Origin of the sequence: Solilutibacter tolerans (assembly GCF_900155935.1) — a bacterium.
Lineage (GTDB): Bacteria > Pseudomonadota > Gammaproteobacteria > Xanthomonadales > Xanthomonadaceae > Solilutibacter > Solilutibacter tolerans.
This window is the reverse complement of the sequence record NZ_FTLW01000005.1, coordinates 1-55,152: the sequence shown is the minus strand read 5'-3', so window position 1 is coordinate 55,152 and position 55,152 is coordinate 1. Positions and strand designations below refer to the sequence as shown.

Sequence of the window (55,152 nt, the reverse complement as noted above, 5' to 3'; positions counted from 1 at the left end):
ACAGCGTGCCGGGCGGCAGCAAATTCGACCTTAGCCTGGGCGGTGACGACGAATTGAAGGAAGTCGAGCTTTCGCGGCGACAAGCCACGTTCTCTTACAAGGATGGCGATGCCTTCGTGTTCATGGACGACGAGGACTACACCCAATATCAACTCGATGCCGCGAACATCGGCGACGATGCGGGCTACATCACTGATGGCCTGACCGGTTGCTACGTGCAGATCATCGACGACCAGCCGGTCGCGCTGCAGCTTCCGACCTCGGTCGTTCTTGAAGTCATCGAAACTCCGCCTGAACTCAAGGGCGGCACCGCGACCAAACGCCCGAAACCGGCACGCCTCAACACCGGGATCGAGATCCAGGTCCCCGAGTACATCACCAATGGCGAGAAAGTGTGGGTCAACACCACGACCGGTGAGTTCGGTGGCCGCGCCGATTAAGTCCATGGGCGCAGGCTTATTGACGCTGATGTTGCTGGCGGCATGTTCCTCGCCGCCTGCCAACACGCCCGTACCTGAAACACTTGCAAAAGAACGGGGGGTCGATGTTGCGTCGGCACCTGTTCCGCAGGGTGCTACTACACCATCACAAGTAGAGAGCAACGACACGCACGTCGACGCCAACCAACTACCCGAGGATGTCCGCGAGTTCATCCTCAAGCAACGCATGTGCCGACATTTCAGCCGCCCCGAAACCGAAGGTGGCAATCCGGCGATGGCGAAGATGATGTGCCTGGGCGGCGACGAAACTGCGTGGAAGGCCTTGGTGCGCAAATATCAGGACGACGACACCATCGCCAGCGTCCTACTGGCCGAGCGCCCACCCACCGAGAAGCCTGCGAAGTGACTGACGCATTGAGCGGCTGGAGTGTTCGCCTGGAACCCCTCACCCGTGCCCACATCTCGCCACTGCAGGATGCGGTGGAAGATGGCGATATCGGCGGGATGCGTTACGTCAGCGTCCCAGACCGTGACGGCATGCCCGCATGGATCGAAAAAGCGTTGGCCATGCGCGATGCGGGCATCGAGCTACCTTTCGCCATCGTCGCAGACGGTCGTGTCGTCGGCAGCACGCGTTTCTACGATATCGATCTATCGGTGCCGACCGTCGCCATCGGTTACACCTTTCACGCTGCCTCCGTGTGGCGTACCCACGTCAACACCGCCAACAAGCGACTGATGTTGGGCCATGCCTTCGATACGCTGGGCGCGGCATCCGTGTTCTTCCACACCAGCCACGAGAATCTGCGCTCACAAGCGGCCATCGAACGCCTGGGTGCCCAAAAAGACGGCATCCTGCGTAGCCACAAGCGGCAAAAAGATGGTTCGCTACGCGATACGGTGACCTACTCAATCATCGCCAGCGAATGGCCTGATATCCGTGAGCGGCTGGATAGGCGACTGTCCAACATCCCACGCTGATCAGTCGAAGATCTTGCCCGGATTCATGATGTCGTCCGGGTCGAGCACGCGCTTGATGCCCTGCATCACCGCCACTTCTTCCGCGGTGCGCGTCCCGATCAAATAAGGCTTCTTCACCAGTCCGATGCCGTGCTCGGCGGAGATGCTGCCGCCATGGCGTGCCAAAAGACCGGCCAGCAACTTCGTCACCCTCTCGCAATCACGCAGGAAATCCGCTTGCGGCAAGTCGTCAGGCTTCAGCACGTTGATGTGCAGGTTGCCATCGCCGATATGGCCGAACCAGACGACTTCGAATTGCGGATATTCCTCGGCAATCAGGCGCTCGGCTTCGTGCAGGAACGCGGGTAACGCGGAGATCCGCAGCGCCACATCGTTCTTGTAGGGCGTGTACCGGGCCAGCGACTCGGTGATGCCTTCCCGCAAGCGCCACAGTTGTGCGGCCTGCGCATCACTACCTGCGATCACACCATCCAAGGCCCAGCCGCTTTCCAGCCCTTGTTCGAATAGTGACAAGGCCGCCACTTCATCCGCTTCACTTTCATGCGCATATTCAACAACGGCATAGAAGGGATGATCCTCGTCGAATGGCTGTTGTCCGCCATGCGCCAGCACGTGCTTCAATGCGACATCGGTGAAAAATTCGAACGCCTCGAGGCGCAAGCCATCGCGCAAGGCGGAAAACGCTGATAGCACCGCATCGAAATCCGGCAGAGCCAGCAGCATGACCTGCGTGGGCGGCGGTGGCGCGGTCAGTTTCAGCATCGCCTCCACCACGATGCCCAGCGTCCCTTCCGCGCCGATGATCAGTTGGCGCAAGTCGTAGCCACTGGAGTTTTTCACCAAGCCCTTGTTGAGATGCAGCACCTCACCCGCCCCGGTCACGACCGTCAGCCCGGCGATCCACTCGCGTGTGTTGCCGTAGCGCAGGACGCGAATGCCGCCCGCATTGGTCGCGATGTTGCCGCCGATGCTGCAGGAGCCGCGCGCGGCGAAATCGACCGGGTACTGCAAGCCCTGCGCACACGCCGCTTCCTGTACCAACTGCAGCGGGATGCCGGCCTGCACCGTGAGCATGCGATCCACCGGATCAAACGCCAGCACCTTATTCATGCGCTCAAGGCTGATGACCACTTCGCCGTTCGCCGCCACCGCGCCGCCAGACAGGCCGGTTCGCCCGCCCGAAGGCACCAGTGCAATCTGATGCTCACGCGCCCAATGCACGATCCCGACTACTTCATCCACTGAAGCAGGCAAGGCGATCGCACACGGCGCTGGCGTCCAGCGGCGCGTCCAGTCGCGCCCGTAATGCTCAAGCTCCGATGCGTCGGTCAACAGACGCAGATCGGGCAAGGCATCGCGCAAGGCATCTAGGGCGGCATCCATACGTCCAATTTACTCCAAACGCATGCGTATGTAGCACAATGGGCGCAGCCCTCATCGCGAGCCGACCGTGTCTCCCACGTCTTTCCCGAAGTCCGACATCCGCGTGCTGCTGCTGGAGGGCATCAGCCCGACCGCGGCGCAGATTTTCGTCGACGCCGGTTACAGCGACATCCGCCGCTTCGAGAAAGCCCTGCCGCCCGAGCAACTGGCCGCAGAACTGCGTGAAGCACATATCGTCGGCATTCGCTCGCGCACCAAGCTCGATGCCGCGATGGTCAATGAGGGGCGCAAGTTGATCGCGATCGGTGCGTTCTGCATCGGCACCAACCAGATCGATCTGGGCGCCGCCAAGCTGGCCGGCATTCCGGTGTTCAATGCGCCCTATTCCAACACCCGCAGCGTGGCCGAACTGGTGATCGCCGAGGCGATCATGCTGATGCGCGGCATCCCGCAAAAATCCGCCGAGTGCCATCGCGGCGGGTGGAGCAAATCGGCCAGCGGCAGCCACGAGATCCGCGGCAAGACGCTCGGCATCGTCGGTTACGGCCACATCGGCACGCAGATCGGGGTGATGGCCGAAGCACTCGGCATGCACGTGATCTACCACGACATCGAGACCAAGCTTGCGCTTGGCAATGCGCGCAACGCGGGTGATCTGGACGCGCTCCTCGCGATGAGCGACATCGTCACCTTGCACGTGCCGGAAACACCCGCGACACAACGCATGATCGGTGCAACACAGATCGCCAAGATGAAGCCCGGCGCTCACCTCTTGAACGCTTCGCGCGGGACGGTCGTGGATATCGATGCGCTGGCCGATGCGCTGCGTACTGGCCATATCGCGGGGGCCGCGGTCGATGTTTTCCCATTGGAGCCCGAAGGCAATGCCGATCCGTTCGTGTCGCCACTGTGCGGCATGGACAACGTCATCCTGACCCCGCACATCGGCGGCAGCACGCTGGAGGCGCAGGACAACATCGGCGCGGAAGTCGCGGCCAAGCTGGTGCGCTACAGCGACAACGGCAGCACACTCTCGGCGGTCAATTTTCCCGAGGTCACCCTGCCCGGCCATGTCGGCAGCCATCGCTTCCTGCACATCCATCGCAACGTGCCCGGCGTGCTCTCGCGCATCAACGAGGTGTTCTCCGCGCGCGGCATCAACATCGACGGCCAGTATCTGCGCACTGATCCGGAAGTTGGCTATGTCGTCATCGATGCGGCATCGGATCGGGAAGAGGCCAATCGCCTGCGTGAAGCGCTGGCTGGCATCGAAGGGACGTTGCGCACGCGCGTGCTTTACTGACACGCGCTCAGCGCTCAGGACAACGTGCGCTCCAACCAGTGACGCGCCATGCGTCGCAACGATTCGTCCGCATCGGCATCGGCCGCGAGTGCGGCGATATCGCGCCAGGCCAAATCCAGCGATTCGTCGCTGACCGCGAACTCTTCACTGTCTCCGGCATACACGACAAAACGCACGTCGTAATGCCAATGGCCGGGCACGCCCTTGTGCTCCGGGATCCAATGCCGATCCAGGTCATAAATCTGCGGCTCGACGCTTAAGCCGGTCAGCCCGGATTCTTCTTCCGCCTCTTTCAGCGCGACCCGCGAAAGGTCTTCGTCGCCATCGGCATGACCGCCCAACTGCAACCAACGTCCCAGTTTTCGATGGTGCGTCAAGAGCGTGCGTCGCCCATCCCCACTCACCAACCAACTGGAGGCAGTGAAATGCCCAGCCAACCGTTCACGACGGTACGCAATCCCACCTTCTACTGCCAATTCAGCAAAAACGGCTAGGTTCTTCGCTTCTTCGCCGTCTTGTGCCTGAGCCCACTCTTCCAGGCGCGCATTGAAATCCCATGGTCTATTCATACAAGGATGCTGCATCGCATCACGTTCTCTTGCAAGCCGTGGCTAAATAGATGCCTTGTGCTGGCGGGCAAATGCCGGTTATGGTCGCGGCTGCTCGTCGTTTCGGGCAACCCAATCAATAGCTGTTGCCCTAGGGGAGAACGCAATGCTGTTCCAACGCGTCAAGCCACTCGACAAGATTCTTGAAACCGCCGAAAAGAAATCGCTGAAGCGCCAGCTGGGTGCCTTCCAGCTGACCATGCTCGGCATCGGCGCCATCATCGGCACCGGCATTTTCGTACTCACCGCTGAAGCTGGCCAGAAGGCTGGTCCGGGCATGATGTTCGCCTTCGTGATCGCCGCCATCGTCTGTGCACTCGCTGCGCTCGCGTATTCGGAACTGGCTTCGATGGTGCCTGTGTCCGGTTCGGCGTACACCTACACCTACGGCGTGATGGGCGAAGCACTCGCCTGGACAGTCGGCTGGGCGCTGGTGCTGGAATACGCCGTCGCTGCCGGCGCCGTCTCGGTCGGTTGGTCCGGCTACATGAACGGCTTGCTGGAAGGCACAGCTTTCGAGCTACCTCGAGCGCTCAAGACCGGCCCCATGGATGGCGGCGCGTTCAACGTACTGGCTTTCGGCATCGCGCTGGTGGTTACCGGCCTTTTGGTCATCGGCACCTCCAAGTCGGCCAAGGTCAACGCGATCCTGGTGTTGATCAAGGTCGCTGCACTGACCGCCTTTGTCGCCGTCACCGTGCCGTCGGTTGACCGCACCAACTTCGAACCCTTCTTCCCGACCGGTTGGGGCAGCCCGCTGGGCGGCGTCGGCGTGTTGGGCGCGGCGGCATCGATCTTCTTCGCCTACGTGGGCTTCGATGCGGTCTCGACGGCGGCGGAAGAAACCAAGAACCCGAACCGCAACATCCCGATCGGTTTGATCGGCTCGCTCTTGGTCTGCACCATTTTCTACATGCTGGTCAGCTACGGCGCAGTAGGCGCAATCGGCGCACAGCCGATGCTGGATGCCGCCGGCCTCGCCATCCACCCCGGCACGCCGGAAATGGCCGCCGCCTGCGCCGCCAACAATCCAGACGCACTGGTCTGCAGCAAGGAGCCGCTGGCCCACGTGTTGAAGGAAATGAACCACGGCACTCTGGGTTACATGGTGGGCCTGGCCGCCGCGCTGGCACTGCCTTCGGTCATCCTGATGATGATCTATGGCCAGACGCGCATCTTCTTCACCATGTCGCGTGACGGTCTGCTGCCGGAAGTACTGTCCAAGGTGCATCCGAAGTACCACACCCCGCACGTGGTGACGATCATTACCGGCATCTTCGTCGCCCTGTTCGCGGCGATGTTCCCGGTCGGCATCCTGGCCGACATCTCCAACTCGGGCACGCTGTTCGCCTTCATGGCGGTAGCGGCTGGTGTATTGATCCTGCGCAAGCGCGAGCCAAACCGCCCGCGTCCTTTCCGCACGCCGATGGTATGGCTGGTCTGCCCGCTGGCGATCGCCGGTTGCTTGCTGCTGTTCCTCAACCTGTCGATGGGCACGCTGGCGATGTTCTTCGGCTGGGCCATCTTCGGCCTGATCGTGTACGCGCTCTACGGCTACCGCAACAGCGACCTGGCCCGCGGCATCAAGGGTCCGGAAGGCGGCCCGAAGATCGACCCGGAACCGCCTTTCCACGAAGGCCCGCAAGCCTGATTGGATGTGGTGATGAAAAACGGCGCGGACTTCCGCGCCGTTTTTCTTTTGCCCCGCGAAAAGGCGAGACGTTGCCGATCCGTCATCCGGGATTCGCTACACTCATGCCCATGAATGCACCCTTGCCCTACGACCCGATCCGCCTGCGCCATCTCGCCGGCGAGCTCATCACCAATATCCGCGAGCTGGGACATGCTGGCTGGACGCCCGCGACCAGCAGCAACTTCTCGATGCGCCTGGACGACCAACATGCCGCCGTGACCGTGTCGGGCCGCAACAAGACCAAGTTGTGCGAAGCTGACATCATGGTCGTGGATTTCGACGGCAACCCTGTCGCGACCGAGTTGAAACCGTCCGCGGAAACGTTGCTGCACACCCAGCTGTATCGCCGCTTTCCTGAGATTGGCTGCGTGCTGCATACGCACTCGCTGGTGCAAACCGTGGCGTCACGGCTGTTCGCGCCGCAAGGCCATGTGCGTTTCGAAGACTACGAACTGCAGAAAGCCTTCGTCGGCAACACCACCCACGATGACTCGATGGATGTGCCGGTCTTCGCCAATACGCAAGACATGCATGAGTTGGCTGCCAAGGTCGAGGCAGCGCTCGACAAGCAATCCATGTGGGGCTACTTGATCGAAGGCCACGGCCTGTACGCCTGGGGTCGCGACATGGCCGAAGCCCGCCGCCATCTGGAAGCCTTCGAGTTCCTGCTGGCTTGCGAGCTGAAAATGCTGGAGTTGAAGCGATGAGTCGTTTGCGTATCTTCCAGGACACTGCACCGGATTCGCCTCTTTCTACGCACGATGAGGCGGCAGACATCGGTAAGGCCTTGTCGACGATCGGGGTCGGCTTCGAGCAGTGGGCAGCCTCGCAACCCGTCGCTCCTGGCGATGCACCGGACAAGATCATGGACGCCTATCGCGTCGACATCGATCGCCTGGTCGAGGCGAACGGCTTCCGCACGGTGGATGTCGTCAGCATCGCGCCGGACAATCCGCAAAAAGACGTCATGCGAACCAAGTTCCTGGATGAGCACTTCCACAAGGAAGACGAGGTACGATTCTTCGTCGCGGGCTCGGGCCTGTTCACCCTACACGTCGATGACAAGGTCTATGAGGTGTTGTGCGAGGCCGGCGACCTGATCTCGGTCCCGGACAGCATGACCCACTGGTTCGACATGGGCCCGGATCCGAGCTTCATCGCCATCCGCTTCTTCACCGAACCGGACGGCTGGGTCGGTCACTTCACCGGCACGGACATCGCGCAACGCTTCCCGCGCTATGAACTCGGTCAGGCGCGTCCCGCCCCATGAAGCCCGTCATCCTCACTGATATTGAAGGCACGACCTCCAGCATCTCCTTCGTCAAGGACGTGCTGTTCCCGTATGCGCGCGCGGCCCTGCCTGGCTTCGTCCGCGAGAACGCAGACAAGCCTGAGGTCCGTCGCTGGCTGGATGCCGTCGCCACCGAACACGGCACAATGTGCGATGACGATATGGTTGTCGAAGTGCTGCAAGGCTGGATCGACGAAGACCGCAAGCATACGGCGCTCAAGGCCCTGCAAGGCATGGTGTGGGAAGCCGGCTACACCGATGGCGATTTCACCGCACCGTTGTATCCCGATGTCGCACCGGCGCTGCGACGCTGGCATGCCGAAGGCTATCCGCTGGCCGTGTTCTCTTCCGGCTCGGTGCCTGCGCAAAAGCTGCTGTTCGGCCACACCGATGACGGCGACCTGATCCCGCTCTTCGATGCCTTCTTCGACACGGAAGTCGGCCACAAGCGCGAGGCGGGCAGCTACCGGGAGATCACCGCCAGACTGGGACGCAGTGCCAGCGACATCGTGTTCCTGTCGGATGTGGTGGAAGAACTCGATGCCGCACGCGAAGCCGGCATGCGCACCGTGCTGTTGGACCGCCGCGAGGACTACCCCGGGCCGCGCCTGGGCGATGCGGCAAACGGACATGAGCGCGTGGAGTCGTTTGCCGATATCCGGCCCTGAGCCCCACCCTCACGGCATCGCATCATCCAAACGATAGCTGACGGTGCCCGAATGCACGGCACCTGCTTGCAACGACGCACGCACTTCGACTTGATGCGCCCCGACTGCCAGGTCGGTCGGCAACGCCCCGCGCCACAAATGTGGTGATGGCGCGGCTTCGGGCGAACGGTCATAATCTCGCAGGGCGTCGGCCTGATCGTCGCGGAAATTTTCGGCAACTAACACGGGATCTGGCTGCATCACCTTGCGCATCGGTTGCCATTCGCCGCCATCGACACGATATTCGATCACGCTGTCGTCGTCGGCCATATAGACATTCGCGTATACGCCCCATGCCGGATAAGCCCCGCGGCGCAGCACCTTGGGCGCATGCAAATGCATGGTTTGTGCCGGATCGACGGCCGGGTGATAGCTCAGCGCATAGTGGCCATCGTCTTGAACCAACAAGCGTGCCCAACCCTTGGGCGTGCCGTCGGCCATGGTCGAAACGGGTACGCCTTGCGCGTCCTTGACGCCCGACCAGAATGCGCCGCAAGTCGCGCCCACGTTGTATTCGTGCAGCGGATTCGCGCCATGCCAGCCGGTTTCCGCGCCGTGGAAAACGTGTTGCTGCGTATGGCTGTGCGCAGAAAGCAAGAGCACGTGCGGAAAATCCTTGAGCAGCGAGAACAGTCGCTCGCGATCAGCATCCCGGAATGTGTCTCGCCCAGCCCCTTCGAACAACGGGATATGCATCGACAGCACCAACAAGCGGTCCTTGCGGGCGTGAGCGAGATAGGCCTCCAGGAAAGCGAACTGCGCGTCACGCAAGCCTCCGATGTACTTGGGCGATGCATCTGGCTGCCAGATCACGTCATCGAGCACGATGAAATTGGCCTCCGGCTCTTCCCAAACGAAGGTGTCAGGACCGAAAGCATCATGGAAGCCATCCAACGAGCGCGCGTCATCGGGTGATTCGAGATTGATGTCGTGGTTGCCGGGTGCGTGCAGCCATGGCACGTGCATACGGGCAGTCTCCCGCTTGATGGCGGGATAGAGCGACAAGTCATCATCCACGACATCGCCCAGCGTCAGGCCAAGGTCGGCCACTTGCCCTGCCCATGTCATGCGAACGCCATGCATCTTGGCCGCGGCATCATCAATGACCCTATCAACTATGCCGCGTGCGTAATGCCCGACATCCACGCTCGATTTTGGCTGCGGATCGCCAAACACCAACACCCGCAGGCCCTTATCCCGCAATGGCGGATGCTTTTCTGCCTGCAGGGCAAAATCGCAGGTAGCCGACGAGGCATGCCCCACCCAGTGACTGGGCATACCATCGCTGCGCCGTGGCAAGGAATAGCCTGCAGGTTTGATGACGAAAACCATGCCTTCCAGGGCGGCCGGCAAACGATAACGCCCCCTCGCATCGCTGTGTACGATGTCGCGACCATTGGAGACACGGATGCCCGGCATGCCAGCTTCATCGGAGCCACGCCGGCCATTGCCATCCCGGTCCAGATAGACAACGCCTTGCTGACACGCTTGCGCCTGACCTGTCAGAGGTGCGACGGCGGTCAGGCCCGACAACATCAATGCAATCACGGTGGATATCTTGGTCATGCGCGGATTATCGCCCCGCGCGAAGCCGCCATGCGAATGTCGGGCTATCCGCGTCGATCAGCCAATACCGAGAGCACGTCCTGAATCGACATCCCCCGCGAACGGAGCAGCACTAGCAAGTGAAACAGCAGATCAGCCGACTCATCAAGCACTGACTTGTCGTCTTGCGCGACGGCCGCCAAAGCAACCTCGACGCCCTCCTCGCCCACTTTTTGCGCGATGCCGCGCACGCCCGACTGGAACAAGCGGGTCGTGTAGCTGCCATCGGGGCGATCTCGCTCTCGTGCCGTGATCACGCCATCCAGCTCGGCCAACACGTTCGCCGGTGCTGCGGGAAAGCAGCTGGCGCGTCCCAGGTGGCAGGTGGGTCCGTTCGGGTTCGCCTGCACCAGCAACGTGTCTGCATCGCAATCCACTTCGATATTGACGAGCTGAAGGGTGTTTCCGGATGTCTCGCCCTTCGTCCACAAACGGTTGCGTGTACGGCTGTAGAACGTGACGCGCCCATCGTGCAAGGTGATGGCGAGCGACTCACGCGACATCCAGCCCATCATCAAGACCTGAAGCGTGGTCGCATCCTGCACGATGGCGGGGATCAGCCCGCCCTGCTTTCTCCAGTCGAGTCTGTCGATGTCGATCATGCAGGCCTCACGGGAATTTGTGATGTAAGCAACGTCTGTTTGAGTTGCGGGATTTTTACGACACCCGAATGGAACACCGAAGCCGCCAGCGCGCCATCGACGTCAGCTTGCTCGAAGACTGTCACGAAATCATCGATACACCCCGCGCCGCCGGATGCAATCAAAGGCACATGGCATGCCTCGCGTACTGCCGAAAGCTGCTCGATGTCATAACCAGAACGCACGCCATCACTAGCCATGCAATTGAGCACGATTTCTCCCGCGCCTGCGACTTGAGCATGCATTACCCAATCCAAAGTTCGCCATTTCAATTTTTTCAGTGTGCTCGTGTCGCCCGTGTGGCTGCGCACGCGCCACTCGCCATCGGCATCGCGTTCGGAATCGATCCCCACCACCACGCACTGCACGCCGAACGCATCGGCCAATTCGGTGATCAACGCCGGGCGGTCTAGTGCCGGCGTGTTGATCGACACCTTGTCGGCTCCGGCATCCAAAATGACGCGTGCGTCCTCGATGCTTCGTATGCCGCCCGCCACGCAAAAGGGGATATCGATCACCCGCGCCACTCTTTCGACCCAGCCAAGATCCACACTGCGCCCTTGCGGACTTGCAGTGATGTCATAAAAGACCAGTTCATCGGCGCCCTCGTCGCGATAGCGCGTGGCAAGCGAAACGATGTCTCCCATGTCGACGTGATCGCGAAAGCGCACGCCTTTGACGACATGGCCATCACGTACATCCAAACAGGGGATGATGCGGCGGCTCAGCATTGCAATGCCTCGCTTAGCTCCAACTGGCCTTCCAGCAATGCCTTGCCCAACACGACGCCCTTGCAACCTGCATCGCGCGCCGCCTTGATGTCGTCGATGCCGCGAATGCCGCCGCTGGCTTGCAAAGCGACACTCGGCAGCAGTCCCGTGAGCCGTCGATATAGGTCGATGTTGGGCCCTTGCAGCATCCCGTCGCGAGCAATGTCTGTGCACAGCAAATGACGGAGACCGGCGCGCGCATAGCGGCCTGCAAAGTCTTCCAACGTCTCCGTCGCCGACTCTGTCCAACCATGCACGGGCAAGCGCCAGGCACCGGATGTATCCTGCCGCGTGTCGAGTGCGACAGTGATGTGTTCGCTGCCGAACTCGGCGATCCAATCGAAAACTTCATCGGGCTCGCGCACCGACAAAGAGCCCACCACCACACGCGACACGCCAACATCGAGCAGGCGCTGCACATCATCGCGGTTGCGGACGCCACCGCCGGTCTGGACCCGCAATCCGGTACCACTGGTCAACTTGCGCAGCAAGGGGTACAAGCGATAACCCCCTTCGCGCGCGGCATCCAGATCAACCAGATGCAACCACTTCGCCCCCGCCAGCGCATAGCGCTCGGCCAGCCCAGCAGGATCGTCGCCGTAGCGTGTTTCCAGCGCGTAATCGCCCTGCCGAAGCCGTACAACACGCCCCCCACGCACATCGATCGCAGGGTATTGAATGAAATCGTTCATGGTGCCCACCGCAGGAAATTACCCAGCACGCGTTCGCCTACCTTTGACGATTTTTCGGGGTGAAATTGCGCGCCGCAGCGATGATCTTGCTGGACAATCGCAGCGAAATCGCTGCCATGCGTGGTGCGGGCTATGCAGGTACTGTTCACGGGTACCGCATAAGAGTGAACGAAGTAAGCTTGTGCACCAGCCTCGACACCCGACAACAAGGGTGAGTCGGCCATGGTGTTCAGCACGTTCCAGCCCATGTGCGGCACACGAATGCCCTGACCCGGTTGCAACTTGCGCACCCGACCAGACATGAGCCCCAGGCACTCGACATCGCCTTCCTCTGAATGTTCGAACAGCAACTGCATGCCAAGGCAAATCCCCATCGTGGGCGCTGTCGCATCGCGCAACGCATCCACCAGCCCACGCTCGCGTAGCAAGCGCATCGCACCCGCGGCCTCACCCACCCCAGGCAGGATGATGCGATCAGGGTCACCCAACGCATCCGCATCACGGACACGCCGCGGCGAGTGGCCCAAGCGATCAAGCGCATGGATCACCGAACCAAAGTTGGCCCCGCCCGCGTCAATCAAGGCGATATCCATCACAGCACGCCCTTGGTGCTGGGCAGATCGCAACCATCACGGCTGATCGCAATGCGCAATGCGCGCGCAACGCCTTTGAAACAAGCCTCGACCTTGTGGTGATCGTTGTCACCTTCAATTTTCAAATTAAGGGTGATGCCGCCGCTTTCGCACAATGATCGGAAGAAATGTGTCACCAACTCCGTCGGCAGATCGCCCACCCGTTCACGCGAGAACCCGCCACGGAACGTGAAACAAGGGCGTCCAGACAAATCCAGTGCAACACTCGCAAGGGCTTCATCCATCGGCAACAGAAAACCGTAGCGGGCAACCCCTCGCTTGTCGCCCAAGGCCTGAGCAAGTGCTTGTCCCAGTGCAAGCGCACAATCTTCAACCACGTGGTGTTCGTCCACGTGGAGGTCACCCTTGCACGCCAGTGTCAGGCCGAAGCCGCCGTGTTTGCCGAGTTGCGCCAGCATGTGATCGAAGAATCCGAGTCCGGTCGATACGGCGGGCTCCGACGGCCCATCCAGATCAACGCTGACGACGATGCGGGTTTCAGCCGTGTTGCGTTCTACGCGAGCGGTTCGCGGCGCATCCACCAACTCATGGGCGATGGAAAGCCAGTCCGTGCCTTCACCGAACTCTGCCGTGGCCAACTTGAATCCACGAATGCCCAGGTTGTCGGCGAAGGCTATGTCGGTGTCCCGATCACCCACCATCGCCGAACGCGTCCAATCGATGCGGCGGTCACGCACATACGGCATCACCAATCCGGTGCCCGGCTTGCGCGTGGGCGCGGGATCGGCCGCCGTACTGACATCCACCAGTACGTCTCGAAAGTGTATTCCTTGGCTTTCGAACACATCCAGCATCGCATGCTGTGGAACGTCGAAATCTTCTTGCGGGAAGGCATCGGTGCCTAGTCCGTCCTGATTGGTGACGATGACGAACTGCCAACCTGCGTCACGTAGCTTAAGCAATGCGGGGATCACGTCTTCGACCAAGCGTAATTTGTCGAGTCGATCCACCTGATGGTCCTGCGGCTCCTTGATCAAGGTGCCATCGCGGTCGACGAACAAGATGGGTTGCAAGGCGCTCATGCTGAAACCCTAGCGTTGCCTTCGATGACAGCGACTACGGCTGCGTTTTCGGTGGGGGTACCGATGCTGATGCGCAAAGCATCATCCAACCCCTCATAAGCCCGCATGTCACGGACCACGATGCCTGCCTGCAACAACCGCGCAAGGATCGCCGCCGCATCATCGAAACGCACCAACAGGAAATTTCCCGATGACGGATATGCGCAGCGAACGCCATCCAACCCCGATAGCCTCTTGTGCAGGATTTTTCTCTCCTTGCGGACAACCGCAATACGATCGGCCAACTCGGACAAGGCCGTGGGCTGCAAAGCCTTGAGCACCATGCCAATGCAGGGCGCAGCCAGCGGGTACGGTGCCTGCACTCGCCTGAGTAGTGCAATGACGCTGGCCTGCGCCATCACGCAGCCGATGCGGGCACCTGCCAACGCGTGGGCCTTGGATAGCGTTCGCAGAACAACGATGTTGTCGTGCGCCCCAAGCAACCTACTAGCCGATGCGACATCCCCATATTCGCCGTAGGCCTCGTCGATCACCAGTAAAGAACGGCCAGCCAACCGGCGGGCCAGCTGCGATATCGCGCCCGGATCCAGCGTGGCACCTGTCGGGTTACCCGGGTTGCACAAGAACACCAAGCTGGCTTTCGCTTCCAAGGTATGCGTGGCCAATGCATCAAGATCGTGAATGAAACCGCGCGGCGTATCCAGCAACGGAACTTCGATGACCTGCGCGCCATGTAGCTTGGCACTGACCGCATACATGCCGAAGGTAGGCGGCGCGATCAGCACGCAGCCATCGCCCGGCTCGCAAAACGTGCGCACAAGCAAATCGATGCCTTCGTCACTGCCGCGGCCGGCCAACAGTTGCGTCGGCTCGACTTGGTAATGGGCGGCCAAACGCTTCAACAACTCGGCAGGCTGAGGCTCCGGGTAACGCTGGCTGGTGCCATCCGGGTCGGCCAGACTGGGCAATGCCGACTCATTGGCATTGAGCCATACGCTGCCCTCTTGGCGTGTCGATCGGGCCGAGACATAGCCGCGGAAATCGCGCAGGTCAGCGCGCAACAAGCGTTCTGCGGTCGTCATGCCAATGCGCCCAGTCGCAATTGCACTGCCAGCGCGTGGGCCTGCAAACCTTCTGCAGATGCCAACTCAACGGCACACGGACCCACGTTGCGTAAACCATCCCGAGTTGCAGTTTGTATGGTCAATGCCTTGGTGAAACTCGACACGCTCAGCCCGCTCCAGGCACGCGCCGCGCCACCCGTGGGCAACACATGGTTGCTGCCGGAGCAGTAATCCCCCAGTGATTCCGGGGTCCAGTCCCCCATGAAAACCGTGCCTGCCGAGGTGATCTTGTTCAACCAGACGCGCGGTTGCCGCAAAGCCAGAATCAAATGCTCGGGTGCGTAGCGATTGCTGATCTCGATGGCTTGCTCGATGTCGCGCACCTCCACAAGCAGCGAGGCATCCAATGCTGCCCGGGCGATGCTTGCGCGCGGCAAGGTGGTCAGCTGGCGATCAATGCATGACGCAACGCGTTCAAGCAGATCGGTTGAATCCGACAACAAGAAGACTTGCGAGTCGGGCCCGTGCTCGGCTTGTGACAACAGGTCGGCGGCGATGAAATCGGGATCGCCACCTGCATCGGCGATCACCAACACCTCGGACGGACCGGCAGGCATGTCGATGGCCGGCCCGTTGCTCAGCTGCGCGATTTGCCGCTTGGCTTCATCGACATAGGCATTGCCGGGACCGAAGAGTTTTTCGCAGCGTGGCACAGTGCCGGTGCCCAGGCCCATCGCCGCGATCGCTTGCGCCCCCCCTAGTTTGAACACCCGTACATTGGGCGCGAGGCGTGCGGCGAAAAGTACGGCGGGATCCGCCGTACCGTCCGCGCGCGGCGGCGTGCACAGGATGATTTCCTTGCATCCGGCCAAGGTCGCCGGGATCACCAGCATCATCGCCGTGGATGGCAAGGGGGCGCTGCCTGCAGGCACGTACAAACCCACCGGGCTGATCGGGCGTAACACGCGCTCGCAGCGCATGCCCGGGGCGGTATCGATCTCGTACGGCTGCGGCGCACCAGCCAAGTGAAAAGCCTTGATACGCGACGCGGCTTCGACAACGGCCTCACGTAGCGTGGTGGGCAGTGCCCACTCTGCATCGGCGAACTCCTGTTCGCTCACTTCCATCGCATCCAGCGTCACGCCATCCAGCAATCGCGTCCAACCACGCAGCGCAATGTCACCCTGCGCCGCGACATCCTTCACGATGCCGCGCACCGATTCACACACGGCCCCTGATGCGGCTTGGGTCGGGCGTTGCAAGACTGCGTCACGCGCAGCCTCGTCCATCACATCCCAGCACATCCTCTTCATGCCAGCATCCTTTCGACCGGCAACACCATCAAGCCACGTGCACCCGCGCGCTTGAGCTCTTCCATGCGTTGCCAGGTCACCGCACCGTGGCAAAGCGCCTGCAGCGCCAGTGTTTCGCCATCTTCAAGCGGATATTGCGTCGGCACCTCCGCATCGGGCAGCAAGCGCACTACCGCATCGACTTCATGGCGGGAGGCCTGAAACAACAGCAGCTTGCTGTCACGGATCCGCAGCACGCCATCAAGACGACGCACTAGCGTATCGGCCAAATCACGCAACACCGGCGGCAATGAATTTGATCTGCCAGCCAGGACAGCTTCGCTGTACAAAATGTCTTCGACCGGCTTCAACTGATTGGCGGAAAGCGTGGCACCACTGGACACCAGATCACAACCGGCATCCGCTTGGCCTAGCCTCGGCGCAATCTCCACCGATCCCGACAGCTCAACCACCTCCGCATCAACGCCGGCATCTGCCAACCATCGCGCCAATAAGCCGGGATAGCTGGTCGCAATGCGCTTTCCCTGCAATTGGCCCGCACCTTGCCATGTCCATGCCTGCGGAATAGCCAGACTCAAGCGACATCCACCAAAGCCCAGACCACGCAACTCGCTCGGCTGCACCTGCCCACACGTCGAAGACGCCCTTTCGTTGTACTCGGACAGCACGTTGCGCCCGACGATGCCAAGGTCACACAGGCCGCTCTCCAGCAAGCCCGGGATGTCGTCATCGCGCACCAGCAGCAAATCGATCGGTGCGGATTCGCCGTGACAGAAGAGGTGATCTGGGCTTTCACGCCATGTCAGCCCGCAACTGCCCAGCAATGCGCGGGCGGGCTGCGACAAGCGGCCGTTTTTCTGGATGGCGATGCGCAGTCGGTCGCGCACGGCGACCTGAGAGTTTGACGATGCCATGGTGGGTTCGGTTGGGGCGTTTATCGAGAAGGGATCAATGGCGCAGCTGGATCGACATCAGTGTTGATGTCGATGCAACCTGGCCGCTGCCTTCCGATAGCCGCCGCTACCGAGCTCAATGGTGCGGGCGACGCGCCCGACGGTGGTCACGCTCACGCCCGTGCGGTCGTGGATGTCGCGATAGGTCCCGCCCTGCAACAGCATGGGCACGACCTTCCAGCGATCACTCATGGACTCCAGCTCAGAGGGCGTGCACAAGTCCTCGAGGAACGCCCGCACATCCGCCGCGGTCTTCAAGCTGCACAAAGCCGTGGCCAAGGCATCGAGATCTGCACTGGCCTGCGGTTTGGACGGCGATTGAGGGCGCTGCTTCATGGGACAAATCGCAGGTTTATTTGATCAATGCGGATGAATGTATTAGCGCGTTATTACATTGATTTGAAAGCTTAAGGAAAGCTCGGCCCCGCGTCAAGCAGGGCCAAGGCTGGTGAAAATTGATTCAGGCGCTGCGGCTGGCCGCCAGCACCGCACCTGACTCCACCATGCGCACGGCTGCGGCAACATCATCGTCCAACGCGCGATCCCGCCCCATGAACGCCACGTGCTTGCGCACCTCAGCATGTGCGGCAGAAACGATCCTTCCAGGGTGGAAGCTATTGGCATCGACCAACTCACGGCGCATCCCATCGACCTCATCCAGGAATTGCGCGCGATTAGGTGCATCGGTCAGCGGCGCACCATTGACCTTGGTCGCAAATGCTTCGGCATCGGCATCACGCGCCAATGCCTTGGCGGCATTCAGCATGTCACGGCGGAAATCCAATGCCTGTGCGGCGGTGGCGAGCTCCAAGCCCAGCACCTTTGCCAAGTCCGCTGTCATCGCCAGCACGTGGCGCGCTTCATTCGCGCCCATCGACACGTGATCTTCGGCATTGGCACTGGTCGGGATCGAATACACAGATGTCGGCATTGCCCTCGACGCCAAGTCGTTGACGATCGCCGCCGCGGTGTATTGCACGATCATGTAGCCCGATTCAGTGCCGTCCTCGTTGCCGATCAAGAACGCAGGCAGGCCATCGTTGGTGGCAGGATCGACCAGTTTGTTGAGGCGACGCTCGCTGATCGAAGCAAGCACCGGAATGGCGGCTTTGACATAACTCATCGCAAGCGCGAGTGGCATGCCATGGAAATGACCAGCCGAGATCACCTGCTGCTCGACATGCTCAGCTTTGGCATACGGAAACACCAGCGGGTTGTCGGTGACGGCGTTGAGCTCGATGTCGAGCACGCGCGCGGCCTGCGCCACGGCGTCGCGCACCGCGCCATGCACCTGTGGCACACAACGCAAGGAATAGCTGTCTTGCGGCTGGTGCTTCTTGCCGCCGCGGAAAGGCTTGAATCGTTGGTAGAACTTCTCGCGTCCGTGGCGCTGGGTATCCGAGACCCAGTCCCAACTGATGTCGAAGCTTAGGTTCTTCGAATCTTCGCCCGCCCAGCTATCGGACTGCCAAGATTTGAAACGCGGCACCAAGTGGTATGGGATGTCGGACAGGGTCGACCCCGCGAGTAGGCGACGCAGGTTCTCTGCCGTCAGGATCTGCCCCGGGTGCGGACGCAATGCATGTACTTCAGGTGCAAATGCGCCCATACGTCCTGCAAATGCATCGATGGTCATTGCAGCAGCGAGATCAGCTGTATCCAGCAATTCTTCCAGGCGATGCAACGCCAGCACACCGGTCGCCAACATTTGTGCGGTGCCGTTATTCAGCGCCAAGCCTTCCTTATGACTGAGAGTGACGGGCTCAAGGCCAGCGCGAGACAAGGCCTCCCCACCCGGCATACGCTCGTCTTGGTAGAAGGCTTCACCGCCGCCGATCAGCACGATCGCCAGGTGCGACAGTGGTGCCAGATCGCCCGACGCCCCCACCGAGCCCAGTTGCGGAACCACCGGCACAATGCCGGCGTTGAGCATCGCGGCGAGCGCCTGCAGGGTTTCGACACGAATGCCCGAGTGCCCTCGCAACAGCGTGTTGATACGGATGCCCAGCATGGCGCGCACGACGTCCGGTGCAAAGGGCTCGCCCACGCACACCGCATGGGTGACGATCAAATTGCGCTGCAACTCTTCATGCAGCGACTCGCCAGCGTCCTGCCCATCACGCGCACGACGCCCACCCAAGAGCTTGTCGGCGTTGCTGCCGAAACCGGTGGAAACGCCATAGATCGGCTCTTCGCGCGCGACTTGCTCGGACAGGAACGCGGCGGCGCGCTCGACACGCTTCAACGCTTCGGTATCCAGCTCGACCTGCGCGCCGTTGGCGATCTTCACCAGTGCTGCGCGATCCAGGGAATGGCCATCAAGCAAGATGGTGTTGCTCATTGCACAGACTCTCCAAGTCGACCGACCAGCCAATCGGCGGCGACATCCATGGCCAACGTTTCCTGCTCGCCATTACGCAGGTCTTTCAGTGTCACCGTATCGGTTGCTCGCTCGCCTTCACCGCGCAAGGCAACGAAACGGATTCCCGCGCGGTCCGCGTACTGGAACTGCTTGGCGATCTTGCGGGCTTCCATCTGTGTTTCGACACGCAAGCCTCGTGCACGCAACGTTTGCGACAACGCCAAGGCATCAGCAAACCCCGCTTCGTCCAGCAAGGCAACCAGAACATCGACGCTACTGGTCGCGACATCGACCAAACCCGCTTCACGCAGCTGCCAGAACAGGCGCGTCAGACCGATCGAGATGCCGACACCCGGCAGCTTGGACTTGGTGTAGTGACTGGCCAGATCGTCGTAACGCCCACCTGAACAGATGGAACCGATCTGCGGATGCGCATCGAGCGTCGTCTCGTAGACGATACCGGTGTAGTAATCCAGACCACGCGCGATCGAGAGGTTGATTGCATAGCGCGATTCGGGGATACCCATCGCCTTCAACTGTTCAAGCGTGGCGACCAGTGCATCGCGACCTTCGTTGAAGAGGGGCGTGCCATCGCCCAAGGCAGCCAGCTGCGTCAGCGCATTGGCATGACTGGTCGAGCGCACGCGCGAGAATGCGAGTAGTTTGTCGGCGACGACATCGCTAAGACCAAACGCTTCGTCCATCAAGGTTTCGCGCACTGCCGCCTCACCACGCTTATCGAGCTTGTCGAGTTCGCGCAACACCAGCATCTGCTGTTCGCCTTCGATACCTTGCCCCTCGAAGAACCCACGCAACAATTTGCGATGGTTGAACTGGATGGTGAAGTCGCCGATCGCCAATCGCTCGAACACGGCGTTGATGACCGCAGGGATCTCGGCGTCATAGCGCGGGGACAACGCATCCTTGCCAATCACGTCGATATCGCATTGGTAAAACTCTCGAAAGCGGCCACGCTGGGCACGCTCGCCTCGATACACGCGCTGCATCTGATAGCGGCGAAATGGAAAAGCGAGATCATGCTCATGCTCGGCGACATAGCGCGCCAGCGGCACGGTCAAGTCGAAGCGCAAGGCCATTTCGGGCAAGCCCTCGCCGTTTTCGCGGGATTTCTCCAGCGCGCCGGTGGATTGTGCGAAGTAGACCTGGCGCTCGGTCTCGCCGCCGGTCTTGGTCAGCAAGACATCGGATAGCTCGAAGACGGGTGTTTCAACCGGCAGGAAGCCAAAAGACTCATAGGTGCTGCGGATGGTGTCCAGCATGCGCTGGAAGGCGATCTGCTCGCGCGGCAGCAACTCCATGACGCCGGGCGGGGTGCGGGGCTTGATCAAGACGGCCTCATGCGGGGGAATCAGCCCATCATTCTAGCGGGCCGCCCAACCCACTTGCCGCGCGGCCAGACGATTCCGTACAATGCCGAGCTCGGAATCGGGGTGTAGCTCAGTCTGGTAGAGCGCTACGTTCGGGACGTAGAGGTCGTAGGTTCGAATCCTGTCTCCCCGACCAACCGCAGAAACAAGGAATCCTGGGTCGCTTTTGCACCCGGGATTTTTTGTGCCTCCCGTTTTGTCGGGTAACGGCCGTCGATACCCCCCCAGTGCGCCCAAATCCACGCCATATCGGGATTCGATGGCCTAGCACTGGAAATTTTGTGTGAATCATCACATATTCACCTACAGCCAGACATCATGTATTCGTCCAAGAACGGACACCCAAACGACCACAGGGGGCCATGGGTGCGTAGGCAAGAGACTGCCACGTCAAAAATGACATCAGGCGGGATGCGACACGCAAGGGTGTTGCAGCCTAACGAGAAAGACTTCAGTGCACCCGTAGCTATCAATGAAGATGATGGCCACAGACGATTCTATCTCAGCGTTCCAGCTAAGTTCTTGATTTCATTGCTGGTTGCAGTCGCCTGGACGATGTTGAGCGTCTATTTGTCGGTGCCTTGGCTGGATGAGCTATCGCAAGTCATCGGGCGCGGCTTTGCCGTCGCCCTGATCCTGTTCATCGCCTACGTACCGGGCTTCATGAACGCCTTCCTCATCTCCACCATACTGCTGGACAGGCGCCCCGCCCGTCAGCGCCCGGCCTCTTTCCCGCCCGTCAGCATCTTGGTCGCCTGTTACAACGAGGCAAACAACATCGCCGACACGTTGACCAGCCTTTCCCGGCAGGACTACCCCGGCGACTATGAAGTATTGCTATTGAACGATGGCTCCACTGACGACACCGTCGCCATCGCCAAAGACACCATCGCGAATCTCAGCAATCACAATCCACGAGCCCGATTCAAGATCGTTGACTATCCACAGAACGCTGGCAAGGCTGCGGTGCTGAACCGTGGCCTCGACCTCGCGTCGCACGACCTGGTGGTTACTGTCGATGGCGATAGCTGGCTGTACCTCACGGCGTTGCGGCGAATCGTCGAGCGCAAGCTGAGCGACCCCCCCAACACTCTGGCGGTCGCAGGCGCGGTGCTGGTGCGTAACTCCCGCACTAATTGGATTACCCGCGTGCAGGAGTGGGACTATTTTCATGGCATCGCCGCAGTCAAGCGCATGCAAAGCATGTATCACGGCACGCTTGTGGCCCAAGGCGCATTCTCTCTCTACGAGAAGCAAGCGCTGAAGGAGGTGGGCGGCTGGCCAGAATGCGTGGGCGAAGACATCGTGGTGTCATGGGCTTTGCTCGAGCGTGGCGCGCGCATTGGCTACGCCGAAGACGCGATGCTGTTCACCCATGTTCCCGAGAAGCTCAAACAATTCGCGTTGCAACGCAAGCGTTGGTCCCGCGGCTTGATGGAAGCTTTCAACCATCACTGGCGCCTGCTTTTCAAGCGTCGCATGACCACGTTGTTCATCTGGTGGAATCTGCTGTTCCTTCCGTTGGATCTGGTCTTCACCTTCGCCTTCATCCCCGGCATCGTGATGGCTCTGTTCGGCATTTACTACATCGTGGGGATCATGACGATCGCCGTGCTTCCGTTGGCCTTCTTCTGGAATGCGATCATCTACCGCGTACAGAAAAAGATGCTGACCAAGCAAGGGCTGCGCGTGCGAAGGAACCCGATCGGGCTGTTTTCATATGTCGTGATCTACAGTCTGGTGCTGCAGCCAGTCTGCGTCGGCGGATACATCGCCGAGCTCATCGGTCTACGCAAACACTGGGATACCAAATGAACCAACGCCCCACCCTTGTCCCCATCGTCCTTGCGCTTCTGCTTTTACCCCAGGCGGCATTGGCCCAACAGGCCGCCGGCTTCGACATATTCGTCTCCGACGATGCCGACGACTCTGAAGTCGTCAAGTTCGGTGCCAACTTCGATTTCAAGAACGAGTCGATGGAGAGCTATCAAGGCATCCGACTGGAGTCGGCCAGCTTTGCTCCCCTCGGGCAGCCCGCCAAAAAAGATGCCCGTGCCTACTATCGTTTCGCCGATGGTAATGAAGCGTGGAAGTGGAATGGCATGCTCGGCACCGATGGCCATACATGGCTGGGCAATGCGGCGATCCATAACGAAGCCCCCTTCCGGCAGGAATATTTCATCGAACGCGAGATCATCGAGACGCCCACAGGCCTCGACCAAGGATTGCATTACACCTTTGCCGGGGCGGCTTACGACCTGCCAATCAATGACCGCAACCTGATGACGGCCATGGTCGGCGTACAAGACTTCACCGGCGATAACTTGCGCCTGCATGCGCGGGCACGCTACATCCATGTACTCAAGCCTGATTGGGGCCTTAGCGCACAATTGCGCATGCGTTATTGGCACGACAGCCATCCCCGCGAATATGACTATTACGCGCCCGGCTGGTACGCAGAAGTCATACCGACCTTGCAACTCCGTCGTTATCGTGGCGGATGGCAGTATTTGGCCGTTGCAGGTTATGGGCGCAGCAAAGATGCGGTGTCAGATTGGCGGGCGGCGCGCTACCTTGAGCTGGGCATCACCAGTCCGGATCGCGGCAAGTGGTATTTCAAGGCCAACGCGGTTCATTCCAACACGCCGGTCGCAACCGGCTATACGTATCGTTATACGCAGTTCACGCTTTCGGCCTTGAGGCGCTTCTGATCACTCAAAATTCAATTGGCCGTGATCTGCGCTAGTCGCGCTTCGAGCACGTGCAAATGATCATCGCCCGTCCCTCCCGGTGAAACTCGCGCAGCAAGGCTTGTTGCCGGATCGCCTTCGGCCCACCGCTCGGGCTTAGCTGCTTCACAGTAAGCATCGCGAAATGGTAGGCCCTGTCGCGCCAAGTCGACCGCGAGGTCTGTCGCATACATTGAAGGCTCAATCGCGCTGCGCATGCGCTCTTGCTTCCATTCAAGCGCAGCGAGCAAGGCAGGCAACAAGCGCAATGCACCCAACCCACGCAGGAATCCGTGCACCAATCCGCCTTTGCCGAACTGCAGGTCGCGGTGATAGCCCGAAGGAAGTGACATCAATTGCTCGATCTCGACCTTCGCCGCGGCGACGCTGGCATAGGCGGCACGCATCAACTCGATGACATCTGGATTGCGCTTGTTGGGCATGATCGAGCTGCCCGTGGTGTATTGCGCCGGTAACGCAACAAATCCGAATTCAGCACTGGTGAAGAGGCTGAGGTCCCAGGCGATTCGACGCAGGTCCAGCATCGCACTGCCCAATGTTTCAAGGGCAGCCAACTCGAATTTCCCGCGCGAGAGTTGCGCATAGGGCGGTGAAACCTGCATCCGCGCGAATCCAAGTGCCGTCGTTGTGTGCTCACGGTCCAAAGGCAAGTTGACACCGTAACCGGCAGCAGTACCCAAGGGGTTAGCGTCCAGCCAATCGCGAGTAACGCGTGCGCGCTGTGCGTTGTCGATAAAAGCCTCGGCCCAGCCTGCCCACCACATGCCTGCACTGGATACGACGGCCCGTTGCAAATGCGTGTAGCCAGGCATCGGCACATCGCGTTCTACTCCCGCACGTGTCAGTGCGATGCGCGCGACGGCGGTGCATGACGATGTCACTTCGTCGAGCTGATCCTTCAACCATAGGCGCGTGGCAACCAGCACCTGATCGTTTCGACTGCGTCCGGTGTGAATCTTTTTGCCTGCATCCCCCAAGCGCTCGGTCAGGCGATCTTCGATAGCGGAATGCATGTCTTCCCAGCGTTCGTCCAGAACGAAGACACCACGCGCCAGGTCATCGGCTAATGCATCCAACTCACGAGCAATCCCGTCCAGCTCCTCTTGAGTGAGGATGCCAATGCGTTGCAGCCCTTCGGCATGTGCACGACTCGCGCGAATGTCATATGCAATGAATTCGCGATCCAGGATAACGTCATCGGCCGCGAGGAATGCCTGGATATCGGCATCGACGGCCACGCCTTGTTTCTGCCACAACAGCTTGCTCATGCCCTACCCTCCAACGGAATGCCTGCCAGTTCGTCGAAGCCAAAGGCAAGGTTGAGATTCTGCATCGCCTGTGTCGCCGCGCCCTTCAACAAGTTGTCCAATACGCTCACCACCACAAGCCTGCGGCCATCATCGGACAGCGTGAAACCGCCCACTTCGGCGTGATGTCGTCCGGCAATGCGCGAAGACCAAGGGGCATCATCCACCACCTCCACGAGCGGTTCGTCCGCGTAAAAGTGTCTGTAAACCTGCCTGACCTCATCCAGCATCATCGCCCTATCCAGATGCAGGTTGGCCGTGATCGACAAGCCACGGAAATGAGGTGCCACATGTGGCATGAACTCCACCGAGGCACAGTGGCGGCCGACTTCACGCTCGTGCAGATGGCCGGACAGCGCGTAGGGCATCAGATTGTCGCGAAGAAGTTCAGGATTGTTCTTGTCGCTGGGCGTGGTGCCTGCACCGGACCATCCTGAAACACCAAAGCACTGCACAGGCCCCGTCAAGGCCTCGTGCATGGGCGCGATGGCGAATTGCATGGCACTGGCATAGCAACCTGGATTGCTGATGTGACGATGCCCGGCATAACGGTTGCGGGTGAGCTCCGGCAGTCCGTAGTACCAACCATCGTCGAAACGATAATCAGCGGAGAGGTCCACGATCACCGGTGCATCGCCACGGGTGTCGATATTGCTGACACATGCCGCCGCCTTGCCGTTGGGCAACGCCAATACGTAGGCATCCACTACCTCATCGGCCAGGGCTTCATGCGAGATGTTGCGATAACGAAGACCATCATCGATGCCGGCGACGTGGTCGGCCACACGCTCACCATCACGCTCACGCGAGGACACGAATCCGAGCGTCATCTGCGGATGCGCGGCGATCAGTTTTATCAGTTCTTCGCCAACATAACCGCGTGCACCGACCAGGCCTATGCGCTTCATGCCGGGTCCTCGAGCGTGGCAGGGCGGGCCATGGCATCTTCGACGCAGATACGGATCGCGTCGAAATCTTCCAAGCCGAACCAGTACGCTTTCCAAGGTTGACGGCGGAAGCTGCCATCGGCCTCTGCGTCGTAAAAGGTATTGACCGGGTTGTAGCGGCGCGAGCGCCAGTAGAGGATCGGCGTTTCCGCGCGCATCAATTCCCACACCGCACGCCCAAGACCTTCGCCCTGTGCGTCATCAAGCACTGCAAATTTGTCGAGATAGGGCTGCGAGCCGTCATTTGTCACGATCACCGCAGCGCGGTAGTTCTCGCTGACGTAAGCGCGTAGCAACGTCGTTTTCTCGAAATAGTCCGGTAACAGCTTGCGACCAAACGCGGATTCGATCAGCCCCCGCAAGCGGGTCAGATCCAGTCCGTCCCACGACTCGACGCGCAGCACACGCTCGCCCCGGCGCACCAATGTGCCGGAGCCCTTATGCGTGAACAGCTCCTTCGCCAATTCACTTGGTCGAGTGATCGAAACGGATGAAGACAAGGGCACGCTATCGAGCAAGGCCTTGATCTGCTCCAGCTTGACCCGCATGCCACCATTGACCCACGACGCCTGCATCAGGCGTTCGTAATCGGTGGAAAGGTTGATCGAATCGATCACCTTGCCGCGTTCATCGAGCAAGCCCCCGGTCCCGGTGAGAAACACAATTTTGTCCGGCTGCAGCTCACGTACCAAGGCATTGGCGGCGTAATCAGCATTGATGTTGACGATCTGTCCGCCCGCGGTTTCGCCAAGGCTTGCAATCACTGGAATGGAGCCTGCCTGCAGGCTGGCACGGATCGGTGCCAACTCCACCCGCCCTACTTGGCCAACAAGGCCGAAGGTCGCTTCATTCATCAATTCCGCTTCGAACACGCCGGACACAATCGATGTTGCGCGTGCATCGCGTGCTTGCAAGGCCTCTACCAACGCAAGATTCTGCGCTTGCATCACCCTGCGTACGATGGCGAGCGTGTCACTGCGTGTCACTCGCAAACCGTCGACGGTTTGTTTCTCGATGCCCGCAGCCGCAATCGCTTCGTCCAATTGCGGCCCAGCACCATGAATGACGATAGGCGTAAGGCCAACATCCTGCAGAAACGCCAGTGAGGAAGTCAGCGCTTCCAAGTCGTCGCGCAACACCGCGCCACCAACTTTCACTACCGCGAAACGAGCAGCTTCCAGTTGCGAATAGCGCTTGAGGTATTGATTTATTTCTTTCGCTCCGCCCATGCTGGAGAGCAGGCGAACGATGGTTTGCCGCGTTTGCGGATCGTGGACTTGCAGGTTCATGGTGTGGATGTCGAAACGATGCGTTGAATGGAATCGGCGTAACGCTGCAGTTGCTCCAGCGCCACCCATTCGTCTGCGGTATGGGCTTGGGCGATGTCGCCGGGGCCGTAGACGATCGCGTTCATGCCGGCCTGTGAGAACAGCGATGCCTCGGTCCAGAAATCCACTGCGTTGCCGATGGGCAATTGCAGGGATTCAGCCAGAGCTTGGGCATCGCGTCGACGGTTCTCGGCATCACGCGCATCACCTGCAGGCAAGGACGGACCGCGGAAAGTTTCTTCGTAATCGGTGCCTTGCTCTGCAAAACCACGGAATTGCTCATGCAGTTCATTCATCGCCAATGAAGGCAGAGGACGAAAACCGAAGCGCACTTCCGCTTGGGGCGCGATTACATTCGCTTTGATCCCGCCTTCGACGCGCCCGATGTTGAAGCGCAGGCCTTTCAAGCCACCGAATTCCTGCGCGGCATGCGCTTCGACATGCTCCAGCGAGCGTACGCCCCAGCGCATCGCCTGATGCAAGGCACTGGCCTGCATCGCCTGTGGACCGGACGCATGACCGGCTGCACCGTGAAATTGCATGCGCACCGCGCTGATGCCGCGATGGGCCAGCACAGCCTCACAGCGCGTCGGCTCGGCCACCACGACATCTTTGAAGCCATGATCGCGTTGCAAGAACGCGGCAATACAACGCGGGTCGTTCGCTTCCTCGTCACTACTGAACAGCAGCGCCAGATCACCGGGGGTGGATTGCGCCACGGCCAGCAAGCCAGCCGCTGCGCCCTTGATGTCGCAGGCGCCAAGCCCAATGGCGCGGTCACCTTCGACGCGGAGCAGGTGCGGGTCCGCTGTCCATGCCGGCGAATCCGGCACGGTGTCCATGTGCACGTTGAACAGGACGCGCGGCTGTCCGCGCACGGCGAACAGCGACACTGCGCCGTCGCCGTGGTCCGTGACTTCCACCTGGAAATCCGACAGTTGCTCGTGCAGGTAACCGAACAGGCCGCCTTCCGCGGGGATCTGGCGCGGCGGGTTGCGCGTGTCGAACGACACCAAGGCCGCCAGATGCTTGAGGACGGCGTCCTGCATCAGCGTTCCGAGTTCACTTCGGCCCAGAGCGTGCTGCTCATGCCGAACAACTTGATGAAGCCTTCGGCCTCTTCCACGCCCCAGTCCGCCGACTGCGCATAGGTCGCGCCCTTGGCGTTGAGGATGTGCGGCGAGCGCACCGCCACGGCATCGACACGAGCGCCACTGGTTTCCAGCACCACCTCACCATTGACCTTGTGCTGACTGGACTTGAGGAAAGCCTCGATGTCGCTCTTGAGCGGGTCCTGGTAGAAGCCTTCATAGACCAGCTCAACCCACTTGCGTGCGATCTCAGGTTTGAAGCGGTTCTGCTGCTTGGTCAGCACGGCCTCTTCCAATGCGCGATGAGCCGTGAGCAGCGCGATCAAACCCGGCGCTTCGTACACGATGCGCCCCTTGAGGCCGATGGTGGTGTCGCCGGTGTACATCCCGCGACCGACACCGTACGCCGCAAACAGGCCATTGAGCTTGGCCAGCAACTTGTCGCCTGGCAGTGCCTCGCCATTGACGGCGACGGCTTCGCCTTCGATGAACTTGATCGTCACTTGCAGCGGCGCATCTGGCCATTCGCTACGCGGCTTGCACCAGCCACGAGCCTCGATGCCCGGTGCTTGCCAATGATCGATCTCGCCGCCGGACAGGGTCACGCCCAGCAGGTTTTCGTTGATGGTGTATTGCTGCTGCTTGGCGCGCACGCCGAAACCGCGCGCTTCCAGATATTGCTGTTCGTACGCGCGTGTCTGCGTGTGTTTCTTCTGGATTTCACGGATCGGCGCGACGATGCGGTAATCGCCACTCGCCTTCACCGCTAGGTCGAAGCGCACCTGGTCGTTGCCCATGCCGGTGCAACCATGCGCGATCGCGTTGGTACCCAGCGCATGCGCGCGTGCCAAGGCCGCATCGACGATGAGGTAACGATCCGACACCAGCAACGGATACTGGCCTTGATAGCCCTCGCCTGCCCACACGAACGGCTTGACGAAGCCTTCCCAGATCGCCGGGCCGCCATCGACGGTCACGTGCGAAGCCACGCCCAATTCGGCAGCGCGCGCCTCGATGAAGGCGCGCTCTTCTGCGTCCACGCCGCCGGTATCGGCAAACACGGTGTGCACGTTCCAGCCGCGTTCTTTCAGGTAAGGCACGCAAAAACTGGTATCCAATCCGCCGGAAAAGGCCAGGACGATGTCGCGGCTTTCACTCAAATTGCTCATTTTCTGTTCCTGGTTGTTCGATGTCGCGTCAGTCGTTCTGTCGGGCAAGTACGGCCATCACCGCCTTCTGCACGTGCAGGCGGTTCTCGGCCTCGTCGATGGCGATGCAGTTAGGCGAATCCATCACGCCGTCGGTCGCCTTCACATTGCGGCGTAGCGGCAAGCAATGCGAGAACACGCCGTTATTGGTCAGCCCCATCTTTTCTTCATCGACGATGAAGTGCTTGTACTGGTCGCGGATGGGCTTTTCCTTCTCCCAATTTCCAAAGTACGGCAACGCGCCCCAACTCTTGGCATAGACGACATCCGCATCGCGATAGGCGCTGGTGATGTCGTGACTGACGGCGAGTGAGCCGCCATTCTCGACGACGTTCTGCTTCGCCCAATCCATGTAGCGCTCGTCGAGGATGTAATCCTCGGTCGGGCATAGCAACGTCACGTCCATGCCCATGCGCGTCGCGATGGTGAGCGCGGAATTGGCGACGGCAGTATTCAGCGCCTTGGGGTGATAGGTCCAGGTGAGGACATACTTCTTGCCGCGCAGGTCTTCCGTGCCGAAGTGCTCCTGCAAGGCCAGCGCGTGCGCCAGCTCCTGGCAAGGATGGGTGATCGTTTCCATGTTGATCACCGGTACCGTCGAATGCTTGGCGAAGCCGTTCAGCACGCGATCCTGGCGATCAATCGACCAATCGATGAACTTCGGGAAGGCGCGCACGCCGATCAAGTCGACGTAGCGAGACAACACACGGGCCACTTCGGCGATGTGCTCCTCGGCCTCGCCATCCATCACCGTGCCGAGGTCGAATTCGATCGGCCAGGCATCCTTGCCCGGCTGCAGCACCACCGCGTGGCCACCCAACTGGAAGGTGCCCAGCTCGAAGCTGGTACGCGTGCGCAAGGACGAGTTGAAGAACACCAGGGCGACGCCCTTGCCCTTGAGCGCATCGCCGAACTTGTGCTCCTTGTAATACGCGGCATCGCGCAGCACCGAATCGAGCTCGGCACGGGTCCAGTCCTGGGTATTGAGGAAGTGCTTCATGGCAGTAATCAGCTGGAAAGTGGAAGGGCGAAAACGAAAAAACCCGGCACGGGGCCGGGTTTCAGGATGCTGCAGCAACGCAGACCGGACCGGCGATCAGTATTCGCACAGTCGGCGCGCACGCGATGTCATGCCCGCGGCCATCCAGGCGGCGGACTGATAAGCGAAGGCGGCGGAAGCGGTCAGGACTTGCATGAGGCGCGCATGGTCGCACGGGCGGGGCCCGTCCACAAGCATTGCATCAGCGGCGGCCGCGATTGCTGACCATGGGGGTAATGCCAATACGGATACGCACACGGCGGCCCGGGTCTTGTGCAAGGCGGGAGCGGTACTTGCTACCGCGATAGGTGTAGTCCACGTCATAACCGATAGTCTGGCGCAGTTCCTTCGGGACACGCACCTGTCGGCATTTACCCTGTTCGGTACAGCGACGCTCGACCACGCCCGTCGTGATCACCTGCTCCACCGGCTGCACGCGCAGGACTTCGGCATAGTCGTAACGCACCTGCTCCACGGGGACGAAGGTTTCTTCGCCCTGCTGCTGCACCAGCGGCGATGCGAGTGACATTGCCAAAGCCATCGAAAGCGGAAGGTTGACGGGCACGGGACTTCCGCGAAACAAGGGCCTGCAGTTTAGTCAGCGCCCCCAACGCCAAGCTGAACCGCGACTGCATGGGTCAGGCCCGTTAGAATTCACATCCCCACGAGGATTCGCATGAGCCTGCATCTCTACAACACCCTGACCCGCCGCCTGGAGCCTTTCCAGCCGCAAGACCCGGCCAGCCCGACGATGTATGTCTGCGGCCCCACGGTCTACAACTACGTGCATATCGGCAATGCGCGCGGGCCGGTGGTATTTGGTGTGCTGGCGGCCCTGTTGCGTCGGCGTTACGGCGGTTTGCGCTATGCACGCAACATCACCGACATCGACGACAAAATCAACGCGGCAGCCAAGGAAGCCGGCACGCCGATCTCCGCCATCACCGACCGCTTCGCCGCGGCTTATCGCGAAGACATGGCGATGCTGGGTGTGGATGGTGAGTTCGCCCCGGACATGGAACCCGCAGCGACCGATCACATCGCCGACATCATCGCGATGTGCGAGCGGCTGATTGCCGATGGCCATGCCTATGCGGCCGAGAACCACGTGCTGTTTTCGGTGGCGAGCTACACGGATTACGGCAAGCTCTCGCGCCGCGACCCCGAGGACATGCTGGCCGGCGCGCGCATCGACTTGGCCCCGTACAAGCGCGATCCGGGCGATTTCGTGCTGTGGAAGCCCTCGACCGACGACCTCCCAGGCTGGGATTCGCCCTGGGGCCGCGGCCGCCCCGGCTGGCATATCGAGTGCTCGGCGATGGCGGCGGCGCATCTGGGCGAGACCATCGACATCCATGCGGGCGGCATCGACCTGCAATTCCCGCACCATGAGAACGAGATCGCGCAGAGCGAGTGCGCACACGGCGGCAAGACCTTCGCGCGCGTCTGGATGCACAACGGCATGCTGAATTTCGGCGGTGCCAAGATGAGCAAGTCGCTCGGCAACATCGAGAAGGTGCACGACCTGGTGCGTGCGCATCCGCCCGAAGCGCTGCGCTATGCCCTGTTGTCCGCGCATTACCGCCAGCCGCTGGAGTGGAGCGACGGACTGATCGAGCAATCCATCCGCACCTTGGATCGTCTCTACGGAACCTTGCGTGATTTGGGCGATGTCGATGCGGAGGGGCGTATTCCCGCCGAGATCGAACACATCCTGGACGATGATCTGAACACACCGGCAGCTCTGGCCGAGATCGCACGCCTCGCCAGCGAAGCGCGCAAGGCTGAATCGACCGATGCCAAGCGCGAAGCGAAATCCGCGCTGCTCGGCGCCGGCAAGGTGCTGGGCCTGTTACAGCAAACGCCCGCCGAATGGTTCGCACGTGGTGCATCCTGTGATGACGACGCACGCATCCAGCAGCTGGTCGATGAACGCATCGCGGCCAAGCAGGCGCGCGATTTCGCCCGTGCTGATGCCATCCGCGACCAGCTGGCTGATGAGGGCATCGTGCTGGAAGACACGCCGCAGGGCGTGCGTTGGGTGAGGAAGGGTGTCTAGGCGATGCCCTATCGGCATCGCCTACCCTTCCGAACGCCCAGCCATGGATGGCTGGACCGGACGATCCGAAGCATCACTTTCGCGCCATGGATGGCGTCGCAGGACTAACAATAAGCAACTTCCAAATGACCGAATCCCCCTTCCCGCTCGAATCCACCGCCGCCGAAGCGCAAGAAGCCATCGCTGAAGAGTTCGCGCTGTTCGGTGATTGGTCGGAGCGCTACCAATACCTGATCGATCTCGGCCGCAAGCTGCCTGATCTACCAGACCATCTGAAAACCGACGAATTCCGCCTGCACGGCTGCCAGTCGAACGTGTGGATCACCGGCGAGGGCGATACTGACAAACTCGACTTCCGCGCGATCAGCGACTCGGCCATCGTCTCGGGCCTCATCTACCTCGCCCTACGCGTGTATTCGGGCCGCCCCGCTGCCGAAATCCTCGCGACCGAGCCGGATTACATTTCGGCAATCGGCCTGGCCAAGCATCTGTCTCCCACACGCAGCAACGGCTTGGCGGCGCTGCTGGGCTACATCCGCGATCGCGCCGCGGCAACACAGGGCTGACCCGCGGCAATGGGCCGCCCACGCTCGCCCGGCGACCTGACGCCCCCCGAGCCTCCCGTGCCGCTGCCCGGCGAAACCGTCGGCGCCCTGCTGCGCAACCCCGGCTTCCGCTGGCTGATGGCGTACCGCATCTCGACGATGCTGTGCTACCAGATCGTCGCGGTAACCGTCGGCTGGCAGGTGTACGAGCTCACCCGCAACCCGTTCTCGCTCGCGCTGATCGGCCTGGCCGAAGTCATTCCGTTCTTCTGCGTCGCGCCGTTCGCCGGCTATCTGGTCGATACCTTGCCGCGGCGCAAACTGGGCATGGCCGCATGCACGTTGCTGATGCTCACTGCACTGGTGCTATGGGCACTCACCCGCTATTGGCCGATCAAGGACAGCCTCTGGCCGATTTACGCGGCGATCGCACTGGGCGGCTGCGCGCGCGCCTTCCTTGGCCCGATCTACAACGCCTTGTTCGCCCGCGTGCTCAAGCGCGAGCAGTTCGTGCGCGGGGCCAGCCTGGGCAGCGTGATGTTCCAGTCCGGACTGGTGCTGGGGCCCGCATTCGGCGGCGCGCTGGTCGGTTGGGCGGGCGCAGATGTGGCCTATGCAGTCGCATCGGCCTTCGGCCTGTGCGCGGTCAGTGCACTTGCGATGATGCAGGTCACCGAGCCGCCCAAGCAGATGCAGCAAGGCCCGGTGTTCGCCAGCATTCGGGAGGGCCTGCGCTTCGTCTTCGGCAACCAGATCGTGCTCGGTGCGCTGGCGCTGGACATGTTCGCCGTGCTGTTTGGCGGCGCAATCTCGCTCGCACCCGCCTTCATCAAGGAGATCCTGCATGCAGGGCCCGAGGCACTGGGCCTGATGCGTGGCGCACCTGCGCTCGGTTCTGTATCCGTCGCCTTGTGGCTGGCGCGTCGCCCGCTGCAAAAGAACGCAGGCCGCATCCTGCTGTTCGCGGTCGCTGGATTCGGCCTGTGCATGATCGGCTTCGGTCTGTCCGAGGTGCTGTGGCTGTCGCTGCTGTTTTTGGTGCTCTCAGGTATTTGCGATGGCGTCTCGGTGGTGACTCGCTCCACCATCCTGCAACTTGCCACACCAGATGAAATGCGCGGACGCGTGTCGTCGATCAACAGCATCTTCATCGGTTCTTCCAACGAGCTCGGCGCCTTCTACGCCGGCTCGATGGCGCGATTGCTGGGTCTGGTCCCTGCGGTGGTGCTGGGCGGCTGCGTGACGATGGGGGTCGCCGCATCGGCCGCCAAACTCGCTCCGAAACTGCGTCGACTGGATCTGCGCGACCTGCAATGACGCCGCCGTGACATTCACGACGTAGACTCGGGGGCATCGTATCGGGAGAAGCGCATAGCCAAGGAAACCGCTCGCGGTCGCGAGATCACCATCCATTTCGAAGGCAAGCGCTGCATCCATTCGCGCAACTGCGTACTCTCGCACCCGGACGTATTCGTCCCCAATGTCGAGGGCGAATGGATTCATCCCGATGCCACATCGCCCGATGAAGTGGCGATGACCGCGCGCCTATGCCCCTCCGGCGCAATCACGTATGAGCGCACCGATGGTGGCCCGCAAGAGCCCGCGCCCATCGTCAACCTGGTGCGCATGCGCGAGGACGGCCCGCTGGCTTTCAACGCAGAACTGCGTATCGCGGGCGAAGAACCCCGCCTGCGCGCCACCTTGTGCCGCTGCGGCCTTTCCAAGGAAAAACCCTATTGCGATGGCAGCCACGTAGATGGCGGCTTCATCGCCAGTGGCGAGCGCGAGCCGAAAGCTTCCGAGCCCCTGCCAGCACGCAATGGCCCGCTGGATGTGGTGCCGCAGAAGAACGGCCCGCTTGAAGTGACCGGCAACCTGGAGGTGGTTACCGGCACCGGTCACACCGTGGATCGCACTACGCAGACCTGGCTATGCCGCTGCGGTCACTCGCAAAATAAACCGTTCTGCGACGGCTCGCATGCCAAGGTGGGTTTCATCGCTGACGGTGCCTGAAGCCTCCGGTTCACATCGGCCACAACAAAAACCCCGCCGAGGCGGGGTTTTGCTTATTGCGATGCTGGAAGCTGGGGCTTAGTCGCCCTGCTGCTTCTGGCGGATCTCCCAACGCTCCTGTGCGTCGATGGTGCGCTCAGCCTGCGGGCGCGCCTCCAGGCGATCCAGGCCGATCTCTTCGCCAGTATCGACGCAATAACCGTAATCGCCATCGTCAACGCGCCGGATGATGCTTTCGATCTTGTTGATCAGCTTGCGATAACGATCCCGCGTACGCAGCTCCAGCGCATTCTCGGTCTCGCGGCTGGCGCGTTCGGCTTCATCGCCGATGTCACGCACTTCGTCGCGCAGGTTTTCGATGGTCTGCTTGGATTCTTCGACCAGCTCCTCGCGGCGCGTGATCAACTTCTGGCGGAAATACTCCAGCTGCAGCGGGTTCATGTATTCCTCGCTCGCCGAAGGCTTGTAGCCGGCGGGCAGGATCGGGCGACCCGTCACATCATCGGTCTTGTAGTTGAGCGGCTTGCCCTTGGCCTTCGGTGCATCCTGCTTGGGCGATGCAATCACGGCGCGCGCGACCTTCCCAACGGGCGGCTTCGCAGTGAAAGCGGGCTTGGCGACAGGCTTGGGTGCCGCCACTGGCGCAGCTTTCGTCGCCTTGGCCTTGGCCGGGGCCACCGCTTTCTTGGCGGGCGCGGTTTTCACCGCCGCTGGCTGGACGGCTGCGGCCTTCTTGGCCGGCGCAGCTTTCTTGGCCGGCGCAGCTTTCTTGGCCGGCACGGCCTTCTTGGCCACTGCGGGCTTGCTGGGAGCTGCCTTGACCGGCGCAGCCTTGACTGACGCAGTCTTGGCAGCCGGCTTCTTCGCAGGCGCAGCCTTAGCCGCCGCTTTCTTGGCGGGCGCAGGCTTGGCAGCTGGCTTCTTCGCAGGCGCAGCCTTAGCCGCCGCTTTCTTGGCGGGCGCAGGCTTGGCGGCTGCAGATTTGGGTTGGGCAGCCGGTTTGGCGACGACCTTTTTCACCTTCTCCGGTTTGGCCGCAGCCTTCTTCGCGGGCTTGGCGGTGGATTTGGTGGCCTTGGCTGCCGGCTTGGCGGCCTTGGTCGGGGTCTTTTTCGCAGGTTTCTTGACTGCCACGTATGATTCCTTGAGTTCCCTTGAGCCGGGGAAGCGGGCTGTTATAGCCTAGGGCTTCCACCCGGGCAAGCGCGCCATTATCCCGCATTTCGGCGTACAAGCCTTGTGATCTCCAGATTCCTCATCATTTGCCTACGTGGGTACAAGCGCTGGATCAGCCCGATGCTCGGCCAGCGCTGCCGTTTCACCCCCACCTGCTCGGAGTACGCGATGGGGGCGATAGAGCGTTTCGGGCCGCTGCGCGGCAGCTGGCTGGCCGTTAAACGGATCGGCCGCTGCCACCCCCTCCACCCCGGCGGGCATGACCCCGTGCCGCCCAGCCACTGACAGGACTCCCATGACCTCGACCCTCATCGTCAACGCCCGCCTGGTCAACGAAGGCCGCGAATTCGAAGGCGACCTGCGCATCGAAGGCGACCGCATCGCGATTATTGGCGACGCCCTGGCGGCCAAGCCCGGCGAAACCGTGATCGATGCCGAAGGCCGCTGGCTGATGCCGGGGATGATCGATGACCAGGTGCATTTCCGCGAACCAGGTCTCACCCACAAAGGCGACATGGCCAGCGAGTCCGCGGCAGCCGTGGCCGGCGGCATCACCAGTTTCATGGACATGCCCAACACCAACCCGCCGACACTCGACAGCGCGGCGCTGGAAGCCAAGTACGCGCTCGCCGCAGGGCGCGTCTGGGGTAATTTCGGCTTCTACCATGGGGCCAGCAACGACAATCTGGATGCCATCCGCGCACTGGACCCGAAGGCCGCGCCGGGCATCAAGGTGTTCATGGGCGCCTCGACCGGCAACATGCTGGTGGACGATCCTGACACCCTGGATGCGATCTTCCGCGAAACGCCGGTGCCGATCATCACCCACTGCGAAGACACACCGATGATCGATGCCAAGTTCGCCGAGTTCCAGGCGAAATATGGCGATGCACTTTCCGCCGAGCATCACCCCGATATTCGCAGCCGCGAGGCGTGTCTGAAATCCAGCACGCTTGCGACCGAGCTTGCACGTCGCCACGACACTCGTTTGCATGTACTGCATATTTCCACCGCCGATGAATTGGCGCTGTTCGAGCGCGGCCCCATGATTCGCGCCGACGGCAGCCGCAAGCGCATCACCGCCGAGACCTGCGTGCACTTCCTGCATTTTGCGCGCCAGGACTACCCACGCCTGGGCAACCTCATCAAGTGCAACCCGGCGATCAAGGACGAAGCCGACCGTGTCGCGCTGATCGCTGCGCTGGCGAATGACGTCATCGACGTGCTCGCCACCGATCACGCACCCCACACGCGGGAAGAAAAGCAGCAACCCTATGCCAAGGCTCCAAGTGGCCTGCCGTTGGTGCAGTACGCATTGCAAGTCGCACTGGAACACGTGCACGAGGCACGGCTCACCCGCGCCCAAGTGGTGCAGAAGTTCGCTCATGCGCCAGCGCAATTGTTCGATGTCGCCGAGCGCGGCTTCCTGCGCGAAGGATTCTTTGCAGACCTTGTCATGGTGGAAGATCGCCCGATGACGGTCGAACGCAGCGACATCCTCTCCAAATGCGGTTGGTCGCCGTTCGAAGGCCACACGTTTGCATCGCGCATCGCCGGTACCTGGGTCAATGGCGTGCAGGTGTGGGACGGTTCACGCCTGATCGGGCAAGCTCAAGGTCAACGCCTGCAATTCACTCGATGATGATGCTTCGACCTACCCTGCTCGCCTCACTGTTATTCGTTTCTTTCAGTACCTTCGCGCAATCCAGGGCAACAGTCGGCAATCTGCCCGCACGCGTGTCGCAAGGCGCGATGGTGATCGGCGAGGCAGAACCTGGCAGCGACGTGCGCGTGAGTGGCCGCAAGCTGCGCGTCGATGCCGATGGCCGCTTCGTGTTCGGTGTGGGCCGTGATGAAAAAGGTCCGGTAGAAGTCAGCATTCAGCCTGCAGGCGGTTCCGGTTCAGCGCAGACCGCCAGAATCGCGATCACACCGCGCGACTGGCCCATCCAGCGGATCAACGGTGTGCCGCCATCCACGGTGAATCCGCCACCCAAGATCGCCGAACGCATCGCGGGCGAAAACGCACTGATCGTTGCTGCACGCAAGACAGATAGCAGCAATACCGATTACGTGCAGACCTTCATCTGGCCAGTCCAGGGTCGCATCAGCGGGCGCTTCGGCAATCAGCGCATCTACAACGGCACGCCAAAATCACCGCATTCCGGGATGGATATCGCAGCAGGCACAGGCACACCGATTCGCGCACCGGCAGGCGGCAAAATTACCCTTGCCCAGAAGGATTTCTATCTGACCGGCGGCACGGTGATGATCGATCACGGGCATGGCATCGGCAGCAACTTCCTGCACATGTCGCGGCTTGACGTGAAGGCCGGTGATGTCGTCAAGCAGGGGGATGTGATCGGTGCAGTGGGCTCGACCGGGCGTTCGACCGGACCGCATCTGCATTGGGGAATGAGTTGGTTCGATACCCGCATCGACCCATTACTGGTGTTGCCGGCGAAGTAGCAAAGGCCAGATCGGAAAGTCTTGCCAAGATCAGCGGCAATAGCGGGTCATCAACTCGGCATTGCGCTCGTATTGTTCGCGGCCAGATTCGCTGGGCTTTGACATGAATCGTTCGACATCCTTCTTCAAATCCGGGCATGGGTCATCGGTATAGCCCGGCGGCCACAAGCCGATAGCCTTCGACACCCCTGTTATCACCCGATGTCCGTTGATCGGCGCCTTCATCTTGATCGCCATCCTTGGCGTGGCTTCACCGAAATTCTTGTTGCCTCGCCGAAAGATGGCTTGCTGGGTTTCCCCTTGAGTTGCTTCAGCAGCAGATGGACGAAACCAATCCTCGGATTGAATCGCCAAGGGAGATTCATCTCGCCCATTGGGCCCTGCCGATTCCTGCCCTTCGTTCACATCTTGAGAGGATTGATGCTTGGCAGGCAAAGAAGATGAAACTGCATCAGTATCTTTCGCGGCCGTCAGCGGCTGTATCAATCCGCGGCTCCGAGAGGGCGAATGAGAGCGAACGGGAACAGAAATGAACTCGAGACGAGTGCGAACTGCCTTGACCTCAAAGGAAGGCATTGATGCGCGATATGACGCCAGGTAAGCGCCCAGAGCAAGATGCAGGGCAGCCGTTACCAACAGACCCAAACCACGCACGCTCATGGCAGGACCAAGCTTTTGACCACGCCCCCCGTACTCGTCAGCCATCGCTTTCCACCGAGGGCCTCCTGCGATGCTGGCAAGGCTCTACATTGCGCCTCATACGCGTTGCGATTGTTCTGAGTCCAGGTCCAGAACCTGTGTGTTGCCAAAAATGGCGCGCACATCCAAGGGCAGCATCTCCAACAATCCGATGACAGAATCGAGGGGAAGCGTTGGTTCTTCTCTGGAAGCGAAATGACTTGGCGTGTATTGCCAATAGACCGGGCTGCCAGCTGACATGATCGCTTGATAGCTCTCGAATAGCCGCGTGGTTGCTTCAAAAGGCACCACCAAGTCCGCCCTGCTCGGCTCCGGCTCGACATTGGTCGGAATCGGTTGCGCAAACGTCGTGGTGAAACCCAGGCCCGTAGCACTAGGAACACTGACCATGGGCACGATGGAAGCACGAGCGCGGTATGCCAGGGTGCCGGTACCGAGCATTGCGTGTCTGTATCGACCGAAGAAGGGAAAGGCGTATGTATCGACAATGCTCGAATACACGTCGGGCATGATCAGCAGAATGCCACCTGCTTGCAGCCCCTTGATCGCGGCGACTATCCCCTTTCGATTGTTGTGGACGATTTTCTTAGACGAGTTCTCTCCGAAAATCACGTGATGCAGCTGATCGAATACCGAATTGCTGCCGTGACTCAAGGGGTCTTCGTAGAAAACGTAGAGGTCACGCTTGCCTTCAAGATGCTGACCCAACGTGATGATCGAAAGCACGAAATGGCCATAGTGCGGAGTGGCAATAACCAGCCCCTGATTGGGCGCTGTGTTTGCAACGACATCCCAGCCCGACAATTTCTCGTGATTAAGCGCCATCTTGATGATGGCTTCGCGGCTCATACGGCGCATGCCGTGGATGAGAGCTGCATTGATGATGTGCCAGTGGTAAATGAATCCAAGGGGATGGCCGGCAAGTGCGCATGCATCGATCACGCCCTTGAACTCTGCATCGGTCCAGCGAATGCGCATAAGTTGTTCAAACCGTGGCAGGCGACTAGATACCCGACGAACAGGCGCCGTGAAGAAGACAACGAGGCGAATCATTATCTCAATCATGCAAGCCTGCTGTTTTTGAAATTTCGCCTGTTGATGTCGTAGTTCAATACCAACTGATCAAGTGCAAGGCTGACCCTGTCAGTCTCCTGCTGCGCATGGGTGCGCGCGCGAAGCAGATGGGATTGATAGGACCTGTTGCGCCGCTGAGCAAACTCGTAGCGCAATGCGGGCATTCGCAGCTGTTGGACGTGTCGCATTCGCCAAGCATCACCGAAGGCCTCACAAGCCAAAAAATAAGTGCTTTGCAGCTTCAGCGCAGGCGTGATCGCAGCTGGCCCGATGAGATCGGTCGCTTGCTCGATCGCTTGCCCGGTCCAGGCATGGATGTGGAAACCGTGGCGAGAGGCAAGGATTGCCTCGATGCTCGGACGAAATTCTGTGATGCCATTGTGGCGTATCAGGAGCGGCGCATTGATTGCGTCATTGAGCTGATCCGTGAAAGCAATGACGTGAAACGGAATGCATGGAGGCGAAGCTTCCAGCCGCTCATAAAGCTGCGCAGGGAGGAGGCAACCATCGCCACCATTGCCCACGATGATGAAGCCATTGAGTGCGATATCTGCAGCTATTTGAGTAGTTTCGGCCGTACTGGGCAGCACAACCGCGTGTCTGCCGAATGCATCCTTGGCAATCGATGCAAGCTTGTTGAGGATCATCTGGCGCATGCGCATCCACCTTCGGATGGCAGTGCGGGAGCGAACTCCCCCACTGCCATTGCAATCAGTCGATCACCAGGTGCAGCGGCAGATCTCGCAAGTAGCTGGCTCCGGTTCCGGCTCGGCAATCATGGGCATGCCTATATCGATGCTAGTCACCAGATTCGTAGCCGCAGTGGCGATGTTCTGGGACTGTTCGAGGATCAGGTTGATCGTTTCCATGTGCAATCCTTCCATGAATTTGCCAGCCGGAATTTGCCGACGCAGCCCACGGCCGAGAGCTTGGGATCAAGATTCAGGCAAGGCAGTCTGGCTTCTTCCTGGACCCGACCTTGGAACGGGTATTTGTTGGTGGCGTCGTGAAAGGCTCTGCAGCAGAACGGGCCGGAATCCGCGCCAAAGATGAGCTCTTGCAGATCGACGCAATAGTGATCCCCAAATCAAAAGCATCCGTTCTCAAGCGCTATTGGGGGGCGGTGAAACCGAGTCAACGTGTCGTTCTGCTGGTGTTGCGGGATGGTCGGCGATTTGAAATCGTGATACCACCGGAGACACCGGGCGCGGATTAACTCACATTTTCGTGACTCTTTCACGTCTGAGCTCACCCTGCGCACAGACGCCTGTTTGCACATGGAGTATGACCCGCCCATTGATCAATCGACGGTGCCTGCCTTGATCTAGCATTCCTGGCAACGCTATGACGTCGCACCTAACGGCGCGTTCGAGCTTTTAGTCGTTACGACCCGCCACCCGCGCCACGGCATCATGCGCGTGCAGGCTTTCCAGATGCGAGACTTTGGCCTGCCACGTACGCACCCAAGGCAATGACGACAGTGCTGCACCTACCCGACGTGCAGCGTCTTCGCAAAACATCAGGTTCTGGGCATTGGCACGCGCGAAGGCTTGCTCGTCCTCGCGCTTGACCGCAGTTTGCACCGGCGTGCCGAGCGCTTGCTCCAGCACATCGGCGAGCGCGGCCACGGGCAAGTGATCGAAGCCATCCGCCAATTCCACTTCAACCTCGGCCATACTGCGCTGTGCATGCGGTGTGGCGGCGAGACCGTCTTTGCCCGCCAGCCAATCACGCACCGCATCGGTATCGACATCCCCTTCACCAAAGGCGGCTAGGAAGGATTCGGCATTCAATTCACGCGACAAAGCCGCCGACGCCGGACAGGTGCTGGAATATTCAACGCTCAGCGACAGCCAATGACGGCTGCCCTCCGGGCCGCGCTCGCTGCGCAATTGCACGGGGTAGCGCTTCCAACCCGCGTTCTGGCTGACCAACGCCGGACGTTCCAACAGGTGGTCGTAATGCAACACCAGCTGCACACGATCGGCGGCCCCCTGCTGCGACTCGATCAAACCCACCAGCAAACCGTCAAGTTCAAGCGAATCCAGACGTGCCTGCGGCAGCGCCTGTTGCAACTGCAGGTAAAGGCGCGACATGTGGATGCCGCGACGCTCCGGGTCACGCAGATTCACGCCGACATCGACGCGCGCGGCGGCCTGCAGGCCGCGATCAGACAAGCGCACGGGCAAGGCGATACCTTCCATGCCGACCCAATCGAGCGCGCGCGAGAGCGCGGCTGCGTCGAAGGCGACATCGGGCAAGGGGCGATTAGCAGACATCAGCATGATCTAAAGGGGATCGGGGAGATAAGTGGGTCATTTTACCCGGGGCCATGTGCACGAGCGGCCCGCCAGCTGCAACGCAGCGTACCCAAGGGTGGAACAGGGCTCTGTCCGGTTTGCGCGCGTTTAAGCGCCAATGCGCTCAAGATACGCCGCGGGCGGGTGCCACCGCTGGCTTCATCCGGCTTTTGGATGCGCCCCAGGGCTTCGCCAAGCAGATGATCGATGCTGCTTTTGCCATCGCGTTGCTCATCGAACAGACGTTGCTCGGCATCGGACAGGGCTTGCGCCAATCTTGAGAGCGCCGGGGCATCCAATTGCTCGCCGCGATGCGCCAACGCCGGCAAGGCATCGGCGACCGCGTTCCAGTCGACGGGCTGCTTCTGCAATCGCGCGCCCAGCGGATGTCGGCGAGCGCCTTTAGCCCAGCCGCGCAACTCCTCCTGCCACCAGGCCAGCTTGGCCAGGCCGGGTGCAGGTTCTGTGGTCGAAGCGGCATCCGTCCACTCTTGCAAGAGGGCGAACCAGTGCTCGGCCAACTCGCGCTGATCAGCGCGAACGAAGACGCGGGCGATGCCCCACTCCGGCCAGCGCGTGCGCCACTTCTCTACAAACGAAGCGGCTTCGGCAGCGGCTTCGTTCACGGCCATTCTTTTGGCTGCAGCAGGTCGGCGGGCAGCGCGACCATCGCATCGGCTCCCCATTCGCTTGGCTCGTCACCGGCGACGCGATACCCCCACAGCGCCGCAATCGACAGCATGCCCGCGGCGCGTGCGGCGTCGATGTCGCGTCGATCATCGCCGACGTACACGCAATCATTCGGCGCGGCGCCCATCACTTCTGCTGCGCGGAACATCGGCATCGGATGCGGCTTGCGCTCGGGCAGACTATCACCACCGATCAGCACGCCGCAGCGCGTGTCCCAACCGAGCATCGGCATCAGGTCGCGTGCGAGTTGTTCCGGCTTGTTGGTGACGATGCCCCAGCGGCTGCCCTGCGCTTCGAGCGCTTCCAAGAGCGCCGGGATGCCCTCAAACGGTGCGCAATGCTGGCCGAGTTCTTGTGCGTAGATGGCGAGGAACTCCGGCACCGCGGCCACGATCTCTTCATCACTCCAGGCGGGGAACGCCGTGCCGGCCATCGCACGAGCGCCGCGCGAGACAACCGGACGAATCTCCGCCAACGTCATCGGGGCGATGTCGCGGCGTTCGCGCATCACGTTGACCGTCGCCAGCATGTCCGGCGCACTGTCGAGCAAGGTGCCGTCGAGGTCGAACAAGGCGACCTCGGGGAAACGCGTGCGTGAGGTCATGCGGGTTTCCGCGCGCAGGCGAGGTAATTGATGTCGGTACGCGAGGTCAGACGCGCCGCATGCTTCCACGGCTCGTACAGCAGCCCGCTGACATCTTCCAATTCCAAGCCGGCGTGGCGCAGCCAGGCGCCCAACTCGGACGGCTTGATGAAGTCGCGGTACTGATGCGTACCCTTCGGCAACAGGCGCGCCACGTATTCCGCGCCCACGATGGCCAGCGCGAACGCGGCTGGCGTGCGGTTGAGGGTAGACAAAAACAGCGTGCCGCCCGGTTTGAGCAGGCGCGCGCAGGCCTCGATCACGCTGCCCGGGTCGGGCACGTGTTCCAACATTTCCATGCAGGTGACGGCGTCGAACGCGCCCGGTAATTCAGCCGCCAGGTCTTCGGCCGATTGCAATCGGTAATCGATTTCATGGCCCGCCTCGAGCTGATGCAGCTTGGCGACATCGATCAACTCCGGCGCCAAGTCGATGGCGGTGACGCGCGCGCCTTTGGCCGCGAGCGCCTCCGACAACAGGCCCGCGCCGCAGCCGACATCCAGTACCTTGGCACCGGCCAGCGAGACGCGATCCGCCACGTACTGCGTGCGCACGGGATTGAGCACATGCAGCGCGCGCTGCGGACCATCCGCATCCCACCAGCGATTGGCGAGTGCGCCGAACTTGTGCAGCTCGGCCTGACGGACATTGGGGTTGTTCATCGGGAAATCTCCACGGCGCCAATACGTTCGCGCCATTGGCGTGCATTGGCGAGGATGCCGGCTTCGTCCATGTCGACGAGTTGGCGACCACGCAGCTTCGGCTTGCCCGCGATCCAGACATCGGTGACTTGATGGCGACCGGTCGCGTAGATCACCTGGGAAATCACTTGATGCAACGGCTGGGTTTCGATCTGCGCCATATCGATGCAGGCGATATCGGCCTGTTTGCCCGGCTCCAGCGAGCCGACCAGGTCCTCCAGCCCCATCGCTTTCGCACCGCCAAGCGTCGCTGCGCGCAAGGCTTCGGCCGCGCTGAGCGCCGCCGCATCTTCAGCCACGGCCTTGGCCAGGATGGCGGCCGTGCGGGTCTCGCCGACCATGTCGAGGTCGTTGTTGCTGGCCGCGCCGTCGGTGCCGATGGCGAGCGTCACGCCCGCCTTCATCAACGCGCAGGCCGGGCAAAACCCGGAAGCGAGCTTGAGGTTCGACTCCGGGCAGTGCACCACGCTGACGCCGCGTTCCGCGCAGAGATGGATTTCCGCCTCGGTCAGCTGCGTCATGTGGACGGCGATCAGGCGGTCATTGAACAGGCCCAGGCGATCCAGCCGCGCGATCGGGCGCATGCCGTATTGATCGATGGATTGCTGCACTTCCTGCGCGGTTTCATGCAGGTGCAAGTGCACCGGGATATCCAGCTGATCGGCCAGCACACGCACGCGGCTGAAGTTGTCGTCATCCACCGTATACGGCGCATGCGGCGCAAATGCGGTCTTGATCAGCGCGTCGTCGCGCCACTGGTCATGCACTTCGCCGGCGCGGTCGAAGTATTCGTCGTCGCTCGATGCCCACGCGGTCGGGAAATCGATCACCGGCAGGCCGATGCGCGCGCGGAAGCCGAACTTCTTGTACGTCGCCGCCTGCACATCAGGGAAGAAGTAGTTCTCGTTGGCACAGGTGGTGCCGCCGCGCAGCATCTCAGCAATCGCCAACGTGCAGCCATCGGCGACGAAATCCGGGCCGATGACCGCGCCCTCAATCGGCCAGATGTGCTGCTGCAGCCACACTTTCAGCGGCAGGTCATCGGCGACGCCGCGCATCAGCGTCATCGGGTTGTGGGTATGGCCGTTGACCAGACCCGGAATCAAGACCGAGTCCGGCCTAGACACGGTTTCCTTCGGCGCATACCGCGCACGCGCTTCGTCACGCGGCAGCAGGGCGAGGATCACGCCCTTGTCGATGGCGATGGCATGGTCTTGCAGCACCACGCCATGCGGCGCAACCGGCACGATGTGGCCGGCTTCGATCAACAGATCAATGGTTTGGGGGGATGCGGCTTCGTTCATCCCGCCATCATGCCGCATCACCCGCCTGGTCCGCATGTCCGCGCAGCGCCCAGCGACGCGCCAAGGGGGTGATCGGGAAGATGAGGAAAAACAACATCCCGCCCATCCACGAGGGCAGGATGAAGGCGAGCGGGATGCAAGCGGCGAACACGATCAGCGGGACCAGCGTACGCACCAGGAACCAGCGCGTGCCAATCGGCCCCAGCTTCTGCGCCACGCCCTGCGAGCGGACCATCGCGCGCCGAGTCAGGAACGAAAACAGCGGTATCCCCGTCAGCACCAGGCAATAACCCACCAGCGGCCCGACGTGGTCACTCATGAACGACTCGGAATACAGCGCGGTCGCGAACGGCATCAGGGCAACGAACATCAACTGGCCGATGTTGAGCCAGAGCAGCCCCGGCGTCACCCGCCCGACCATCTTCCAGGCCTGCATGTGACCAGCCCAGAACAACGCCGTGACCATAAAGCTGATGACGAAGGCGACGAACAACGGGATCTGGTGCGCCCATGCACCCCCCGCGCCAAATTGCGCGACCAGCTCTTCCGCCGGCGGTTTGAGCTCGATCGCCAGCAAGGTGATCGCGATGGCGAAGACCGCATCGCTGAAGAACACGACGCGATCATGCGGGAAGACATCGGCGGGTACCGAGATGGATGGGCTTTCGTTCATCCACTCATTTTGCACCAACCAAACGACCATGCCGTAAAACGTCAAGGGCCGCACGTGGCGGCCCCTGACATCGAATCCTGGCGAAGGCCGGGATTACTTCACGCGGCTGACGTACTCACCACTGCGGGTATCGACCTTGATGATTTCTTCCTGCGCGACGAACAGCGGCACGCGGACCACCGCGCCGGTTTCCAGCGTGGCCGGCTTGCCGCCGGTGCCGGCGGTGTCGCCCTTCACGCCCGGGTCGGTCTCGGTGATCTGCAATTCGACGAAGTTCGGCGGCTGCACCGCGATTGGCACGCCGTTCCACAGCGTGACCACGCAGTCTTCCTCGCCCTTCAGCCACTTTTCGGCGCCGCCCATGCCGGCCTTGTCGGCCTGGACCTGCTCGAAGCTTTCCGGGTTCATGAAATGCCAGTACTCACCATCGGAATACAGGTACTGCATGTCGGTATCCACGACATCGGCCACTTCCAGCGAGTCGGTCGCCTTCATCGTCAGCTCGACCACGCGGCCGGACTTGATGTTGCGGTACTTCACGCGGGTGAAGGCCTGGCCCTTGCCCGGCTTCACGTACTCGGTGTCGGTGATGACGCAGGGATCGTTGTTGACCAGGATCTTCTGGCCGTTCTTGACGTCGTTCATGCCCAAGCTGGCCATGCAAGCTCCTTCGGGCCGCCCGGGGCGGCATTCAAACTAAAATAGGTCGCACATGATACCTGTTGCCCCCCTCTCCCTGCAGCCTGCCCGCTGGCAAGACCAGTGGCGCGATGCTGTGCGCGACCAGGCCGAACTCCTCAGCCTGCTGGGGCTGGAGTCGCTGGCCGCGCGCCTGTCCCCCGACGCGATGGCGCAATTCCCGTTGCGGGTGCCGCGCGCCTTCATCGCCCGCATGCGCCATGGCGATGCCAACGATCCGTTGCTGCGCCAAGTGCTGCCGCTGGATGACGAAGACCGCATCGCAGCCGGATTCACTCTGGATGCGGTGGGCGATGGCGCGGCCAAGGCGGCCGACGGCGTGATCCGCAAATACCGTGGCCGGGCGCTCTTGATCACCACCGGTAGCTGCGCGGTGAACTGTCGCTATTGCTTCCGCCGCCACTTCCCCTATGCCGATGAAACCGCGGCGCGCGGCGACTGGGCCGAGGCGGTGGCCGCCATCGCCGCCGATACGAGCATCGACGAAGTGCTACTGTCCGGCGGCGACCCGTTGTCGCTGTCCACGCCCAAACTGGCCGACCTGACCCGTCAGTTGGCCGGCATTCCGCACTTGAAGCGCTTGCGCATCCACTCGCGCCTGCCCATCGTGCTGCCGGCGCGTATTGACGATGCGTTCATGGAGTGGATGTCCGGCTTGCCCTGGCCGGCCACCTTCGTCATCCACGCCAATCACGCCCATGAGTTCGATGAGGATGTCGATGCGGCCTTGGCTAGGCTGCGCGACGCAGGGGCCACCTTGCTCAACCAGGCCGTGCTGCTGCGCGGGGTGAATGATTCGGTCGATGCGTTGGCGGCGCTGTCCGAACGTGGCTTCGAGGCGGGCGTGTTGCCGTATTACCTGCACCAACTGGACCGTGTACAGGGTGCAGCGCATTTCGAAGTAGACGACACCACGGCTATCGCACTGCATCAAGGCTTGGCTGCGCGCCTGTCAGGCTATCTCGTGCCGCGTCTGGTGCGCGAGGTCGCGGGCGACCCGGGCAAGCGGCCGTTGTAAACACTCTGCTAATGACCGAAACCCCCTGGCAGCTAAAACCTTCGAGCTCCGATATAGTGATGAGCGACACGCTTGCGCCTTGCGCGCATCCCCCCAGCGGAGACCTGCATGCTTTCTGGCGTTGACGCCCCCATCCGACTGTTGATCGTCAACGATGACGCTGAAGAGGCCGAGGCCATCGTCAGCCACCTGCGTAATGCCGGTCTGGCGATCCGCCCGGCACGTGCGGCCACGCTGGAAGAACTCGACAGCCATGTGGCTACGCATCCTTTCGATGTGGTGCTGGCTGCGTCGCCCACGGCTGGCCTGAGTGACTTGGAAGTACTGCAACGGGCCGGAGCCAATGGACGCGATCTGCCGGTCGTGGTCGAGGTGGATCACATCGATGACACCCTCCTTGTGGCGCTGACCGAATCCGGCGCGCGCGGTATCGTGCTGCGTGGCCAGTTTGCCCACTTGCAAGAAGTCGTGGTGCGTGAATTCACCGATCTCGAGGCACGTCGCGGCCTGCGCCGACTCGAAGCCCAGATTCGTGAAACCGAGCGTCGCTGCGACGCGTTGATTGAATCCTCGCGCGACCCCATCGCCTACGTCCATGAAGGCATGCACATTCGCGCCAACCGCGCGTACCTGGAGATGTTCGGCTACGACGAATTCGAGGACATCGAAGGCATGTCCTTGCTGGATCTGGTCGCGCCGAGCTATGTCATCGAATTCAAGCAACTGCTGAAAAGCCTGAGCCGAGGCGAAACTCCGCCGCCACGTCACGAGCTGGAAGCACGCGATGCCGAAGGCAACAGTTTTCCCGCGGTCATGGAATTCACCCAGGCCAAGTACGAGGGCGAGCCATGCATCCAGGTGATCCTGCGCCGCCAGGAATCCGACCCTGCCCTCGCCCAGGAAGTGGAAGAACTACGCCGCCGCGACATGGCAACGGGCCTCTTAAACCGCCAGACCTTCCTGCAGCAGCTTGAGCATTTGGTCGGCGAAGTCGCGACCGATGGCAGCTCGCACGGCTTGCTGTTGATGGAACCCGACCAGAGCGCCCAGCTTGAACAGCAAGTCGGCCTCGATAACGTGGATGATCTCGCAGTCGCCATCGCTGGCCGGATCAACGAAACCTTTGGCGACAAGGCAGTGATCGCGCGCACCGGCGAAAACACCTATGCCTTGCTGCTGCGCGGCAGTGACTACAACGCCACCAGCGCCGCCGCCGAACGTTTACGCGCCGCGTTCAATGGTCGTTTGCTGGAAACCGCCGATGCCACGCTGAGCGCTACGGTGAGCGTGGGCGGCGTGCAAATCGGCGAGCGTATCGCGCAGGTACCTCGTGTTGTGTCCAAGGCCACGGAAAGCCTGCAGAATGCAGCCGGGATGGGCGGCAATCGCGTCGAAATCTTCGACCCAAGCGCCACCGAACGTGTGGAAGAAGAGCGCATCCAGACCTGGATCACACATATCCGCGAGGCCATCGCCAACGACTCGATGCGCCTCCACTACCAACCGATCGTCAACTTGCAGGACGAAACCGAGCAGTTCTACGAATCCCTGCTACGCATGGTTGGCAGCGATGGGCACACCATCCCCCCGGCACAGTTCGTACCGATGGCCGAAGAGCATGGGCTGGCCGGTGCGATCGATCGCTGGGCCCTCCGCCACGCCCTGCAGGATGTGGCCGCGCAATCGGTTGGTGCCACGCCCGCCAAAGTCCTGGTGAAGATCTGCCAAGAGTCTCTGGATGACGAGAAGCTGGTGCCGGACATCTTCGCCCTGCTGCAGGAAACCGGTGCCGCTCCGGCATCCCTGGTACTGCAGCTGCCCGAATCCAAGGTCTTCACCAACCTGCGCCAGGCACAGCGCCTCAACGAAGAGTTGCGCGCGATGGGCGCGCATTTCTGTATCGAACATTTCGGCGTTGGTTTGAATTCGCTGCAACTGCTCAGCCATTTGAATCCGGCTTTCCTCAAGCTCAACCAGGATTTCATCACCGACTTCACCCGTTCGCAGGAAAACCGCGACCGGGTGCAGGAAATCGTGCAAAAGGCGCAGTCGCAGCAAATCGCCTGCATCGCCCGCGGCGTGGCCGATGCCGCAACCATGACCGCACTGTTCACCACTGGTGTGGAATACATGCAGGGCGATTTCATTGCGCCGGCTGGCGAACGCATGGCACCGGCCTATTGATCTTTCAGCGCTGGGCTAGTCAGAAAAAAGGCCGGGAAATCCCGGCCTTTTTCATTTCACTCTACAGGCTCGCGGTTTACGCCACCACGCCCTGACGAACGGCATTGCCGTCGAGCGAGGCATTGCGCAACGCCTCGATGCGCACGTCCAGCGGCGGATGGCTCAACAGCAGCTTCTTCAAACCATGGCCAATCGCACCGCTGATGCCGAACGCCGCGACCTGCTTGGGCAGCGTGTTCTCGCCATGATTGATCTTCAGACGCTCAAGCGCAGCGATCATCTTCTCGCGACCCGCCAGGGTGGCGCCGCCGGCGTCTGCACGGAACTCGCGATGACGCGAGAACCACATCGCAATCATGCTGGCAAACAGGCCGAAGATCATGTCCAGCACGAACACGATGGCGAAGTAAGCCAGGCCCGGGCCCTCGTTGCGGCCACCCGAAAGATAGCCGTCGATGGCGCGACCGACCACGCGGGCCAGCACGATCACGAAGGTGTTCAGCACACCTTGCAGCAAAGCCATCGTCACCATGTCTCCGTTGGCCACGTGGCTGACTTCATGCGCAAGCACCGCTTCGGCCTGATCGCGGTCCATTGCACGCAGCAAGCCGGTGGATACAGCGACCAGCGCATTGTTGCGGTTGGCACCGGTGGCGAAGGCATTGATCTCCGGCGCGTCATAGATGGCCACTTCGGGCATACCGATGCCGGCGGCCTGGGCTTGGCGCTGCACGGTGGTGAACAGCCACTGCTCCATTTCGTTGGCGGGCTGCTGGATGACGTGCGCGCCGGTGGAGCGCTTGGCCATCCATTTCGACAGCATCAGCGAGACGAAGGAGCCGCCGAAACCGAACAAAGCCGCCATCACAAGCAAGGCGCCGTTGTTGCCCAGCTGGATACCGAACATCGGCAGCACCACATTCATGATGATGCCCAGCAGCACCAGCACCGCGAGGTTGGTGGCAAGGAAGAGAGTGATACGTTTGAACATCGGTTGTAGCTCGAAGTTGCGGGATACCAGTGAAAATATGGGCGACCGTGCTTGAATGCAACGTGATGCCCCTTCCGACCTCGACACCCCCCCCTTATCGCGGCCGTTTCGCCCCCTCCCCGACCGGGCCGCTGCACTTCGGCTCGCTGGTGGCGGCGCTCGGCAGCTGGCTGCACGCGCGGGCCCGTGGCGGCGAATGGCTGGTGCGGATCGAGGACGTGGACCGCACGCGCGAGGTACACGGCGCCGCCGAGCTGCAATTGGAAGCACTGCGCCGCTTTGGCCTGGAATGGGATGGCGAGGTGATCCGCCAGTCTGATCGCGCTGCCGCCTACCAGGCCGCACTGGATGATTTGCTGGCGCGTGGGCTCGCCTTTGCCTGCCATTGCAGCCGCACCGACTTGGAACCCACCGGCGGCATCCATCACGCTTGCGTGGCCACGGCCGCGCGCGAACAGGCTGCCATACGCCTACGCGTACCGAACGAACGGGTCATCGCGTTCGAGGATGCCGTTCACGGCCACATCGCGCAGCCTTTGGGCCGCGAGGTTGGCGACTTCGTGATCAAACGTGCGGATGGCTGCTGGGCCTACCAGCTCGCCGTGGTGGTCGATGACGCCGCACAGGGCATCACCGATGTCGTGCGTGGCGCGGATCTGCTCGACTCCACCCCGCGGCAACTATTCCTGCAGCAACAACTCGGCCTGCCCACACCCCGCTACACCCACCTGCCCCTGGTCATGGATGACGAGGGCCGCAAGTTGTCGAAGTCGCTCGCTGCGCTACCGCTGGATACGGACGATCCACTGCCCGCACTGATGGCCGCCTGGGGCGCACTGGGACAAGACATGGCCACGGTCGCCGGAAGCACGGGGGTCAATGACTGGTTGAGCCGAGCACTCCTCCAATTCGATGAAAGCCGCCTGCCACGCGACCCGCAAACCTCGCCGCATCGCACAACATGATTTTCATCAACCTTGCCTAGAATCGAGATGCACCTCACATCACAGGCAGGTTTCCATGACTTCTCGCGTGGCATTCGTAACCGGCGGCACCGGCGGCATCGGCACCGCCATCATCAAACGTCTCGCGGACATGGGACACAAGGTCGCCACCAACTACCGCAGCGAGGAGCGCGCGCGCGCCTGGGCCGACAAGATGAAGGCCGACGGCTACGACATCCTGCTGGTCAAGGGCGACGTCACCTCCGCCGATGAAGCCGCGGGCATGGTGCAGGAAATCGAAGGCAAGCTGGGCCCGGTCGAGATCCTGGTCAACAACGCCGGCATTACCCGCGACGGCACCTTCCACAAGATGAAATCCGACCAATGGACGGACGTCATCAACACCAACCTCAACTCGGTGTTCAACGTCACCCGCCCGGTGATCGAAGGCATGCGCGACCGCAAATGGGGCCGCATCATCCAGATCAGCTCGATCAACGGCCTTAAAGGCCAGTACGGCCAGGCCAACTACGCGGCGGCCAAGGCCGGCATGCACGGCTTCACCATTTCCCTGGCGCGCGAGAACGCCCGCAACGGCGTCACCGTCAACACCATCTCGCCCGGCTATATCGCCACCGACATGGTGATGGCGGTGCCGGAGGAAGTGCGCGCGAAGATCGTCGCCGACATCCCCACCGGACGCCTGGGCACGCCCGAAGAGATCGCGTTCGGCGTCGGCTTCCTCTCCGATGAGCAGGCCGGCTGGATCACCGGCTCCAACCTCGACATCAACGGTGGCCACCACATGGGCTGGTAAATCCAGCTCCCATTACGTCATCCGGGGCCCGCACTGCGGGCCCTATTCATATGCGATGTCGCTCCACCGCCTGTTGCGCTGCCTGTTGCACTGCGTCATCCTGCCTGTATTCCACAGGGGATTCGTCGCGTCATGCCCACGCGCATCATCAAGAAATACCCGAACCGCCGCCTCTACGACACCGAGATCTCGAGCTACATCACGGTGGAGGAAGTCCGCCAATTGATCCTCGACGGCGAGCAGTTTGAAGTGCGCGATGCCAAGACTGGTGAGGACCTTACCCGCCAGGTGCTCCTGCAGATCATCGCCGAGCAGGAACAAGGCGGCGAACCGGTGCTCTCCACTCAGTTACTGAGCCAGATCATTCGCTTCTACGGCGATTCGATGCAGGGCTTCATGGGCAGCTACCTGGAGCGTTCGATGCAGCTCTTCTTGGAGCAACAAGGGCAGTTCCGCCAGCAACTGGGCGGGATGCTGGGGCAGACGCCGTGGAACATGATGAACCAGATGGCCGAGCGCAATCTGGACATGTGGACGCAGTTCCAGAAGTACATGGCCGGCCAAGGCGGCACGGACAAGCCGAACGACACCAAGCCCGGCATCAAGCGCTGACATGGCGGCAACGCAAGGGGAACACCCGCGTCGCTTAGCGGTGGTGACGGGCGGATTGGGCGGCCTCGGCAGCGCGATCTGCCGCACGCTGGCGGACAAAGGACGCAAGGTGGTCGCGGTGGATCTGGACAGCACGACCGAGCGCATCGCGGCCTTTGTAGCCGCGATGGCCGGCACCGACGCCGAATTCCATCCGCTCGATGTCACCGACTTCGAGGCTTGCCGCGCGTTTGCCGACAAGATGCAGGCCGAACACGGCGGCATCGACATCTTGGTGAATGCCGCCGGCATCACCCGCGACACGACCCTGCGCAAGATGGAGAAATCGCAGTGGGACGCGGTGATGTCCGTGAACCTGGACGGCGTGTTCAACCTCACCCGCCACGTGATCGATGGCATGAGCGCGCGCGGCTTCGGGCGCATCGTCAACATCAGCTCGGTCAACGGCCAGACTGGCCAGTTCGGCCAGACCAATTACTCCGCCGCCAAGGCCGGCATGCACGGCTTCACCATGGCGCTGGCCCGCGAAGTGGCGCGCAAGGGCGTGACCGTCAACTCCATCTCGCCCGGCTACTGCGAGACCGCGCTGGTGATGGCGATGAACGACGACATCCGCGCGCAGATCGTCGAAGGCGTGCCGGTCGGGCGCCTCGGCCAGCCCAGCGAGATCGCCCGCGCGGTCGAGTTCCTCGCCGCCGACGATGCCGGCTTCATCACCGGTGCCAACCTGCCGGTCAACGGCGGCCTGTTCATCAGCTTCTAATCCACCTGCACGAGCACGACATGAGACTGACCCCGCCTGCCTTCGCCACCTGGTTCATCGCGCTGTTGATCGGCTTGCTCGCCGTCGCCGGCAAGATCGGCTACTTTGCGCCCGCCGCGCCCTATGCCTTCTGGATGATGACGGTTGCCTTCGGCATGTTGGTTCTGGGGTCGCTGTTGAAAGGCCTGTAAAGCAATATCGAGCCGAATAAAAAACGGGCCCACTGGGCCCGTTTTTAT

The 55,152-nt window shown here is 61.4% G+C and carries 59 protein-coding genes and 1 tRNA gene (1 of these 60 only partly in view); 26 read left to right on the top strand and 34 right to left on the bottom strand.

The genetic code is table 11. The features are described from left to right. The 3 genes in view from yeiP to BW989_RS10545 are tightly spaced (each overlapping or abutting the next) and all read left to right on the top strand, a layout consistent with a single transcriptional unit that may run on beyond the window. Positions 1–440 carry the 3' portion of an elongation factor P-like protein YeiP gene (yeiP, locus tag BW989_RS10555; protein WP_076588094.1) on the top strand. It extends 127 nt beyond the left edge of the window, so the window shows 440 of its 567 coding nt (coding positions 128–567); its start codon lies off the left edge, out of view; it ends in the stop codon at positions 438–440. Further along, positions 424–846, top strand: a complete 423-nt coding sequence (locus BW989_RS10550; protein WP_129582906.1) for a hypothetical protein — start codon at positions 424–426, stop codon at positions 844–846. The genes yeiP and BW989_RS10550 overlap by 17 nt, the downstream gene beginning before the upstream one ends. Next, positions 843–1,421: a GNAT family N-acetyltransferase gene (locus BW989_RS10545; RefSeq protein ID WP_076588090.1), complete on the top strand. Its 579-nt coding sequence runs from the start codon at positions 843–845 to the stop codon at positions 1,419–1,421. The genes BW989_RS10550 and BW989_RS10545 overlap by 4 nt, the downstream gene beginning before the upstream one ends. Here BW989_RS10545 and BW989_RS10540 read toward each other — a convergent pair whose 3' ends face one another. Further along, positions 1,422–2,804 (bottom strand): FAD-binding oxidoreductase, encoded by a 1,383-nt coding sequence (locus tag BW989_RS10540; protein WP_076588089.1) that lies wholly within the window; start codon positions 2,802–2,804, stop codon positions 1,422–1,424. A gap of 67 nt (positions 2,805–2,871) precedes the next feature. Here BW989_RS10540 and serA point away from each other — a divergent pair, with 67 nt between their 5' ends. Next, on the top strand, positions 2,872–4,107 hold the full coding sequence (gene serA, locus BW989_RS10535) for a phosphoglycerate dehydrogenase (protein WP_076588087.1): 1,236 nt from the start codon (positions 2,872–2,874) through the stop codon (positions 4,105–4,107). Positions 4,108–4,121: 14 nt separating this feature from the next. Here the strand turns inward: serA and BW989_RS10530 are convergent, their stop codons facing one another. Beyond that, the gene (locus BW989_RS10530) at positions 4,122–4,676 is read right to left on the bottom strand and encodes an NUDIX hydrolase (RefSeq protein ID WP_076588086.1); all 555 of its coding nucleotides are present in this window, start codon (positions 4,674–4,676) and stop codon (positions 4,122–4,124) included. A 145-nt stretch (positions 4,677–4,821) separates the two neighbouring features. Here BW989_RS10530 and BW989_RS10525 point away from each other — a divergent pair, with 145 nt between their 5' ends. From BW989_RS10525 to mtnC, 4 genes are all read left to right on the top strand, one after another. Further along, the gene (locus tag BW989_RS10525) at positions 4,822–6,366 is read left to right on the top strand and encodes an amino acid permease (protein ID WP_076588084.1); all 1,545 of its coding nucleotides are present in this window, start codon (positions 4,822–4,824) and stop codon (positions 6,364–6,366) included. Between the two features lie 110 nt (positions 6,367–6,476). Further along, positions 6,477–7,115, top strand: coding sequence for a methylthioribulose 1-phosphate dehydratase (locus BW989_RS10520; RefSeq protein ID WP_076588083.1), 639 nt, complete (start codon positions 6,477–6,479; stop codon positions 7,113–7,115). After that, positions 7,112–7,678, top strand: a complete 567-nt coding sequence (locus tag BW989_RS10515; RefSeq protein WP_076588081.1) for a 1,2-dihydroxy-3-keto-5-methylthiopentene dioxygenase — start codon at positions 7,112–7,114, stop codon at positions 7,676–7,678. Before BW989_RS10520 ends, BW989_RS10515 begins: the two co-directional genes overlap by 4 nt. Continuing rightward, positions 7,675–8,367: an acireductone synthase gene (gene mtnC, locus BW989_RS10510; protein WP_076588079.1), complete on the top strand. Its 693-nt coding sequence runs from the start codon at positions 7,675–7,677 to the stop codon at positions 8,365–8,367. The genes BW989_RS10515 and mtnC overlap by 4 nt, the downstream gene beginning before the upstream one ends. Before the next feature lie 9 nt (positions 8,368–8,376). Here the strand turns inward: mtnC and BW989_RS10505 are convergent, their stop codons facing one another. The 12 genes from BW989_RS10505 to hisS all read right to left on the bottom strand — a co-directional run bounded on the left by BW989_RS10505 (position 8,377) and on the right by hisS (position 20,800). Continuing rightward, positions 8,377–9,972: a calcineurin-like phosphoesterase C-terminal domain-containing protein gene (locus tag BW989_RS10505; protein ID WP_076588077.1), complete on the bottom strand. Its 1,596-nt coding sequence runs from the start codon at positions 9,970–9,972 to the stop codon at positions 8,377–8,379. 44 nt (positions 9,973–10,016) lie between these two features. Beyond that, a complete protein-coding gene (gene hisIE / locus BW989_RS10500) occupies positions 10,017–10,613 on the bottom strand; it encodes a bifunctional phosphoribosyl-AMP cyclohydrolase/phosphoribosyl-ATP diphosphatase HisIE (protein WP_076588075.1) in 597 nt (198 codons plus the stop codon). Then, positions 10,610–11,383, bottom strand: a complete 774-nt coding sequence (hisF, locus tag BW989_RS10495; protein WP_076588073.1) for an imidazole glycerol phosphate synthase subunit HisF — start codon at positions 11,381–11,383, stop codon at positions 10,610–10,612. Before hisF ends, hisIE begins: the two co-directional genes overlap by 4 nt. Continuing rightward, positions 11,377–12,114: a 1-(5-phosphoribosyl)-5-[(5-phosphoribosylamino)methylideneamino]imidazole-4-carboxamide isomerase gene (gene hisA / locus BW989_RS10490; RefSeq protein ID WP_076588071.1), complete on the bottom strand. Its 738-nt coding sequence runs from the start codon at positions 12,112–12,114 to the stop codon at positions 11,377–11,379. The genes hisF and hisA overlap by 7 nt, the downstream gene beginning before the upstream one ends. Next, the gene (hisH, locus tag BW989_RS10485; RefSeq protein WP_076588069.1) at positions 12,111–12,710 is read right to left on the bottom strand and encodes an imidazole glycerol phosphate synthase subunit HisH; all 600 of its coding nucleotides are present in this window, start codon (positions 12,708–12,710) and stop codon (positions 12,111–12,113) included. The genes hisA and hisH overlap by 4 nt, the downstream gene beginning before the upstream one ends. Further along, positions 12,707–13,780 carry a bifunctional histidinol-phosphatase/imidazoleglycerol-phosphate dehydratase HisB gene (hisB, locus tag BW989_RS10480; protein ID WP_076588380.1) on the bottom strand — a complete coding sequence of 358 codons (1,074 nt, stop codon included), beginning with the start codon at positions 13,778–13,780 and terminating at the stop codon, positions 12,707–12,709. The genes hisH and hisB overlap by 4 nt, the downstream gene beginning before the upstream one ends. A 5-nt stretch (positions 13,781–13,785) precedes the next feature. After that, positions 13,786–14,871 carry a histidinol-phosphate transaminase gene (hisC, locus tag BW989_RS10475; RefSeq protein WP_076588067.1) on the bottom strand — a complete coding sequence of 362 codons (1,086 nt, stop codon included), beginning with the start codon at positions 14,869–14,871 and terminating at the stop codon, positions 13,786–13,788. Further along, on the bottom strand, positions 14,868–16,166 hold the full coding sequence (hisD, locus tag BW989_RS10470) for a histidinol dehydrogenase (protein ID WP_076588066.1): 1,299 nt from the start codon (positions 16,164–16,166) through the stop codon (positions 14,868–14,870). The genes hisC and hisD overlap by 4 nt, the downstream gene beginning before the upstream one ends. Further along, positions 16,163–17,080 (bottom strand): ATP phosphoribosyltransferase, encoded by a 918-nt coding sequence (gene hisG, locus BW989_RS10465; protein WP_076588064.1) that lies wholly within the window; start codon positions 17,078–17,080, stop codon positions 16,163–16,165. The genes hisD and hisG overlap by 4 nt, the downstream gene beginning before the upstream one ends. A gap of 57 nt (positions 17,081–17,137) precedes the next feature. Then, complete coding sequence (locus BW989_RS10460; RefSeq protein ID WP_076588062.1) at positions 17,138–17,455, bottom strand: YerC/YecD family TrpR-related protein; 318 nt, start codon at positions 17,453–17,455, stop codon at positions 17,138–17,140. 124 nt (positions 17,456–17,579) lie between these two features. Continuing rightward, entirely contained in the window at positions 17,580–19,460 is a 1,881-nt protein-coding gene (locus BW989_RS10455) for an HAL/PAL/TAL family ammonia-lyase (protein ID WP_076588060.1), read from the bottom strand. Further along, a complete protein-coding gene (gene hisS, locus BW989_RS10450; RefSeq protein WP_425476662.1) occupies positions 19,457–20,800 on the bottom strand; it encodes a histidine--tRNA ligase in 1,344 nt (447 codons plus the stop codon). The genes BW989_RS10455 and hisS overlap by 4 nt, the downstream gene beginning before the upstream one ends. A 128-nt stretch (positions 20,801–20,928) precedes the next feature. On the opposite strand from hisS, the gene BW989_RS10445 reads away from it, so the two are divergent. The 3 genes from BW989_RS10445 to BW989_RS10435 all read left to right on the top strand — a co-directional run bounded on the left by BW989_RS10445 (position 20,929) and on the right by BW989_RS10435 (position 23,580). Then, a tRNA-Pro gene (locus tag BW989_RS10445) sits at positions 20,929–21,005 on the top strand. Positions 21,006–21,424: 419 nt separating this feature from the next. Further along, positions 21,425–22,684: a glycosyltransferase family 2 protein gene (locus tag BW989_RS10440; RefSeq protein WP_242651428.1), complete on the top strand. Its 1,260-nt coding sequence runs from the start codon at positions 21,425–21,427 to the stop codon at positions 22,682–22,684. Beyond that, a complete protein-coding gene (locus BW989_RS10435) occupies positions 22,681–23,580 on the top strand; it encodes a hypothetical protein (protein WP_076588057.1) in 900 nt (299 codons plus the stop codon). The genes BW989_RS10440 and BW989_RS10435 overlap by 4 nt, the downstream gene beginning before the upstream one ends. Positions 23,581–23,591: 11 nt before the next feature. Here the strand turns inward: BW989_RS10435 and argH are convergent, their stop codons facing one another. The 7 genes from argH to BW989_RS10400 all read right to left on the bottom strand — a co-directional run bounded on the left by argH (position 23,592) and on the right by BW989_RS10400 (position 31,104). Next, a complete protein-coding gene (argH, locus tag BW989_RS10430; protein WP_076588055.1) occupies positions 23,592–24,887 on the bottom strand; it encodes an argininosuccinate lyase in 1,296 nt (431 codons plus the stop codon). Further along, on the bottom strand, positions 24,884–25,834 hold the full coding sequence (argC, locus tag BW989_RS10425; RefSeq protein ID WP_076588054.1) for an N-acetyl-gamma-glutamyl-phosphate reductase: 951 nt from the start codon (positions 25,832–25,834) through the stop codon (positions 24,884–24,886). The genes argH and argC overlap by 4 nt, the downstream gene beginning before the upstream one ends. Beyond that, the gene (locus BW989_RS10420) at positions 25,831–27,162 is read right to left on the bottom strand and encodes an acetylglutamate kinase (RefSeq protein WP_076588052.1); all 1,332 of its coding nucleotides are present in this window, start codon (positions 27,160–27,162) and stop codon (positions 25,831–25,833) included. Before BW989_RS10420 ends, argC begins: the two co-directional genes overlap by 4 nt. Further along, positions 27,159–28,250 carry an acetylornithine deacetylase gene (locus BW989_RS10415; protein WP_076588050.1) on the bottom strand — a complete coding sequence of 364 codons (1,092 nt, stop codon included), beginning with the start codon at positions 28,248–28,250 and terminating at the stop codon, positions 27,159–27,161. The genes BW989_RS10420 and BW989_RS10415 overlap by 4 nt, the downstream gene beginning before the upstream one ends. Beyond that, positions 28,250–29,461, bottom strand: coding sequence for an argininosuccinate synthase (locus BW989_RS10410; RefSeq protein ID WP_076588048.1), 1,212 nt, complete (start codon positions 29,459–29,461; stop codon positions 28,250–28,252). The genes BW989_RS10415 and BW989_RS10410 overlap by 1 nt, the downstream gene beginning before the upstream one ends. Positions 29,462–29,489: 28 nt before the next feature. Then, positions 29,490–30,500, bottom strand: coding sequence for an N-acetylornithine carbamoyltransferase (locus BW989_RS10405; RefSeq protein WP_076588046.1), 1,011 nt, complete (start codon positions 30,498–30,500; stop codon positions 29,490–29,492). A 241-nt stretch (positions 30,501–30,741) separates the two neighbouring features. Then, positions 30,742–31,104 (bottom strand): hypothetical protein, encoded by a 363-nt coding sequence (locus tag BW989_RS10400; protein ID WP_129582905.1) that lies wholly within the window; start codon positions 31,102–31,104, stop codon positions 30,742–30,744. Between the two features lie 111 nt (positions 31,105–31,215). On the opposite strand from BW989_RS10400, the gene cysS reads away from it, so the two are divergent. The 4 genes from cysS to BW989_RS10380 all read left to right on the top strand — a co-directional run bounded on the left by cysS (position 31,216) and on the right by BW989_RS10380 (position 35,156). Then, positions 31,216–32,598: a cysteine--tRNA ligase gene (gene cysS / locus BW989_RS10395; protein ID WP_076588042.1), complete on the top strand. Its 1,383-nt coding sequence runs from the start codon at positions 31,216–31,218 to the stop codon at positions 32,596–32,598. A 125-nt stretch (positions 32,599–32,723) separates the two neighbouring features. Beyond that, positions 32,724–33,164, top strand: a complete 441-nt coding sequence (locus tag BW989_RS10390; protein WP_076588040.1) for a SufE family protein — start codon at positions 32,724–32,726, stop codon at positions 33,162–33,164. A 9-nt stretch (positions 33,165–33,173) separates the two neighbouring features. Further along, the gene (locus tag BW989_RS10385; RefSeq protein WP_076588038.1) at positions 33,174–34,460 is read left to right on the top strand and encodes an MFS transporter; all 1,287 of its coding nucleotides are present in this window, start codon (positions 33,174–33,176) and stop codon (positions 34,458–34,460) included. A 12-nt stretch (positions 34,461–34,472) separates the two neighbouring features. Then, positions 34,473–35,156, top strand: a complete 684-nt coding sequence (locus tag BW989_RS10380; RefSeq protein ID WP_341349906.1) for a CDGSH iron-sulfur domain-containing protein — start codon at positions 34,473–34,475, stop codon at positions 35,154–35,156. A gap of 78 nt (positions 35,157–35,234) precedes the next feature. On the opposite strand, the gene dksA is transcribed toward BW989_RS10380, so the two are convergent. Beyond that, positions 35,235–36,290, bottom strand: coding sequence for an RNA polymerase-binding protein DksA (gene dksA / locus BW989_RS10375; protein WP_076588035.1), 1,056 nt, complete (start codon positions 36,288–36,290; stop codon positions 35,235–35,237). A gap of 162 nt (positions 36,291–36,452) precedes the next feature. On the opposite strand from dksA, the gene yidD reads away from it, so the two are divergent. From yidD to BW989_RS10360, 3 genes are read left to right on the top strand one after another with little or no spacing between them, the layout of a single operon-like run. Continuing rightward, complete coding sequence (gene yidD / locus BW989_RS10370; protein WP_242651427.1) at positions 36,453–36,617, top strand: membrane protein insertion efficiency factor YidD; 165 nt, start codon at positions 36,453–36,455, stop codon at positions 36,615–36,617. A gap of 10 nt (positions 36,618–36,627) precedes the next feature. Continuing rightward, positions 36,628–37,974, top strand: coding sequence for a dihydroorotase (locus tag BW989_RS10365; protein WP_076588031.1), 1,347 nt, complete (start codon positions 36,628–36,630; stop codon positions 37,972–37,974). Then, complete coding sequence (locus BW989_RS10360; RefSeq protein ID WP_076588030.1) at positions 37,971–38,801, top strand: M23 family metallopeptidase; 831 nt, start codon at positions 37,971–37,973, stop codon at positions 38,799–38,801. The genes BW989_RS10365 and BW989_RS10360 overlap by 4 nt, the downstream gene beginning before the upstream one ends. A 30-nt stretch (positions 38,802–38,831) precedes the next feature. Here BW989_RS10360 and BW989_RS12470 read toward each other — a convergent pair whose 3' ends face one another. The 4 genes from BW989_RS12470 to BW989_RS12625 form a co-directional block, all read right to left on the bottom strand. Beyond that, positions 38,832–39,506: a hypothetical protein gene (locus BW989_RS12470; protein WP_129582904.1), complete on the bottom strand. Its 675-nt coding sequence runs from the start codon at positions 39,504–39,506 to the stop codon at positions 38,832–38,834. Between the two features lie 51 nt (positions 39,507–39,557). Continuing rightward, entirely contained in the window at positions 39,558–40,553 is a 996-nt protein-coding gene (locus BW989_RS10350) for an LpxL/LpxP family acyltransferase (protein ID WP_165688594.1), read from the bottom strand. Between the two features lie 8 nt (positions 40,554–40,561). Then, a complete protein-coding gene (locus tag BW989_RS10345; RefSeq protein WP_129582902.1) occupies positions 40,562–41,230 on the bottom strand; it encodes a hypothetical protein in 669 nt (222 codons plus the stop codon). A gap of 63 nt (positions 41,231–41,293) precedes the next feature. Beyond that, positions 41,294–41,443: a hypothetical protein gene (locus BW989_RS12625; RefSeq protein WP_165688593.1), complete on the bottom strand. Its 150-nt coding sequence runs from the start codon at positions 41,441–41,443 to the stop codon at positions 41,294–41,296. A gap of 17 nt (positions 41,444–41,460) precedes the next feature. Here BW989_RS12625 and BW989_RS10340 point away from each other — a divergent pair, with 17 nt between their 5' ends. Beyond that, on the top strand, positions 41,461–41,790 hold the full coding sequence (locus BW989_RS10340; protein WP_083688494.1) for a PDZ domain-containing protein: 330 nt from the start codon (positions 41,461–41,463) through the stop codon (positions 41,788–41,790). A gap of 160 nt (positions 41,791–41,950) precedes the next feature. Here the strand turns inward: BW989_RS10340 and folE2 are convergent, their stop codons facing one another. From folE2 to efp, 7 genes are all read right to left on the bottom strand, one after another. Next, entirely contained in the window at positions 41,951–42,859 is a 909-nt protein-coding gene (gene folE2 / locus BW989_RS10335; RefSeq protein ID WP_207551647.1) for a GTP cyclohydrolase FolE2, read from the bottom strand. Between the two features lie 35 nt (positions 42,860–42,894). Then, complete coding sequence (locus BW989_RS10330; RefSeq protein WP_129582901.1) at positions 42,895–43,500, bottom strand: phytoene/squalene synthase family protein; 606 nt, start codon at positions 43,498–43,500, stop codon at positions 42,895–42,897. Next, on the bottom strand, positions 43,497–44,168 hold the full coding sequence (gene gph, locus BW989_RS10325; RefSeq protein WP_076588020.1) for a phosphoglycolate phosphatase: 672 nt from the start codon (positions 44,166–44,168) through the stop codon (positions 43,497–43,499). Before gph ends, BW989_RS10330 begins: the two co-directional genes overlap by 4 nt. Continuing rightward, positions 44,165–44,869 (bottom strand): bifunctional 2-polyprenyl-6-hydroxyphenol methylase/3-demethylubiquinol 3-O-methyltransferase UbiG, encoded by a 705-nt coding sequence (ubiG, locus tag BW989_RS10320; RefSeq protein ID WP_076588018.1) that lies wholly within the window; start codon positions 44,867–44,869, stop codon positions 44,165–44,167. The genes gph and ubiG overlap by 4 nt, the downstream gene beginning before the upstream one ends. Next, on the bottom strand, positions 44,866–46,212 hold the full coding sequence (locus BW989_RS10315) for a TRZ/ATZ family hydrolase (protein WP_076588375.1): 1,347 nt from the start codon (positions 46,210–46,212) through the stop codon (positions 44,866–44,868). Before BW989_RS10315 ends, ubiG begins: the two co-directional genes overlap by 4 nt. Positions 46,213–46,219: 7 nt before the next feature. After that, positions 46,220–46,885 (bottom strand): TMEM175 family protein, encoded by a 666-nt coding sequence (locus BW989_RS10310; RefSeq protein WP_165688592.1) that lies wholly within the window; start codon positions 46,883–46,885, stop codon positions 46,220–46,222. Positions 46,886–46,978: 93 nt separating this feature from the next. Continuing rightward, positions 46,979–47,545, bottom strand: a complete 567-nt coding sequence (gene efp / locus BW989_RS10305) for an elongation factor P (RefSeq protein ID WP_076588015.1) — start codon at positions 47,543–47,545, stop codon at positions 46,979–46,981. 52 nt (positions 47,546–47,597) lie between these two features. Between efp and epmB the strand changes: the two genes are divergently transcribed. Together epmB and BW989_RS10295 are read left to right on the top strand one after the other, a co-directional pair. Next, positions 47,598–48,602: an EF-P beta-lysylation protein EpmB gene (gene epmB, locus BW989_RS10300; protein ID WP_076588013.1), complete on the top strand. Its 1,005-nt coding sequence runs from the start codon at positions 47,598–47,600 to the stop codon at positions 48,600–48,602. 108 nt (positions 48,603–48,710) lie between these two features. Continuing rightward, positions 48,711–50,786: an EAL domain-containing response regulator gene (locus tag BW989_RS10295; protein ID WP_076588011.1), complete on the top strand. Its 2,076-nt coding sequence runs from the start codon at positions 48,711–48,713 to the stop codon at positions 50,784–50,786. Between the two features lie 76 nt (positions 50,787–50,862). On the opposite strand, the gene htpX is transcribed toward BW989_RS10295, so the two are convergent. After that, positions 50,863–51,777 (bottom strand): protease HtpX, encoded by a 915-nt coding sequence (gene htpX, locus BW989_RS10290; protein ID WP_076588009.1) that lies wholly within the window; start codon positions 51,775–51,777, stop codon positions 50,863–50,865. A gap of 65 nt (positions 51,778–51,842) precedes the next feature. Between htpX and gluQRS the strand changes: the two genes are divergently transcribed. The 5 genes from gluQRS to BW989_RS12620 all read left to right on the top strand — a co-directional run bounded on the left by gluQRS (position 51,843) and on the right by BW989_RS12620 (position 55,104). After that, on the top strand, positions 51,843–52,742 hold the full coding sequence (gene gluQRS, locus BW989_RS10285; protein WP_076588007.1) for a tRNA glutamyl-Q(34) synthetase GluQRS: 900 nt from the start codon (positions 51,843–51,845) through the stop codon (positions 52,740–52,742). A 55-nt stretch (positions 52,743–52,797) separates the two neighbouring features. Further along, complete coding sequence (gene phbB, locus BW989_RS10280; protein ID WP_076588006.1) at positions 52,798–53,538, top strand: acetoacetyl-CoA reductase; 741 nt, start codon at positions 52,798–52,800, stop codon at positions 53,536–53,538. A 132-nt stretch (positions 53,539–53,670) separates the two neighbouring features. After that, positions 53,671–54,150, top strand: a complete 480-nt coding sequence (gene phaR, locus BW989_RS10275) for a polyhydroxyalkanoate synthesis repressor PhaR (protein ID WP_076588004.1) — start codon at positions 53,671–53,673, stop codon at positions 54,148–54,150. Between the two features lies 1 nt (position 54,151). After that, on the top strand, positions 54,152–54,913 hold the full coding sequence (phbB, locus tag BW989_RS10270) for an acetoacetyl-CoA reductase (protein ID WP_076588001.1): 762 nt from the start codon (positions 54,152–54,154) through the stop codon (positions 54,911–54,913). Positions 54,914–54,933: 20 nt separating this feature from the next. Beyond that, on the top strand, positions 54,934–55,104 hold the full coding sequence (locus BW989_RS12620; protein WP_165688591.1) for a hypothetical protein: 171 nt from the start codon (positions 54,934–54,936) through the stop codon (positions 55,102–55,104). Positions 55,105–55,152: the final 48 nt, after the last annotated feature.

What these genes read in the sequence shown, in the direction of transcription:
- BW989_RS10540 (WP_076588089.1), bottom strand. Translation starts at nt 2,804, where the DNA reads ATGGATGCCGCCCTAGATGCCTTGCGCGATGCCTTGCCCGATCTGCGT.
- BW989_RS10530 (WP_076588086.1), bottom strand. Translation starts at nt 4,676, where the DNA reads ATGAATAGACCATGGGATTTCAATGCGCGCCTGGAAGAGTGGGCTCAG.
- BW989_RS10525 (WP_076588084.1), top strand. Translation starts at nt 4,822, where the DNA reads ATGCTGTTCCAACGCGTCAAGCCACTCGACAAGATTCTTGAAACCGCC.
- BW989_RS10520 (WP_076588083.1), top strand. Translation starts at nt 6,477, where the DNA reads ATGAATGCACCCTTGCCCTACGACCCGATCCGCCTGCGCCATCTCGCC.
- BW989_RS10515 (WP_076588081.1), top strand. Translation starts at nt 7,112, where the DNA reads ATGAGTCGTTTGCGTATCTTCCAGGACACTGCACCGGATTCGCCTCTT.
- mtnC (WP_076588079.1), top strand. Translation starts at nt 7,675, where the DNA reads ATGAAGCCCGTCATCCTCACTGATATTGAAGGCACGACCTCCAGCATC.
- BW989_RS10505 (WP_076588077.1), bottom strand. Translation starts at nt 9,972, where the DNA reads ATGACCAAGATATCCACCGTGATTGCATTGATGTTGTCGGGCCTGACC.
- hisIE (WP_076588075.1), bottom strand. Translation starts at nt 10,613, where the DNA reads ATGATCGACATCGACAGACTCGACTGGAGAAAGCAGGGCGGGCTGATC.
- hisF (WP_076588073.1), bottom strand. Translation starts at nt 11,383, where the DNA reads ATGCTGAGCCGCCGCATCATCCCCTGTTTGGATGTACGTGATGGCCAT.
- hisA (WP_076588071.1), bottom strand. Translation starts at nt 12,114, where the DNA reads ATGAACGATTTCATTCAATACCCTGCGATCGATGTGCGTGGGGGGCGT.
- hisC (WP_076588067.1), bottom strand. Translation starts at nt 14,871, where the DNA reads ATGACGACCGCAGAACGCTTGTTGCGCGCTGACCTGCGCGATTTCCGC.
- hisD (WP_076588066.1), bottom strand. Translation starts at nt 16,166, where the DNA reads ATGAAGAGGATGTGCTGGGATGTGATGGACGAGGCTGCGCGTGACGCA.
- hisG (WP_076588064.1), bottom strand. Translation starts at nt 17,080, where the DNA reads ATGGCATCGTCAAACTCTCAGGTCGCCGTGCGCGACCGACTGCGCATC.
- BW989_RS10460 (WP_076588062.1), bottom strand. Translation starts at nt 17,455, where the DNA reads ATGAAGCAGCGCCCTCAATCGCCGTCCAAACCGCAGGCCAGTGCAGAT.
- BW989_RS10455 (WP_076588060.1), bottom strand. Translation starts at nt 19,460, where the DNA reads ATGAGCAACACCATCTTGCTTGATGGCCATTCCCTGGATCGCGCAGCA.
- hisS (WP_425476662.1), bottom strand. Translation starts at nt 20,800, where the DNA reads ATGGAGTTGCTGCCGCGCGAGCAGATCGCCTTCCAGCGCATGCTGGAC.
- BW989_RS10440 (WP_242651428.1), top strand. Translation starts at nt 21,425, where the DNA reads ATGTTGAGCGTCTATTTGTCGGTGCCTTGGCTGGATGAGCTATCGCAA.
- BW989_RS10435 (WP_076588057.1), top strand. Translation starts at nt 22,681, where the DNA reads ATGAACCAACGCCCCACCCTTGTCCCCATCGTCCTTGCGCTTCTGCTT.
- argH (WP_076588055.1), bottom strand. Translation starts at nt 24,887, where the DNA reads ATGAGCAAGCTGTTGTGGCAGAAACAAGGCGTGGCCGTCGATGCCGAT.
- argC (WP_076588054.1), bottom strand. Translation starts at nt 25,834, where the DNA reads ATGAAGCGCATAGGCCTGGTCGGTGCACGCGGTTATGTTGGCGAAGAA.
- BW989_RS10420 (WP_076588052.1), bottom strand. Translation starts at nt 27,162, where the DNA reads ATGAACCTGCAAGTCCACGATCCGCAAACGCGGCAAACCATCGTTCGC.
- BW989_RS10415 (WP_076588050.1), bottom strand. Translation starts at nt 28,250, where the DNA reads ATGCAGGACGCCGTCCTCAAGCATCTGGCGGCCTTGGTGTCGTTCGAC.
- BW989_RS10410 (WP_076588048.1), bottom strand. Translation starts at nt 29,461, where the DNA reads ATGAGCAATTTGAGTGAAAGCCGCGACATCGTCCTGGCCTTTTCCGGC.
- BW989_RS10405 (WP_076588046.1), bottom strand. Translation starts at nt 30,500, where the DNA reads ATGAAGCACTTCCTCAATACCCAGGACTGGACCCGTGCCGAGCTCGAT.
- cysS (WP_076588042.1), top strand. Translation starts at nt 31,216, where the DNA reads ATGAGCCTGCATCTCTACAACACCCTGACCCGCCGCCTGGAGCCTTTC.
- BW989_RS10390 (WP_076588040.1), top strand. Translation starts at nt 32,724, where the DNA reads ATGACCGAATCCCCCTTCCCGCTCGAATCCACCGCCGCCGAAGCGCAA.
- BW989_RS10385 (WP_076588038.1), top strand. Translation starts at nt 33,174, where the DNA reads ATGGGCCGCCCACGCTCGCCCGGCGACCTGACGCCCCCCGAGCCTCCC.
- yidD (WP_242651427.1), top strand. Translation starts at nt 36,453, where the DNA reads ATGCTCGGCCAGCGCTGCCGTTTCACCCCCACCTGCTCGGAGTACGCG.
- BW989_RS10365 (WP_076588031.1), top strand. Translation starts at nt 36,628, where the DNA reads ATGACCTCGACCCTCATCGTCAACGCCCGCCTGGTCAACGAAGGCCGC.
- BW989_RS10360 (WP_076588030.1), top strand. Translation starts at nt 37,971, where the DNA reads ATGATGATGCTTCGACCTACCCTGCTCGCCTCACTGTTATTCGTTTCT.
- BW989_RS12470 (WP_129582904.1), bottom strand. Translation starts at nt 39,506, where the DNA reads ATGGCTGACGAGTACGGGGGGCGTGGTCAAAAGCTTGGTCCTGCCATG.
- BW989_RS10350 (WP_165688594.1), bottom strand. Translation starts at nt 40,553, where the DNA reads ATGATTCGCCTCGTTGTCTTCTTCACGGCGCCTGTTCGTCGGGTATCT.
- BW989_RS10345 (WP_129582902.1), bottom strand. Translation starts at nt 41,230, where the DNA reads ATGCGCCAGATGATCCTCAACAAGCTTGCATCGATTGCCAAGGATGCA.
- BW989_RS12625 (WP_165688593.1), bottom strand. Translation starts at nt 41,443, where the DNA reads ATGGAAACGATCAACCTGATCCTCGAACAGTCCCAGAACATCGCCACT.
- folE2 (WP_207551647.1), bottom strand. Translation starts at nt 42,859, where the DNA reads ATGCTGATGTCTGCTAATCGCCCCTTGCCCGATGTCGCCTTCGACGCA.
- gph (WP_076588020.1), bottom strand. Translation starts at nt 44,168, where the DNA reads ATGACCTCACGCACGCGTTTCCCCGAGGTCGCCTTGTTCGACCTCGAC.
- ubiG (WP_076588018.1), bottom strand. Translation starts at nt 44,869, where the DNA reads ATGAACAACCCCAATGTCCGTCAGGCCGAGCTGCACAAGTTCGGCGCA.
- BW989_RS10315 (WP_076588375.1), bottom strand. Translation starts at nt 46,212, where the DNA reads ATGAACGAAGCCGCATCCCCCCAAACCATTGATCTGTTGATCGAAGCC.
- BW989_RS10310 (WP_165688592.1), bottom strand. Translation starts at nt 46,885, where the DNA reads ATGAACGAAAGCCCATCCATCTCGGTACCCGCCGATGTCTTCCCGCAT.
- efp (WP_076588015.1), bottom strand. Translation starts at nt 47,545, where the DNA reads ATGGCCAGCTTGGGCATGAACGACGTCAAGAACGGCCAGAAGATCCTG.
- epmB (WP_076588013.1), top strand. Translation starts at nt 47,598, where the DNA reads ATGATACCTGTTGCCCCCCTCTCCCTGCAGCCTGCCCGCTGGCAAGAC.
- BW989_RS10295 (WP_076588011.1), top strand. Translation starts at nt 48,711, where the DNA reads ATGCTTTCTGGCGTTGACGCCCCCATCCGACTGTTGATCGTCAACGAT.
- htpX (WP_076588009.1), bottom strand. Translation starts at nt 51,777, where the DNA reads ATGTTCAAACGTATCACTCTCTTCCTTGCCACCAACCTCGCGGTGCTG.
- gluQRS (WP_076588007.1), top strand. Translation starts at nt 51,843, where the DNA reads ATGCCCCTTCCGACCTCGACACCCCCCCCTTATCGCGGCCGTTTCGCC.
- phbB (WP_076588006.1), top strand. Translation starts at nt 52,798, where the DNA reads ATGACTTCTCGCGTGGCATTCGTAACCGGCGGCACCGGCGGCATCGGC.
- phaR (WP_076588004.1), top strand. Translation starts at nt 53,671, where the DNA reads ATGCCCACGCGCATCATCAAGAAATACCCGAACCGCCGCCTCTACGAC.
- phbB (WP_076588001.1), top strand. Translation starts at nt 54,152, where the DNA reads ATGGCGGCAACGCAAGGGGAACACCCGCGTCGCTTAGCGGTGGTGACG.
- BW989_RS12620 (WP_165688591.1), top strand. Translation starts at nt 54,934, where the DNA reads ATGAGACTGACCCCGCCTGCCTTCGCCACCTGGTTCATCGCGCTGTTG.